Here is a 57168-nt window from a genome sequence, read left to right as displayed (position 1 = left end):
CATTTTAATCATTTCGCCGTTGTAGGGCCGGAAGGCCGACGAGAGATCACCGCATACGGTACGACGCCAGGTGTTGATGTTCGTTTCTTCTATTTCCTTACCCTTTTTGTGGCTCAGGAAGTTTTCCAGAAACTGCAACGTTGAGGTATGGTCGAATACTTCGGAGTTGACATACCCGCCCCGGCTCCAGGGCGACACGATCACCAGCGGCACCCGGAAACCCAGCCCAATCGGACCGGTTCGTCCCCGATTTTTACGAGTGTTCTCCTGTTCCTGCGTCACAAATTCTGTTCGGGTGTCGATGCCTTTGCTGGTTTTACCCGTCTCGGGCTGGTCGGGGTGAGCGGGCACAAACGGCGGAACATGGTCGAAATAGCCATCGTTTTCATCGTAAGCCAGTATAAATATGGTTTTCTTCCAGATTTCCGGGTTCTTCGTCAGAATATCCAGCATTTCCGAAATGTACCAGGCCCCGTACCAGGCCGACGACGGGTGATCGGAAAAGTTTTCCGGTGCGACAACCCAGGAAACTGTGGGCAGGGTTTTGTTTTTAACGTCCTCCCGAAACTGGTGCAGCACATCGCCTTTCGGGACGTTGACCGTACGGGTTGTGTTGCCATCCTGGTACGTCAGCGGGGCCAGCGTGCGGTAGTCGGGGTCGTTGACATTGGTCGTAAACGCCCGTTGGCAGAGGTTTTTCTCGGCGCTGGAAAGCTTCTCGAAATTCGCCGGGCTGTACGTTACCAGATCGGACTCGACGGCTTTCTGCCATTTTTGCTGATTAGCCAGTTCCCGCTTTGTTTTGGCGTAGTCTTTATCGCTTTCGGTAAGTCCTTTCAGTTTAGCTTCGATTGCCTTTATCCGCTCCGGCAGGACTTTTTCTTCCTCCTGAATGTGGCGGTAATACGCCGGATGGAAGCGCACCCGGTGCTGCGAAAACCACTCGATGGGGTTGTCGGTAAAGTTGCTTAGCCAGCCATCGGCTTCGCCTTCCAGACCGGTTGACAGGCTGATCTCGTTCTGGTATATTTTCCAGGGAATGCCCAGCGCTTCCAGCCGCTCGGGAAAGGTTGTCCAGTTCACCTCCTTGTCGTAGTCAACGTTTTCATTCCGAACATTGGCGATGGCGGTCGGGTTGTGGGGATCGCGGAGGGTGCCGGTCCAGAAAAAGAGCCGGTTTGGCGTGGTGCCCGTCAGCGACGAACAGAAATTCTGATCGCAAATGGTGAAAGCATCGGCCAGGGCGTAATAAAACGGCAGGTCTTCGCGGTTGTAATAGCCCAGCGTGAGGGGCATATCGGCATAGGCTTTGTTGCCCGACTTTTTAGCCTCGAGCCACTTGTCGTTCTTTCCCCCGTTGAGCGCGTCCACCTGATTTTCCCAGGAGTGCGGCAGTGAACTCATCCAGGTCGCTTTGGTATCGCGCATGTTGAGCCGGAATGGTGCATAGGTTTCACCCGCGCGGTTGGTCTGCAACCACACTTTGTTGCTATTCGGGAGCCGGATGGCGCGGGGGTCGTTGAAGCCCCGGACACCCTGAAGCGTGCCATACGTATGGTCGAAGGAGCGATTCTCCTGCATCAGAATCACCACATGCTCGGCATCGAGGTAAGTGGAGCCGGTTTGTGGGTCAATGGCAAATGCTTTTTGAATCGACTCGGGTAAACTACCCGACAAGCCCGCTGATAGCAACGCGGCTTTTTTGAGAAAATCCCTTCTGGAATCCATACGTTTCGTGACTTACGTGAATGAGAAATAGGTTGACGAGTTTAGAAAAGTCAAAAATAGGCGAGAACAGGCTAATTTCCCGTTCGATCAGGGCATTAACAAATTGTGAACGCCCAAATTGTTCAGTGACCCTGACCTACAGAAACGCCACTGCTGAGCAATTACCCCTGCATTCATCGACAATTCTCCCCGGTTGCCTGGCTTTTCCCCTCGATTCAACAAATACGCCTGTTCGATATGAGGTGGCAATCATAGGTTTGTCGTGTTCATCAAAAGCCATTCCAGCTATGCAGCGTCGGCACTTCTTCGTAACCCTAAGTTTATTACTCCCTGTTTTTTTGTCAATGGCTCAGTCGCCAGAGAGCCAAAACCAGGTGCGCGTGCTACTGACCGACGCCCGGCAACAACCCATTTTTGGCGCAACGGTGCAGCAACGGCTCTGGCCCGACACAACCCAGACGGTTACGACCATTTCCGATACCGCTGGAGTAGCTCTGCTCCCGGCGAAGCCCGATGCTGCTTACCAGCTCCGTATTTCGGCAATGGGCTTCAAACCCGTTGTGCAGGGGATTCATTTACTGACCGTCGACGACATTACATACCTTCAGGCCGATGAGGGGATCGTTTTTGCGTTCGATGTTCGGGGGCAGAAGTACCCCCTCAGTGGCAATCTGACCGAACTGGAAGACCAACTCGACCCGGCCCGCTTTTTCCGGCTGAATCGCTCCGAAATCATCAACATCCGATACATCGACCGGCTGGAGCCTTATTTCAATGATCGGCTGGCGGTGCGGATGCTCGGACACACAGACCCGCTCATTACCAGCACGGGCCGCACCCCCGACCTACGCCGTTGGCTTGAGGGCTAATCTGACATAAAAATGGCCCGAGTTGTCGAACCCGGTCTTTACCAAAGCATTGCCCGATTCAATAACCTTTACCGGCAAACGTTGAGTTAGTAAATCATTTCCCTTCACTTTTCGCTTTATAGCAAAGGGCTATTTTTACTTCTTCTCAACCTTATGTGGATTCTTTTTGCTTTACTGGCTGCCGTGGCAGCGGCTGTCGTTGTTACCTTATCCAAAGCGGGTATTAAAGACGTCGATTCGAGCCTGGCCTTTGCCATTCAATCGGTACTCATTCTGGTCATATCCTGGACGGTAGTGATTAGCCAGGGAAACCTGCCGGATGTGACCCGAATTGAACGGCGGGTTTGGATTTATCTGGTAGCTGCAGGCGTTCTTACCTGCGTATCGTCCCTCCTCTCCTTTCGCGCCCTGAAACTGGGCAATGCCTCGCAGGTATCTCCTTTGACCAATTTTTCACTGGTGTTTGCCGTCATTCTGGCGGTGCTTTTTCTTAAAGAAAAAGTTAGCTGGCAGCTCGTTGCCGGAGCAGTACTTATGGCCGCCGGAGCTATTCTTATTGCTGTAAGCCGGGATTGACCCCAGCGGATAGATGACGTAAAGGACTGGAACTCGTCTTTAAAACGAGTATCTTTGTTCATTATGTCCTGTGCGTTTTTATGACCGTTTCCGTTAATGAAAAGCTCGACCTGGCTCACAACTTTGTCCTGCATACCAACCAGAATATTTTCCTGACCGGAAAAGCCGGAACCGGTAAAACTACCTTTCTGCAGCAAATCAAGCAACTCAGCGCCAAGCGTCTGGCGGTCGTCGCGCCAACGGGCGTAGCGGCCATTAACGCGGGTGGCGTGACCATTCACTCGCTGTTTCAGCTCCCATTCGGGCCAATCACACCCGGCACTACCCAGCGCGAAGGCAAGAAGTTTAACAAAGAGAAAATAAACTTACTCCGCACCCTCGACCTGCTCGTTATCGACGAAATCAGTATGGTTCGGAGCGATGTGCTCGACGGTATCGACGAAGTTCTCCGGCGTTACCGATCCAATTCGGCTCCCTTTGGCGGGGTTCAACTGTTATTGATTGGCGACATGCAGCAGTTGCCGCCAGTCATCAAAGAGGAAGACTGGAACTTACTGAAACCGTACTACGATACCGGCTATTTCTTCGGGAGTAAAGCCCTGCGCCAGACGTCTTACGTCCCTATTGAACTGACGCACATTTATCGGCAATCCGACGAGCGATTTATCAGCTTGCTCAACAGCATCCGGGAGAAAACCGTCACGCGGGCGCAGTTAGATAATTTAAATCAGCGGTACATTCCCGACTTCTCGCCCGCTGAGGACGAAGGATACATTACGCTGTCGACTCACAACACGGCCGCCCAGCAGATCAACAGCCTGAAATTACAGGCGCTTAAAGGCAAGCCCCGCACGTTCACTGCCACCATTGAAGGCGATTTCCCGGCGCACACCTACCCCACCGACGCCAGTCTTGAACTAAAAATAGGCGCTCAGGTGATGTTCATCAAAAACGATATTTCCCGCGATAAACTGTATTACAACGGCAAAATCGGGCGAATTACCGACATGGACGATTCGGCGATTTACGTCAAAAGCCATCAGGACGGAGAGGAGATTGTCGTTTACCCCGTCGATTGGACGAACATCAAATACACGCTGGACCCGGCCACCAAAGAGATAAAAAGTGAGCCGATTGGTACGTTTCGGCAAATGCCGCTCAAACTGGCCTGGGCCATCACCGTTCACAAAAGCCAGGGATTGACGTTCGAAAAAGCGATACTGGATATTTCGTCGGCGTTCGCCCACGGTCAGGTTTATGTGGCGTTAAGTCGCTGTAAAACGCTGGATGGGCTGGTTTTGCGGAAACCCATTCCAGCGCACAGCATCAAAACGGAGCTTGAACTGGAGGACTTTCATCAGCAGGTTCAACTGCAAACGCCCAACGAACAGCACCTGCATCAGGCGAAACTCACCAACCAGCAACACCTCCTTCGCGAACTGTTCTCGTTCGAGCGGGCCAACTCATTGCTGTACCGCTGCCGCCGGGTCGTGAATGAGCACGCCGGTAGTCTGGACGCCGAATGTCCGCCCATTCTGGCTCAACTGACCGATCTTTTGCGCGAAAAGGCCAGCGATGTATCAGGGCGATTCCAGCAACAGCTGCCCAGTTATTTCGCTAACGAAAAGCTACCGGAACAGAACGAATCGTTGCAGGAACGTGTCCGGAAAGCGGGGACGTATTTTCAGTCGCTGCTCGGCTCCGACCTCTTGCCGCTTCTGCAACGTTGCCCCACCGACTGCGACAACAAGAAAGTGCGCGACCTGCTGCTCGAAGCCCTGGATGAGTTAGAGAAAGAGCTATTCTCTAAACTCCGGAGTTTTGAAAGCTGCCGGGAGGGGTTCAACGCTTTGGGGTATTTGCAGGCCCGCAACCGCGCCGAACTTGACTTCCAACCCGAACGCAAGAAACACGAGCCTCAGGTTGCCGAAACCGCGCCTTCCGACGGCTCCTCACGCGGGGGGCTGTACGGTGCCCTCATGAAGTGGCGTAATGACATGGCCGGAGAGCATAACACATCCGGCTTTATGGTATTGCCGCAGAAAACCATTGTCGAACTGGCGCGCATCCGCCCGACCTCCGAAGCCGAACTGCTAACCGTTAAAGGCTTTGGCAAGACGAAGGTGCGCCAAATTGGTGCCGACATCCTCCGCATTGTTCAGGAGAATCCCGGCGGGCGGGCGGCCACTGTAGCAACGCCCAAAGGCAAGGTAGCGAAAGAAAAGCCCGTCAAAGAGCCCAAAGCGCCGAAAGAACCAAAGGAACTTTCGCCCGCTATCACGCTGGCCTTTTTCCAGTCGGGCAAAACCATTGACCAGATTGCCGCCGAGCGCAGTCTGGCGGTCTCCACGGTTGAAAGCCATCTGGTACGCTACGTAGGTTCGGGCGACCTGGCCGTTGAATCGGTGCTACCCCCCCGGAAAATCGCCACCATCCGCTCGTATCTGGAAACCTACCCCTCCGAAACGCTCACCGAAGTCAGGCAAGGGCTGGGTAGTGATATTTCGTTTAGCGACATCCGGTTCGTTCAGTACGCGATCCGGGCCGAAGCGGGCGTTAGTGGGGACGAGTAAAATGTGTCACAAATTATGGTATATTTGACTATGAGCGACCTTCCTGAAATACCTCTAACTGACGAGGACTACGAACGTTTTGAAGAGCAGCTTCCTGCATTAGCCGAACAGGCCACCCGGGAAGCCTATGAACGGGCTTTACAGTCAGGGCTTCCGGTTACGATACTAGTGGGAAACATAATTGTACAAGTAACGGCTAATGGGGGTATTACAGAACTCAAAAAATTGCCCGACACTCGTCAACGGATTACGCAGCGTCATTTCAAAATTGCATGATCCCAACTAAACGATTGCGGATGTTTGCAGGGCCAAATGGGTCAGGGAAAAGCACGATTAAGGATATTGTTTCTACAGCCTACCTTGGCCACTACCTAAACCCTGACGATATTGAACGACAATTAAAGCAAGAGCCAATTTATAGAGTCGACGACTATAATTTCCCGGCAATGGCGCAATCAGTCGTTCGTTCATTTTTCACATCTCATCCATTAGCCGTAAAGGCCAATCTTTCTGAAGTCTTTGCGAACCTTAACGTTTATAGTCAATCTATTGACTTTGGTTTGATGCCTATAAACTCTTATATAGCCTCCATCCTAACTGATTATTTACGCGGTATTTATCTTGAATCCGGTCAATCGTTCACGTTTGAAACCGTAATGTCATCGCCCGATAAGCTTGCTGTGTTGAAACGAGCTAAGGATGCCGGATTTCGTATTTACTTGTATTACGTGGCTACTGAAGACCCTACCATCAATATAGAGCGCGTACAACTTCGCACTCAGTCAGGAGGGCACTCTGTTCCGACCAATAAAATAATTGAGCGGTATTATCGCTCACTGGATTACCTCTTCGACGCGATACGACTAAGCGGCAGGGCTTATTTATTCGACAATTCGGGCCAATCTCGCTCGTGGATTGCCGAAGTCACAAATGGAACTGACATAGACCTAAAAACCGAGTATGTACCAACCTGGTTTCTTGAGTATGTTTTGAATAAAGTCAGGCCATACATATAAGTGAGCTACTCCACCCGCCATGCCCGAAAATCCTACCACCGCCCTCGTTAAAACCAGCCAGTCCCCAGCCCTCGCCCGCGTCTCCAGCCAACTGGCGCTGACGGATAAACTATTAGCTAAACCCGAAGAACCGTTTTTGATTCCGTATCGAAAGGGGAGTAAATGGGGGTACTGTGATCGGAATAAGAATATTGTGATTGATTGTATTTATGACCGCACAGAACCACTTTGTAGTGGATTTGGGGCCGTACAAAAGAACAGTAGATACGTTTTATTAAATAATAAGGGGGCGCTAATAGCACCTTTACAATTTTCTGCAATTGGTTGGGCAAATGAAGGAATTATTTCAGTTCAACGAAATGGCATAATACATCTTCTTAATATAAATGGTGATCTTCTCCCATTAGACATCAAGTTGAACGATTATTACTACACATGGGAGTATTTTCCAAGATTTTACGAAGGGATCGCTAAAATAAAGAAAAGCGCAAAATGGGGTTATATTTACAAAGATGGGCGTTATGTAACTTCACAGGAATTTGCTCATGCAGGTAATTTTTCTAATGGAATGGCATGTGTTCAAGTAGGTAAAAAATATGGCTTTATTGATTCACAAGGAGAGATATGCATTTCTCCCGACTTTGATTATTGTCATGATTTTTGTGAAGATCTTGCAGCAGTTAGCAAAAATAATAAATGGGGGTATATTGACACAAAAGGCAACTTAGTGATCGACTTCGTTTGCGAAAAGGCAGAAAACTTTAGTAATGGTTTAGCAGTTGTTAAATATAAAGGCAAATATGGACATGTTAACAAATTAGGCAATTTCATCTCTCCATTACGAAGTGGCAGAGTAGAATCTTTCAATAATGGTCTAGCTTTTGTATATTATTGGGACGGTAATAGAGAACGAGGCTTTATAGATACAAATAATAATTTTGTTATTGATTGTTTTGATTTTGCAATAGTTTACGGATTTATGGGTAAACTAGCAGTCGTTTCAAAAGATAATCAGTATGGTTGTATCAATAGAAAAGGGGATTTAAAGATCCCAACTATTTATCATTGTATTAACCATTATGAATTTAAAGATGGTCTTGCTTACGCTCATGTTGGAAAAATATGCTTTGATTGGAGCAATGGCGGATATTTAGATGAATTAGGGGTTGAATATTGGGAAGAATAACAGACCCAAATCATTAGTCAAGTTCATAAAAATCAAATTCGATCTAACTCATTTTTAAGTAAAAAAACTCACTTTAATAAAATAAAATTCAAAAAGTTTAAAACCAAAAAATTAACTCAACTGAATAGATAGAAATAAAGTTTCGTCTTATTAACACGTTCACTTAAAACATAGATTTATGTATATTAATGAGTTTGACGCATTAAAACAAAGAATTGATGATTTCTCAAAAATTCTATCTATTAAAAACAAACAAGCCTTTTTAAATTTAAAAGAGAATTTTGACATTTTTTTTAAAATGGCGCAAATAAAAGGCTTAAGCGATTTGAGAAATTATAAAGCTGGATATGCGGAATTACTTTTTCAGCTTATCATGAAATTCAATTTAGAAGAATATCGAGCCAAAGCAACTGAATCACTCATGGAAACAATTGAAGATGGGAAATTAAATAACCTTGATGTTTCAAGTTACATAAGAATGCTAACCGAGCTTCAGAACGCTTCCCCACCAAGTGATGACTCTCTAACTCATCCTTAGCCAAAACCATTCCGGATTCGCACATATCCTGAAACAAAACCAAGTAAAACGTGCCTATGCGTTTGGGTTGGTTTTGCACGGAACGCTTCGGGCCGAATCGTGATATTGATTTATTGATTTTTTCTAACGATAAGCTTGACCTGGTGATTCAGTTCTTTGGCGGATTGTACCGCACGATAACGCCATCAGTATTTTTAGTATACCACTTGCCGTCTACCCGAATCCACGGCCCAGTTCCGGGATTAGTAATCGTACCGTGTACGGCTTTCTTGGATGTAGTTTTCATAGGCTTGTAAACCGTGTATTTGTAGCGAAAAGGTCTGGTTTAAACGTTACAGAGTGATAAAAGTAACCTTTTTACAAGTCCGCAATTTCTTGTACCGTTTAAATCCGTAAATTCATTTAAAGAACCCCTATTAACCATGCAATCCTTATTAATTACGCCAAAGGACGGTGCCGAACTGGAACTCCTTTCAGCCTTACTTGCTCGTCTCAACATTGCAACGACCATTATCGAGGAGGACGATAAGGAAGATATTGGCTTGGGTATTTTACTTCAGGAAGCCAATCGAAACGAACAGGTTAGCCGGGAATCTATTTTCAAGGCGTTGGGACGGTCATGAAGGTAATCTTCCTCAGCCAATTTGAAAAAGATATAGAAAAGATTCGCATGCCATCCGTCAAAGACGACATTGCAAATGCCATTGAACAAGTAGAACAGGCCGCAGGATTGCCTGTGGTTGTCAATCTAAAAAAGCTTAAGGGGTTCAAAACAGCCTACCATATTCGGATTGGTGATTACCGAATTGGCTTGTTTATAAATGGCGATACCGTTGAGTTCGCCCGTGTTGTCCATCGGCGGGATATTTATAAACTCTTCCCTTAACGCATTTGCCCACCATGCAAACTACTGCCCACTTCACCCAAATCCACGAAACTATCCTGGCTGAATTACGGCAAGCTCGCCAAAGCGTGTTTGTGGCGGTGGCCTGGTTTACGGATCGGGATTTGTTTCAAACCCTTTGCGAGCGGGCCAGAGACGGCGTTACGGTGGAGTTGATGATTACCAACGATGCCATTAATTTTCGGGAGGGTGGCTTGCCGTTCGATACCTTGCGTCAGGCGGGTGGGTGCGTGTATGCCATTGGTGTGGGCGACGAGGGGGATACGTTGATGCATAACAAGTTCTGCGTAATCGACACCCATACGGTCATTACCGGTTCGTTCAACTGGAGTTACAAAGCCCGGCAAAACCACGAAAACATTACCATCTCGACCGAAGCCGAGCCACTGGCCAACCAGTTTAAAGCCGAATTCCGGCAACTCCGCGACCGCTACGCTCCCGCCCCCGGCAAAGCCCCGATCGACCTCGGCAAGGTGCTCAAACGGCTCGACCTGATCAAGACGCTCATTGCGCTGGACGAACCCGAAGAGCTTAGCCCACACATCGATAAACTTTCCCAGCAACACCTCACCGATGACCTTGAGCAACTAGTAACCCTGCTCCGGCGCGGTCAGTATGCCGAAGCCGTTGGCCGGATTGACCAATTCGGAAAACAGCATACAACACTGGCGGCTTTTATCGATGCAGAACTAAGCGGTCTAAAAATAGAGGTTCGGATTCTGGAACTACAAATTCAGGCGCTGGAAGCGGAAAAAGCCGATATTGATAAACTGCTCCACGACTTCAGTGTCCAACATTCGCTCCGGCTCGGCGACTTGATCTTAAAGATACTCGAACTCCGTCGGGCGCAGGCGATCACGGAACATGAACGCACCGAAGCCGAGACCGATTACACGAACTTCAACAGAGAATACACCGAAACCCGTCAGCAATCCCGTTTCGATCTAACGACCGACGAGCAGCGCGACCTCAAACGCAGGTTTCGAAAAGCCGCCCAGCTTTGCCACCCCGATGTCGTTGCCGAAGCCCTCAAACAACAGGCCGAGGCCCTATTTGCAGAACTCAAAGCGGCCAATGACCATAACGATCTAAAACGTGTAACGGAGATTCTGACAATCCTCGAACGGGGAGAGACCTTTATACCCCGCTCCGAAACAGTCACGGAGAAAGCATTACTAAAACACGAGCGAAGTCGCTTGCAAGCCCTTGCTACACAGCTACAAACAAACGTTCAGGCCTTGCAGGGATCGGAGGAGTATCAACTGATCAGTCAGCTAAGCGATTGGGAGATGTATTTCGCCGGAAAGCGGCAGCAATTGGAAGAACAACTGGAATTACTGACTGTGTAGTTACTCCTTTTCAGCTTCGTTTAAGTTTTTGAAGAGTTCAACAAACTGACTGAAATAAGGATGTTTAGTACTCAAAATCCCTGACAAAATAGTAACCCTGTCGCCGTCAGGCAGCCAGGCATCCATATTGAAAAGGTCTTTAGCAATGTAGCGGTAGTACCACATCGTAAACTTTCGGAAGCGGGCTTTTTCCCGGCCATCTGCGCTATCACAGATATAGATAATTACGTGCTCCAGCGAGCGAAAGAAATCATAGAAAATAGCCCGAATGGTATGTTCGGTTAACGGATCGGCGGGTAAACGACTACCATTGGGATTGTCAGCCACGGCGATTACCATTTCGAAAGCATTCACATGGCCATCGACATAATCCACGAATAAATAGGCCGATGGTACGAACCTTATTTCATAGCCAACGTCTTCATTTGTGGTAAAAGCATACACATTTCGTTCTCCACCAATCCAGGTAAATTTGTAACTATTTATTTTTGCGTTGTTCGGCAATTTCCGTTCTTAACTTTTCGAATACGGCCCGATACTCAGGGTCAGTCTGGTATCGTTCCCGCGCTTCTCGCTGCACTTGCTCTTTAACTTCCACAAGTTTGCGGATTTTTTCACGGGCCGTCATTGGTTTGGTTTGTGTTTCCATTGCAGTATTGATTATAAGACGAATATACGTGATCGAAGTATCACTTGGGAAACAGAGATTTTGGACAGAAGAATTTATCCTTCTTTCTTTATAAAACGGTGGCACGGCCTTATGCCTGGTGTATCCTTCTGATAGTACCACCTAAGTTGCCCGCCACTGGAATCAGTCTACAAAAGACAGGAATATATTTGTCAGTGAGATTTGTAAAACCTATCTAATATTAGAAAGCCCTATTTCGACGTCGAAATAAGGCTTTCTAATATTAAAAAATCGGAATCAGTTTGCTTTGAGCACTTTAATGACCTGACTTTGGGTGGGGGTGCTGACCCGCAATAGCAATACACCGGTTTCCGAACTGCCTATACTTAGCCGCTGTTGCTCCACGGCCCCCGCCTGATCCACCTGCTGCGTATGCAGGCTGCGCCCGCTGGCATCGGTTAGCGAGTAAACCAGCGGCTGGCCCTGGGCACCGCTGACCTCTACCACCACCTCATTGTTCGTAACCGGATTGCCCAGTACCCGCACCTGCCAACTTTTTTCCGTAGGCAAGTCGGCTCGCTCCGCTCCCAGTCGGGCTGCTGCCGGATTGATCACCGTGAAGGAAATACTCAGGGGAGTACCCGCAACACCCGTACCACCCACACTCGAATAGGGCGTGGCTTTCAGCGTGTAGGAGCCTAAAGACGGCGTCCAGCTCAAGAAGTCCCCTTGATTATCGCCAAACAGAGCGTAAGGCGCAATTGTCTCCACCTGCTGACGACTCTCCCGACCACTTAGCGCAAACACCACCGACCCTACCACTGCGGGTTCGGTAACCGCCTGAATAGCCAGATTTTTAGTAGGCAGCTTAGAAAGGTCCAGTTGCTGTCCATCGGTCAATTCCTGAATAGGCTGATCGGTATCGGCGTTGATCAGATACAGATGTGCCAGCCGTTGGGGAGCGGGCATGGTCGACTCAATCACCGTAAAAGAGACGCTCAGAGCCGTACCTATGCTCCCGGTACCGCCTGCTCCGGAAAAAGGCGTGGCGGTGAGTGTGTAATTGCCGAGGGGTGGTGTCCAGCCGGAATAGTCACCTTGGTTATCTCCAAACAAGGCATAGGGTGCAATCGTCTCCACCTGTTGGTGGCTCTGCTGACCGCTCAACGCAAAAACCACTGAGCCTACTACGGTTGGATCGGTAACCGCCTGAATAGCCAGGTTTTTAGTGGGCAATAGGGAAAGATCCAGTTGTTGCCCATTGGTCAGTTCCTGAATAGGTTGATCGGTATCGGCATTGATGAGATACAAATGAGCCAGTCGTTGGGGATTAACCGGCTCGACCACCGTGAAAGACACCGTAAGCGGAGTACTGGCAGTGCCGGTGCCACCCGCTTCCGAATAAGGTGTGGCCGTGAGCGTATAGCTTCCCAAAGCTGGTGTCCAGGGCAGGTAGCTTCCTTTATTGTCGTCGCCGAATAAAGCGTAAGGGGCAATGTTTTCCACTTGCTGACGCGTTTGCTGGCCGCTCAACTGAAAGACCACGGAGCCCACCTCTGTTGGTTCGGTACGGGCCTGTATATTGATCCGACGGGTAGGCAGTTGAGAGAGGTCGATTTGCTGGCCGACGATTATCTCCTGGATAGGCTGGTTATTATCAGCGTTAATGAGCCACAGGTGAGCCACTCGCTGCGAAGCCGGTAAGGGCGGAGTGACGGTCAAACTGAAAGCCGTTGAGGTAACGCTGCTACAGGCACTCGTGGCCACCAGCGAGTACGAACCAGACTGGGTTGTCTGCACATTCGTCAGCCTAAGGGTAGCCGAGGTCTGGCCGGGGACTAATTCACCATCTTTATACCAGGCGTAATTGTCGGCTGGTCCATTGAGTCCCACAGTTGTTTCAACGGTAGTACCCGCTACCACGGTAGATTGGCTGGCGGGCTGTTGTGTGATGGCCAGGGGCGTAGCGGGTGCGCCCTGGAACTCGTAGGCCCCGATGTCGATGGTGCCGCCTACTATCCGGGGATTACCTGCCAGGTCGGTTGACGGGCCCGAGCGATCGGTGTAGTAGCTGTTGTTGCCAGTATTAATCGCGGGTGAGCAAGGAGAAAGCTGTACGCTCGATCCGCTCACAAATGGAGAGCTGTTAATCACTTTCGTTTGTGGATCCGTATTACGTGAATTATTCGCACCCGGCTCAACCAAACAGTTGTAAAGTGAGATATACCCTTCTCCGGTACTCGTACCACCAGCGTTGTTCTTAAATATAATGTTAACCGTAGTGTTGGTCCCCCCGTTGTTCCATAGAATGCTGTTGTAGAGAGAAGGCCGCGCAAAGATCTGGGTATTGTTGATTGTATTAGGGGTAGCTATGTTATAGAAAGCGCCCCCCTGAGGAGACGAGTTACCCACCAGGCTACAATTCACCAAGGTTGGTTCAGTTATTGGATTTCCGGCTCCTCGGGTTTCGTTAAACATAACCCCTCCATTAGCTGAAGCGGTATTCGCCTGAAACACGCTGTTTACGAGCAGGGGCCGATTTTCACCGGCACCACCGGGACCGAAAGGGCCATTCGCTTCAGCGTAGTTGTAGATAGCCCCTCCTCTGGCAGCCGTATTGGCCAGGAATGAGCAGTTGATAAAGGTTGGATTGGCGGTGCCCGCATAGGCAGTATTGTAGATAGCTCCTCCCTGATTAGCCTGGTTATTGGCGAAGCGGCAATTGGTAAATACAGGATTGGCAAAGCCACGTAAGCCGCCATCATTGAAGACGGCCCCACCCCTCCCGGAGGTGTAATTCTGGATAAATACGCAATTTTGAAGGGTAGGGTTACTGGTTCCCTGATAACCATTATTGTAGATAGCTCCTCCCCCTACTGAACCCGTAAAGAAAATTGAGACGGTCGCATAGCCACCGGTAATTACGACACCATCCAGTCGGGTCTGTTCATTGACACTCCTGAATTGAACCACGATATTGGAATTTTCGGCATCGAGCAGGTTATCGTTGTCAATATCGCCTGAAAGGGTAGTACTGCTGGGTTGGTCCGGATTGGCGAAGTCGACTCGCTGATCGGGATTAGATCCACTGCCTGCGAAGCCGCCAAGCACCTTAACACCCGACGGAATAGAGAACGAAAGGGTACGATCACCCGTATTAGTGGGTTTATAAGTTCCACCAGCCAGACGAAACTCGGCGCCTTGCGATGCAACAGCCAACTGAGGTTGAAGCTGACTGCCAGGCAGAGCGTTGGCCCAGTCAGCGCCGGTTTGCTGACCGGCTCCTCCAGGAGTAACATAAATTGTTTGGGCCCGAAGACTCAGGGCACTCATCAGCCATAAGGCCGCTCCCAGCAGGAAGCCGGGCAACGCAGCAGAAATTTTTACGTAGTACTCGGTAAAGGTGTTTTTCATACGTGTTATACTATTGGTTAACTAGATTAATTGATAAAAAAAGAAAATGTGTAGGGAATTCGCTTGCGGTACAGCGTAAGTTGGGCCTACTACCCCCAGCTTATGAAACTACTCTGAATGCTCGATTAAATATTTTCTCTACAGATAAAATAGATTATACTAACCACCAAGCGGTATCCGACAAAGGCGGAAGAAGAAACAGGCATCGCTTATAGCGTGTGCGTCACATGTCCGGACTGAACAATACGCCACCAAAGTAGAAATACGAATGTATGTATGTAAATTATTTTGGTAGAAAAAGCAGAAAATTGAGTGATAGGTATGGAGATGTTAGCCATTTCCCGGAAGGGTTAATTCAGTGTTTATCGGTACCTATCAGTCGTAATAAACTCTTTTAACCATACACTTGCTATGCTTCTTCTTTCACAACTTCTTTCGTCTGAATCAACAAAGCCGTGTCTCAGCTAAAAACTGAGACACGGCTTTGTTGATTCAGACGAAAGGCTAAACGTAAAATTGCGCCTTAATACCCGCCATAAAACTTACGCAACCCCCACTCTACGGCTACCAGCGTAAGGACCACGAAGAACAACCAACGCCAGTTGATTAACTCATTCATCTCTTCGGTACTTGTCAGGCGGGACGGGTGAGGACGGTTCGTCAGCGTTTGAACGAGCGCGTCAGTCTGGCTGGCTTTATAGAACTGTCCACCCGTTTGCTGAGAAAGCTGCCGGAGCAGTCCATGGTCGGCAGTGGTATTGAGGGCTTCCAGTTGCAAATCCCGTACAACAAACTGCCCCGATGCCTGCTCAGCTTTGTTATTGACCGTAACACTCGCCTTGAACCGGTACGCGCCTTCGGGCAAACGGCTGAGCTCAAATCGGCTGTTCGCTTCGGTAGGCGTGTAGTTGTACGACCGAGTCAGTCCTTTTTCGTCGCTGATTTCAAGTCGGACAGGTTTGTCGTAAAGTCGTTCGTAGATGTCGTTATAGAGTTCCGTCTCGAAAATAACCTTTTCGCCCGCTACAAATTCATTCCGAATCGGATAAACGCGCAGTTTACGACGGTCTTCTTTTACAGAAATCAGCTGAATTACCTTTTGAATGAGTTCGTCAACCACCTCCTGCTTATCGGTCAGGGCGTATTCTTCGAGCCGCCAGGCCCACAACCCTTCACCAGCCAGCACAGCCGTTTTTCTGGGACTTGTCACATTAAATGCTAGCAATGGCTTTGTGGTGCGAACACTGCCCACCTGTTGCCAGAGAACGACTTCGCTACCCGCCTGCAACCGAAACTCACCATACGGCACCAGCAAAGGGGGTAACTTGGCAAGAATATCAAGCCGGGCGGGGTCGAGATTGAGTTGTTTAAATTCTGGGTTGAAGAAGCCCGTTACTTTATCACTCTGGTTCGGTTGGCCACTTATCTGCATAACCGGATTCGACGTATTGAAGGGTCCCAGAGAGGATTGGTTTCCCAGAACGAACAGTACGGGCGTATTCTTCGCCAGATACTTCTGCATTAATGCGGTGCCCACGTTCCCATTATCAGGAATCTGGTGGAGTATGATTAAATCATAGGTCTTGTCTGCCGGTGGCGTCGCTTCAGCGGGGGTACCGGTCAGAATCCGGATGTCGAGTTCGTAATTCTGATTTTTCTCCAGAATGTTCCGCAGGGCTTTTATGTCCGGGTGCGGGGAAAGTGCCAGCAATAATACCTTCTCTTTTCCGTCGATAACATCGATATATACATCCTGACGGTTATTGCGCGTACTGAATTCGCCGGGCTGCGGCAGCACCTCGACTACAAAGTGCTGAACGCCCTTCTGGGTAGCTGTCGTCTGAAAGGTCAGTTGATCAAACGTGTCATTTTTTCCCAGGTTAATCGACTGACGACCCAGTTCTTTGCCATTCTGCCGCAATACAACTGTAGCGCTTCGGCCCTGAAAGCCATTGGTCACGATTTCTGCTTTTACCGGAAACTGATTGCCCAGGTAGGCAATCCGGTTGGCAATGATCCCCTTAAGCTGAATATCTTTTTTGGGGATTGTATCGCCCAAGCCAATGGTCTGCACCGCAAATGGATATTGCCCAAAGGTTGGCGAAAGCCCCTGGTTGAAAATTCCATCCGACACCAGCACAACATCCGTCAGGTTGCGTCCTTCATAATCCGAGCGAACCCTTGCCAATAATCCTGACAAGTCTGTGGTGCGTTGCGTAAAAGGCAGTTGCGTTAAATCGCCGTTGGTGACCGAATCGCCAAAAGTCCGAATCGCCACGTCCAACCCTTTATCGGTCAGTTGCTGCTGTAGCGCTTGTAAGCTTGCCAGCGCACGAGTTAGGGCGGGCCTACCAGCGGCTGCTACGGACTCGGAGTTGTCGATGGCCAGCACAACTTTCGGCTTCTCCGTCAGCGTTCGCAAACTCCGAATCAGGGGATTAATCAGCAGAAAGGCCAGAAAGCTGACGACCACGAACCGTAAGGCCGCCAGACCGTAGGTAGTTCGCTTGTCGAACCCTCCCATGGCTGTACCACTATCCACAAGACGCGGGAGCGGCTGATACATTGCAAACGCATACACAGCCCCTACGAGCAGGCACACCAGGATCCACCAGGGTGAGGATTGGAAAATGAAGTTCATTCTTATTAGGAGTAAGAAGTTAGGAGTTAGGAGCGAGGAGTTGGGAGTCTTCTAACTCCTAACTCCCCGCTCCTAACTCCTACTACTAGGTAAGCATTCCTCCGTCCACTTGCAGCACCTGACCGGTAATGTAGCGGGAGAGGTCGGAGGCCAGAAAAACAGCGCAATCGGCTACTTCTTCGGGTTGGCCTCCACGTTTCATTGGAATCTGCTGTTTCCAGTCTTCCAGTGCCTTTTCATTGATTTCCCCGGTCATTTCTGTCTCAATAAAACCCGGTGCAATGGCATTGGACCGGATGTTCCGGGAACCCAGTTCAAGCGCAACGGATTTAGTAAAACCAATGATACCGGCCTTCGACGCGGCATAGTTGGCCTGCCCCGCGTTACCCCGGATACCAACCACTGACGTCAGATTAATAATAGAACCGGACTTCGCTTTCATCATGGATTTGATGGCCGCTTTGGTCAGGTTAAAGACTGACTTTAGATTAACGTTAATTACAGTATCCCATTGTTCTTCAGTCATTCGCATCAACAGCCCGTCTTTCGTGATACCGGCGTTGTTAACGAGCACATCGAGCTTGCCGAAATCGGCGAGTACCTGAGCGATAAGATCTTCGGCAGCTTTATGGTCTGACGCATCCGACCGGTAGCCTTTTACCCGTCCGCCAAAGGCTTTGAGTTCTTCTTCCAGCGCTTGTCCTTTTTCGACACTCGATAGGTAGGTAAAAGCAATATCGGCACCTTCTTTGGCAAACTTCTCGGCCATAGCCCGACCAATCCCGCGCGACGCACCTGTAATCAACGCAACTTTTCCTTTCAGTAAATCCATTTTACGGGGTAATAATAAATAGACGATGAAGAATGGATACGCAATACGCAGTAAAGGCCATTCTATTCGATTTAGTAAGCATAGTCGCCTACTAAATTTAGTCAAAAATAGTGGTTTGGTCTAAAACGACAAGGTACGCATTGGTTTTGGTTTCGCCGATAAGCTGTGTTACTTTGTCAAAAATCAGGTAATCCACCATGAACTATCGTCTTGTCCTAGCCCTCCTGTTATCGTCGGTGTCGGTTACACTGGCTCAGAAAATTCATTCTCACAACGATTATGCCAAAGCCCGTCCGTTTGTGGAGGCTTATGAGCAGCGAGCCGACTTTATTGAGGCTGATGTATGGTTACGGAATGGGAAGCTGGTTGTTTCTCACGAAAAGCCTGAAGAAAGTCCGCAAACACCACCAACGCTGGATTCGCTGTATTTACAACCTATTGCCCGCTTGTTCCAGCAATACAAAGACAAACCCAGCTCCGATCGTGACTACACCTTCGCGCTGGTTTTGGATATTAAAGAAAACCCAGCGGGCGTATTACCCAAGCTGATGGAAAAGTTACAGGAAAACCTGACCTGCTTTAATCGGTCGGCCAACGCAAAAGCGATTCAGGTCGTTATTAGTGGTGAACGCCCGAAAATAGACACATACCTCGATTACCCGCTTCTTCAGTTCGACGGGCGGCCCAGTGAAGTTTATGATCAGGAAACGTTGCAGCGAGTAGCCATGATCAGCGATAATTTCCAATCGTACTCCCGCTGGAATGGCGTAGGCGACATACCTGACGTGGACCGCGACAAGCTGAAACGGGTCATTAAACGAGCCCATAGTGATAATAAACCCTTCCGTTTCTGGGCCATTCCTGATACGCCGAATGGTTGGAAACAATTAAAAAAACTGGGTGTGGATATCATCAACACCGACAACGTTGCCGAGGCTATAAAGGCAAGGCGGTGATGTCAGGGATTTTAGAGTAAACTCTATCCTTGTTCGGCTTATTAGGTAAATCAACCTATCACTGATTTACCCAATCGCAACGCTACCGGATGGATATTCCACAACTCAAAAAAGCCCCACTTATCTACGACGTAGCTATAGTCGGCTCAGGTGCAGGGGGCGGCATGGCTGCGTACATGCTCGCTAAGGCAGGTGCAAAAGTTGTTCTGCTCGAAGCAGGTGGTTACTATGACCCCGCCGATCCTAAGTACATTACTCAAATGAAATGGCCCTGGGAATCGCCCCGACGTGGTGCCAGTACCGATGCCCGATCTGGTGGTGATTTCGATGCCGCCTGGGGAGGCTGGGAAATAGATGGCGAGCCTTATTCCGCCAAGTCCGGTACAGAATTCGGCTGGTTTCGGTCGAGAATGCTCGGCGGACGTACCAACCACTGGGGACGTATCTCCATGCGTTTTGGCCCTGACGATTTTCGGCGACGTTCGCTGTCGGGTGTGGGCGACGACTGGCCAATCGGCTACGACGATCTCAAGCCTTATTATGATAAAGTAGATCGTTTGATTGGCGTTTTTGGGTCGGTCGAAAATTTCCCGAATGAGCCCGATGGCATTTTCCTGCCCCCGCCAAAGCCTCGTTTACATGAATTGATGATTCGAAAGGGTGCCCAAAGTATAGGCATCCCGGTTATTCCATCGCGGTTAAGTATTCTCACCAAGCCCATTAACAAAGACCGGGGCTCCTGTTTCTATTGCCACCAGTGCAACCGGGGCTGTCAGGCGTATGCCGACTTCTCGGCTTCGTCGGTGTTGTGTATTCCTGCGGTCAAGACTGGCAACGTAACATTGATTAATGGGGCTATGGTGCGCGAGGTGCTCACCGATCCACAGACGGGCCTTGCCACGGGCGTTAGTTACGTAAATAACCGTACGCTGGAAGAAGTGACCGTTCGGGCAAAAGCCGTTATGCTGGGTGCAAGTACCTGTGAATCGGCCCGGATTCTCCTTAACTCCAAATCGTCACGTTTTCCAAATGGACTGGCAAACAGCAGCGGAGTTGTTGGAAAGTATCTCAATGACTCCACGGGAGCCAGCCGTTCAGGGTTTATTCCTGCCCTGATGGATCGCAAACGGTACAACGAAGATGGTGTTGGCGGTATGCACGTATTCACCCCCTGGTGGCTCGATAATAAGAAGCTCGACTTCCCAAGGGGTTACCATATTGAATACGGTGGTGGCATGGGTATGCCCGGTTATGGCTTTGGCAGTGGTGTCGAAAACTTGAACAGCATCATTCCCGGTCGTGATGGCAAAACCAAAACGGGTGGTGGCTATGGCGCAAGTCTGAAAGATGATTACCGACGGTTCTACGGTGCCTATATTGGTATGTCGGGACGGGGCGAGCCGGTGCCTCTTGAAACCAACTACTGCGAAATTGACCCGAATGCCGTAGATAAGTATGGTATTCCAACCTTACGCTTCCACTACAAATGGTCGGACTATGAGGTTAAGCAGGCTAAACACATGCAGGATACCTTCGAGGAAATTATCCATGCGATGGGTGGTATTGCGCTTGGCCCTAAACCCGGCCCGAACACGGCACACGGCTATGGGTTAGCCGCTCCCGGCCGAATCATCCACGAAGTGGGTACCGTTCGTATGGGGAATGACCCGCAAAAGTCGGCTCTGAACAAATACCAGCAGGCCCACGATGTGAAGAACCTGTTTGTAGTCGATGCGGCTCCGTTTGTGTCGCAAGGCGACAAAAACGTAACCTGGACGATCCTGGCCAGCGCCATGCGTACATCGCAATATTATATTGATATGGTGAAAGCAAAGAGTATTTAATTTAGTAGCGCAGGCGAAAACTCGCGCTACTAAACAAAAAAGGGGCCTGACTTTCACAAGTCAGGCCCCTTACTATATGCGGTAATTGAATCTCTATTCGACGGCTACCTCCGGCTTCCGTACCGTAATGGTCAGGGTTTCGCCTTCGCCACTATAGTCGGCCATGATTACATCGCCTTCTTTGAGTTCGCCTTTCAGAATTTCTTCTGCAACGGGATCTTCGAGGTAACGCTGGATAGCACGGCTCAGCGGACGGGCACCATATTGTGGATCATACCCTTTTTCGGCCAGGAAGTCTTTCGCCTTCTCGGTCAGTTCAACGGTATAACCCAAGTTGGTAACGCGGCCCAAGAGTTTGCCCAGCATCAGGTCAATGATCTTGTGAATATCTTCGCGTAGCAGCGAGTTAAACACAATCACATCGTCGAGACGGTTCAGGAACTCAGGCGAGAACGCTTTCCGAAGCGCACTTTGAATCGTGCTCTTCATCAGATCATCCTGCGTTTCAGCCGATTTCTTGGTGGCAAAACCAATACCCGCACCGAAATCTTTCAGGTCACGAACCCCAATGTTTGAGGTCATGATGATGATCGTATTCCGGAAGTCAACCCGGCGACCCAGACCATCCGTCAGGATACCATCGTCAAGCACTTGCAACAGGATGTTGAACACATCCGGGTGCGCTTTTTCGATTTCGTCCAGCAAGACAACACTGTAGGGCTTCCGGCGGATTTTCTCCGTCAACTGACCACCTTCTTCATACCCAACATAGCCCGGAGGTGCACCAACTAACCGGCTTACACTGAATTTCTCCATGTATTCCGACATATCGATCCGCACCAGTGCATCGTCTTTATCGAAGAGATAGGTAGCGAGTACTTTAGCTAATTCCGTTTTACCAACACCCGTTGGACCGAGGAAGATAAACGAGCCGATTGGCTTCTTGGGATCTTTCAAACCCACTCGTGTCCGCTGAATAGCTTTCACCAGTTTGTCGATGGCCGACTGCTGACCGATTACCCGGCCTTTCAGTTCGTCGCCCATGTTGATCAGCTTCTTGCCTTCATCATTTGAAACGCTCGTGACCGGAATACCCGTCATCATCGCTACGACTTCGGCAACGTTTTCTTCGTTGACCGTGTACCGACGCTTCTTGGTATCTTCTTCCCACAATTGTTTCGCGCGATCCAGCTGGTCGATCAGGCGTTTTTCCTTATCGCGAAGCTGGGCAGCTTCTTCGTATTTCTGGCTCTTAACAACCTGATTTTTCTCCTTCTTGATATTCTCGATCTGCTCTTCGAGTTTCAGAATATCTTCAGGAACCGTGATGTTCGAGATGTGAACACGTGCACCCACTTCGTCCATCACGTCGATGGCTTTATCAGGCAGGAACCGATCCGAAATATACCGTTCCGACAACTTCACCGCAGCCTCGATGGCTTCTTTGGTGTAGTTTACGTGGTGGTGTTCTTCGTATTTATCCTTAATGTTGTTTAAAATCTCAATCGTCTCGTCGATGGATGTAGCATCGACCATTACCATCTGGAAACGACGGGCTAATGCGCCATCTTTTTCAATATACTGACGATATTCGTCAAGCGTTGTGGCTCCTATGCATTGAATATCACCACGGGCTAACGCTGGCTTGAACATATTCGAGGCATCGAGCGAGCCCGAAGCACCACCCGCACCAACGATTGTGTGAAGCTCGTCGATAAACAGGATCACCTCCGGCGATTTCTCCAGCTCGTTCATCACGGCTTTCATGCGCTCTTCAAATTGACCCCGGTATTTCGTACCCGCTACAAGCGATGCCAGATCGAGGGTCACAACCCGCTTGCCGAACAACACCCGCGATACTTTTTTCTGTACAATACGCAACGCCAGACCTTCTGCAATAGCCGTCTTACCAACGCCAGGCTCACCAATCAGGATTGGGTTATTTTTCTTTCGGCGGCTCAGAATCTGAGCAACACGTTCAATTTCTTTTTCACGACCAACGATCGGATCGAGTTTGCCAACTTCAGCGAGTTTGGTCAGATCACGGCCGAAGTTGTCGAGCACGGGTGTGCGCGATTTCTCAGAACCTTTCGGATCTTTTCCTGAACTGGAACTGCTGCTGCCACCAAACATCCCCCGGTCATTATCATCATCGTCGGTGTCGCTTGCCATGGTGGGGCGGCTTCCGGTTGATTGATATTCCAGCATCTCTTTAATGACTTCGTAGTTAACATTAAACTTGTTAAGAATCTGCGTGGCGACATTGTCTTCATCGCGCAGAATCGATAGTAAAAGGTGCTCCGTACCGATAAGTGGGCTCTTGAAAATCTTAGCTTCCAGATACGTAATCTTGAGCGTCTTTTCCGACTGACGGGTCAGCGGAATATTCGCTAAGTTTTTCACGTTGTTGGTGGCTGTTCCTTTCGTAGCCTGTTCGATAGTAACCCGGAGTTCGTCGAGCGAGATGCCAAGTTTCTTTAGCAACCCGACCGCTACACCCTCACCCTCACGAATCATACCCAGCAACAGATGCTCTGTGCCGATGTAATCGTGGCCTAAGCGCAAGGCTTCTTCCCGACTCAGCGTGATAACTTCCTTGACGCGGTTTGAGAATTTTGCTTCCATTCGTTTTAGGGTCTCCTTAGGTAACCGTACTATAGGCCTAACGAAGAGTTTTAAGGATTTGTTCACTCCTGAAGGCCTGCCAGTAACACATCCGGAGCGGCCGGTCCCTGGCAAAACAACAGGTCAATTATACTAAGATTCGGTACAAATTCTTGGCCAAAATTCTGTTGGTAAACGACTGGCTGATGGAATACATACGTTTCCGGCTCATTTCGTGGATTTACCTTCGACCGACCGTCAAATAGACCGATCGACGGACTCTTGTCGTACAATTCTGTCAGGTTCAGCGGTCGATTAAATCTAATCAATTTCAGACAAATTGTCAGCAACTCAAGGTTCAAATCGAATAAAAAAGTCCACTTTTTTTGATACACTGGCTCAAAATAAGGGGCATAATATTCAAAAAAGGGGGCTTTTCCGTAGGCAGCCTGCAGGCATCGCCAGTGGTTCAGTTGCCAGGGCTGGTCATTAGCCACCCGCAAATCACGAATTGGCTGGTGGTGTGTTCCCTGTAAAACCGGCACCGTAAGGACGTCAACTTTGTTAGCCGTCAGAACGTAGCACCGATTTCTGTAACTTTGCTTCTGGTAATGTTCCTGAGCCTCAAGTTGCACTCGTTCAAACCTCATCAACCCTGATATGTAATCAATACAAGGCAAGTAGTGTAGTTCTATGAGTAATTCGTTGACCTGAGACTCGGGTTGATTTCGTTTCAATTAAGCTAATTTGTATCCGTTTACAAGTAACGCAAAAAAGCGATACTAACAACTGATAGTAGTATTTTTTTAATTTCCAGGTAGACGAGGTGTTACACTTACGTCGGCCATACATTCGTCAAATGATCTTTTTCCGACTGCTATCGCGTTTGCCACTTCCTATATTATATGGCATTTCCGATGTTTTGTCTTTTCTGTTGCTGCATGTTATTCGTTACCGCCGAAAAGTTGTACTCGACAACTTGACCCGTTCCTTCCCGGAAAAGTCATCGGTGGAAGTCAAGCAGATTGCCCGACGGTTTTATAAAAACCTGGGCGACCTTATAGTCGAAAGTATCAAACAAGCCACCCTACCACCCGAATTTTTCCTGAAGCACATCAACTTCCCGAACATCGAACTAATCCAGGAGAAAATTCTGGCTGGTCAGACAATCATAGGAATGAGCTCCCACCAGGCTAACTGGGAATGGATTCCGGCAGCACTAGTCCTGAACAAAATGCCGGTCGACAGTATTTATAAGCCCTTGTCCAGCCCATTCTTTGAGCAGTTGATGGTTCATATCCGTTCGCACCTGGGACCGGTTCCTACGCCAATGAACTCGTTACCGCGTCAGATGGTCCTTCGCAGGCATATTCCAAGGATCATCGGACTTATCGCCGATCAGGTACCCGATGTGCCTGAACAAGCGTACTGGACCGATTTTTTACATCAGGACTCCCCTTTCTACCCCGGTTCTGAACGGCTGGCCCGTAGCCGGAAAATGGCGGTTTATTTCTTCGATATCGTTCGGATTCGTCGGAGTTATTACGAAGTTACGTTCCGACTTATTGCTGAGCCTCCTTACGAAAATTTACCGCTGGGTGCCATTATGGAAGGCTACCGCGATGTTCTTGAAGCCTCAATCCGGCGAAATCCGTCCGATTGGCTCTGGTCGCATAAACGCTGGAAACACTGGCGGGGTAAATACCCCAGTATCAGCGCTAAACTTGACTAAATCAAACATGAGTCATCTCAAATTTAAATTCGGGATAACTCATGTTTTTCTTAAGACACTATTATAATGAATCCCGACGCGCCTTTTCGGTTCGTGCCGAGTCACGTTTTGCTTTTATTTTGTCAGCTTCGCTTACGATAGCATTTTCGGCTTTATCCAGACCTTTATTAACGGTTGATCCTACCTTCTGGGCTCCTTTCGTGACGGCCTCATCGGCAACTTTCGCGTTTTCCTTGGCTCCTCGACCTACTTCTTTAGCAGCATCGCCAACACTTTGACCCGCATTTTGCAATTCACCTTTTACACGGGCCTTTCGCTCGGCACGCTCCTGTTGCCGAATTTCTTTCCTGCTCAGACCCGTAGTATCCTGAGCATAAGCGCCAGCGGTAATCAACAAGGCCAGTGCAAGGGTATTTATTAATTTCGTTTTCATAATTTCCAGAATAAATGACAGGTTGTATGGGGATTTCTTTGGAAAAGAGACTTCTTTTACCAGGCTAACTCAACACATCCGGCTTGCCTTTTGTTTTTCATCCCTAAGCTAACATTCTTGTTATCAGAGACATATTCGCCATTAGTCAATATAATCCCGGCTGAACATTTATGTTCAGCCTTACGTTTTTCCTGGAAATGGGCTACGTCGCAGAAAACGCTTTTTACGTACCTTTGCCCGGTCAAACGGCCCTGCCGAAACCTGTATGCTCAATTCGCTGCTTTCTTCATCATCAACCCCTGTAAGTGCTACGGCAGAAGGGGCTAATTCACCTGTTCTTTACACTGCTTCGCTCACCCAATACATTCGCCGGAAAACCAGTACGGTTACGATTGGCGATGTACCCATGGGCTCCGATTATCCAATTCGTGTGCAGTCGATGACAACTATCGACACGATGGATACAAAAGGCTCCGTTGAACAGACCATTCGGATGATTGAAGCCGGTTGTGAATATGTTCGTATCACGGCACCTAGTGTAAAAGAAGCTCAGAATCTGGAGAACATACGCAAGGAACTTCGGGCACGGGGTTACACGACTCCTTTAGTGGCCGACATTCACTTTACACCCAATGCCGCTGAATTGGCCGCACGGATCGTGGAGAAGGTTCGCATTAATCCCGGCAACTACGCCGACCGGAAGCGCTTCGAGTTCATTGATTATACGGATGCCGCCTACGCAGCCGAACTGGAACGCATCCGGGATAAATTTCTACCACTGGTTCGAATCTGTAAAGAATACGGTACGGCCATGCGTATTGGCACCAACCACGGCTCCCTCTCCGACCGTATCCTGAGCCGTTATGGCGATACACCCGTTGGTATGGTAGAATCGGCACTGGAATTCCTGCGCATCTGCGAAGCTGAAAACTATTACAACATTACGTTGTCAATGAAGTCGAGTAACCCGCAGGTGATGGTGCAGGCTTATCGGTTACTGGTTCAGCGTCTGGATCAGGAAGGCCTCAAGCCGTATCCGCTGCACCTCGGTGTTACCGAAGCGGGTGAGGCCGAAGACGGTCGAATTAAGTCGGCGTTAGGTATTGGCACCCTGCTCGAAGACGGTATAGGCGATACCGTTCGGGTTTCGCTCACGGAAGAGCCGGAACGGGAAGCCCCGGTAGCCAAAGCCCTGATTGATCGATATACAAACCGGGCCGCTACCAGCCAGCCTATTCCAGCTGTTACGACCTACCCGATCAATCCATTTCAATACAGCCGTCGGTTAACGCACGAGGTGGCTAATTTTGGTGGGCAGAACGTACCTCGTGTCATTGCCGATTATAGTCAGGTGCCGGTAACCGAGCATAAGCATTTGCACCCGGTTGGTCATTTTTACCTGCCGGAGCCTGATAAATGGCGCATGAACGACCTTGGCGCTGACTATATATATACGGGTAGCCACCCGGCACAGTTCATGTTGCCCAACGGATTGAAAGAGATTCAGGATTATGCCGTTTGGCAAACCAGTGCCAATCAAACGAATGTCTTTCCTTTGCTTACTACCGCTGATTATCTGGCGGCTCGTGCGGGACAGGTGGCACTTCACTCTCGTTTGAACTTCATCAAAGCTTCGCTGCCAACGTTATCCGATGAACTGCTTAGCCTACTAAAGGCAGACCTGACAGCTGTTCTGCTGATTTCTACCGACAATGCGCACGCTATGCCCGAGTTACGGCGGCTAGTCGTTGAGTTGATCAATCGCGGCATTACCGTACCTGTTGTCGTTCATAGAGACTATCCAGCCGTTTCGGAAAGCGATTTGCCATTATATGCATCCACCGACGTGGGTGGCTTGCTGATCGACGGGCTTGGCGATGGGATCATGCTGTCGACACCACAAACACTGCCTTCCGATGCTGAGCTAAAACGGCTCAACAGTCTGTCTTTCGGCATTTTACAGGCCGCCCGGACACGCATCACCAAAACGGAATACATCTCCTGCCCGTCCTGCGGCCGGACACTGTTCGACTTACAGGAAACAACCGCTTTGATTCGCCAGCGTACCGACCATCTGAAAGGGGTTAAAATTGGGATTATGGGCTGCATTGTGAACGGTCCGGGCGAAATGGCCGACGCCGACTATGGCTATGTAGGCATCGGGCGGGATAAGATAGCTCTTTATCGGGGTCAGCAAGTTATCAAAAAGTCGGTACCGGCAGACCGTGCTGTCGATGAATTGATTGAGCTAATTCGGGAAGATGATCGCTGGCTGGAACCCACGTTCGAAAACGCCCTTTAATCAATGATTATTGGCAGAGTGGGTAATTTTTTGCCCACTTTATTTGTTCTCAAGTAGAACAATTATGTTCGACATGGTATTTTCCATTAATCATTCAGAGCCGCATTCAGCGGTGCTTTAGCCACTTCAGCTTGTGAACAGATTCGTTGATTATCTAAAAATTGGGCCTGTGTTCGCTTATTTTCTACGGGTATTTCGCAAACCCGATCCGAACAGTCCTACCAGCGTAAACCTTCGGATGATGCATGGCATCAATCGCATTTCTATTCTGATGTTTCTGATGGCAATTATAGTCTATACCGTTCGCCATTGCGTCCGATGAACACTGAAACCCTGCGCGAGTATTGCATTGGCAAACCGGGTGTTACTGAGTCTTTTCCCTTCGGTGGCGATGCGCTCGTCTTTAAAGTTGGGGGTAAAATGTTCGCCCTACTGGCAACCGAGAGCCAGCCAACGACCATTAACTTAAAATGTGACCCCGAGCTGGCGGTTCAGCTGCGGGAAGAGCATGCAGCCGTGACACCTGGCTACCACATGAATAAGACCCATTGGAATACCATCACGCTCGATGGCCAGGTCCGTTCCAGCGATGTACAGGGCTGGATTGACCACTCGTACGAGCTGGTAAAAAAGAGCTTGCCCAAGGCGGTTCAGGCACAATTAATCTGAACAAATGGCTTGTCGGGCCAGCCCAAAACAATTAAATTCGCAAGGCTAGAAAAAACCAGATTCGGTTATGGAAGTTGTACTTTTAAGTCTACTTTTCGGAATCTATCTAACCGTCCGGTTCTTCCTGATGGACCACGACACTCCGTCTGATAAAGACCAGAAACGGTTCCGAAAAGGCATAGAAATGGTCCAGAACCGAAATTTCGATGATGCCTATCGTTACTTCGATGATGCCGTTCGTCAGTACCCCAAATCAGCCATTGCCTACGCTTATCGGGGCAAATGTCAATTGGTTCAGGAGAATCATTATTCGGCGATCTACGACCTAACCCAGGCTATCAACCGAGACAATACGCTGGCAGAATGTTACCTCGACCGGGGCGTTGCCTTTTATTATACAGGCGACTATCAGCAGGCGTTTCGGGAATTTGACAAAGCTGTCTGGCACTTTCGGGACGATAAGCCCGATGCCTACCGGTGGAGAGCCCTGGCCCGCATACAGGTCCGTCAGTTACCCCAGGCAGAAAATGATCTTCGTCGGGCGGTTTCGTTAGGCGACGAAAATTCATTTCATATTCTGCTACAACCCCCGTTTACCCGGCCGGTGTACCAGCAAAAATAAATTGAGGTTTCCAGTGGTTATGATAAACAACTACTGGAAACCTCAATTTATATAATTCCCTATTTCAGTTTTCCCATCTGCTCCACGTTTCGACGGGTATCCAGTTGAGTAGCCTGTGCCAGCTCCATCGACTTCTGGGCTGCCTTTTGGGCATCGGCGTTTTTTCCACCCCGCCGATAGGCTTCTGCTAACTCATAATATAAATCAGCCTGTTCTTTAGGAGCCGGCTTCAGGGCAAGCCCTTTATTTACCCATTTAACGACCGTTGGGGCATCGACAGCGTCGGGACTTGACCGGTTAAATAACCGGCTGATGTAAACATATTCCGGCACGCTCAACTGGTTGGAATTAACCTGATTATCCATCCGTTCTGCGGCTTTAGCTGTCTGACGGGCACGAAAGTAGGCGTTCACTTCAGGCAGGAGCGTTCGATTGTGTGCGACTTTTGTATCAACCCCAATCTTTATGAGGTCCTGCTGGATCTGGATAATTTTGGCAATCGGATACTGTGCCCCCCGGCCGCTAAACAACGACGACATTAGGATATTTTCGGCAACCTGCAGCGTTTGTTCTGCTCCATAGGCTTTTCGGTACGTATCCATGTGATTCAACATGTACTGGAACATCGGATTTTCATAGTCCAGAACCAGTTTCTGTAGCGCCAGCCAGTTTGTTTGATTGGCAAACGTAGCTGCCGACTGCTGACGTGCATACTCATTCATAGCCGCCATATTTGCAACGGTATCTTTCGTAACCCGGCCAAACATGGCATAGTCGATCAGGAAATTAGCTGACCGTTCACCCTGCTGATACCGTGCTTTCATTCCCTGACTTCTTGCCTGCGGGTTCAGCGCATTGGTTCCATGCCGGATCACTTCATCCGTAGAGTTATTACTCATGGCAAAGTGAATTAGGTTTTGCTGGGGGTCGAAATACAGAAATAAGGGTAACGACGGCACAAACAAGCGTCGACTATTTAGAAAGGTCTGGGTAGCAGGCGAACCAATGTCCAGCTTTGTACTCAAAAACTTAGCGTTATAGACCTTACCCACCCGGCTATCGGCCAGAGTTGGAATAAAGCTCTGACAGGTGTGGCAGGTTGGCGAATAGATTTCGACAAATACGAGCTTACCTACCCGCCGGGCTTCCTGAAAAACACTGTTTATTGGCGTTGTCTTGAACTCAATACCGCCCGGCTTCTGAGCTAACGAAATATGGGCTACCAGAAGTAGCAGAAGTATTTTTTTCATAAAAATAGCAGTCGTTACGAGGTACGTCTTAGCAAATTAACGGCCAAACTCATGCGGTTCGTATCCGCTATTGCTGTTGTTGCTTTTGCTGCTTTATTTCTTCCTCCAGCCGCTTGCTCAATACCTTGCAGGTATTCTCAATATCATCCGCCATGCGCTGGTCGCCCGTTGCGCTAAGGGCCGTATCAGCAATACCGCTCATGATCTCAATCATGAAACGCTTCATGTCGACCACCTCCATCTCTTTCGTCCAAAGGTCGATCTTAAGCGTACTATTATGGTAATGATCCCATAAAGAAATGGCAATGGCCCGCGTATCACTCAGCCCCTCATTTGGGTTGTCTGTGGCTTCCCAATAAATTTTCTCGGGGATATTCTGGTTGTCTAATTCAACCGAAAAATGAATGTCTGATTTTTTCATAGATACAAAAATACGCAGTGCGGCTGTAAACCCGCGACTTGATGGCTAACAAACATCCAGGTTTGCTACGACTGAAAACGACATTTTCGGTACTTTCGTCCCAAATTAACACCCGTTATGTACACTTTATACGCCATTCCGAATTGTGACACGGTAAAAAAAGCGCGTACCTGGCTCACGGGGCAAGGTGTCGACTATCAATTCCACGATTACAAGAAACAGGGCATTGACCGGCAAACGATTGAACATTGGTTGACTCAAAAGCCGTGGGAGGAACTGGTAAACCGGTCTGGACTGACCTGGAAGAAGCTTCCTGATGCCGAAAAACCCACCGATGCTGCGGGTGCCATTGCCTTGATGATGGGAAAACCATCTGTCATCCGTCGCCCGTTGATCGAAGCCGATGGGAAAATTATCGCCCTGGGCTTTAACGAAACAGCTTATCAGGAAACGTTTTCTAACGGAACCACGGTTCTGTAGGAAAGAATACATCCATGTCCAAGATACCATTGGATTCTCCGGAAGCGGTTCGGTTTCTGGTGGATTCGTTTTACGAAAAAGTGCAGGTCGACCCACTCATCGGGCCAATTTTTACCGATGTAGCCCAGGTCGACTGGTCGCATCATTTGCCTAAAATGTATGCTTTCTGGGAGTCGCTGATTCTGGGCAACAACGCTTACAGCGGCCACCCATTCCGCCCGCATCTGCTGGTCAACCAGAAGCACACACTTACCCTTGATCATTTTGAGCGGTGGCTTCAACTGTTTACCGCTACCCTTTCCGAAAAATTCACGGGCGAAATGGCGGAGCAGGTTCGCCAGCGTGCCACCCAGATTGCTCTTGTCTGGAACAATAAGCTGGAGTACATCAATAATGACTCGTTTATGGAATCGTAAAACGTAGAACCCTGCTTTTATGATGATGAGGGGTGAAACCTAACCATCACAAAAGCAGGGTTCTGCCTATATTACATTCATTACTGCTTGCTAAATACTTTCTTCAGCAGATCGGTAACCCGTGCAGCTGGGTTTTCCCGAATTTTCTGCTCTTCCTGTGCTACCAGAATGAATAGGCCATCAACGGCCTTATTCGTAGCGTACTGGGTAAGATTCGGGTTTACCTTCTGCACAAAGGGCACCTTATTATAGGTATTCACTAAATCAGCATAGTACCGAGTGGCGTTGTTCTTCTTCAGGGTGCTGTCAATAATTGGGGTAAACTCCGTTACCAGTTGCTGGCCCGAAGTCCGGCGTAAGTATTGCGTTGCGGCATCATTCTGACCCCGCAAAATACCCACCGCATCCTGAATGCTCATGGATGTGATTGCCTTTATAAACACAGGCTTAGCCTTTTTGGCAGCATCTTCGGCAGCCCGGTTGAGCGATAGTTCAAACTGATCGACCTGTTTGCTGAGTCCTATCTGCCGCAGCGTTGAGGCAACCTTCTGTGCTTCGGGAGGAAAAGCGATCTTTAACAGGGGATTCTTAAAATACCCGTTTACGGCCGATGCCTGGTCAGACCCTTTGCTGATACCAACCTGCAAAGCCTCTTTAAGCCCGGAGGCAATATCGCTGCTCGTCAAACCACCCGCCGTACCCGATGTGGCCGTGCTTACCGCCTTTAGTACTTTACCAAAAATGCCGCCACCCGACGATTGTTGTGGGCGGCCCGTCGTTACGGTTGTGTCTTGTCCAAAAACAACCTGGCTGCTTACTAGAGCCAGAAGGGCGGCTGTGAAAACTTTTTTCTTCATCATAGAATTGAATTAATCAGGTTGCCATTTTATAACGGTCAATGGCCCTAAATCGTTTTTTCGTACTTTTGACAGCACCGAATGGATAAAGTAAAGTGGCCATTGCTAATTTTCCGGTGATTCATTGACAACCCGATTGGTAAAACGTCACACTTTCTCTATTTCTTCTTTTTATTACTCAGTCAAAATGATCAACACCGTCCGCGCCGAAGTAATCACGATTGGCGACGAAATATTATTTGGACAAATTGCCGATACAAATACAGCCTGGATCGGAACCGAATTAACGAACATTGGCATCCGCGTGATTCGAAAATCGTCGGTAGGCGACCAGAAAGAAGCCATCTTACAGGTTCTTGCCGAAGCTCACCAACGTGCCGATATTATCATCATCACCGGTGGTCTGGGACCAACAAAGGATGACATTACCAAAAAGACACTCTGTACCTATTTTGGCGTCGGCATGGTCCGTAATGAAACAGCACTGGCCCTGGTAACCGGCTTTTTCGAGAAACGGGGCCGTGAAATGACCGACCTTAACCGGGGTCAGGCCGACCTGCCCGCCAATGCGGTCTACATTCAGAATGATTGGGGTACCGCGCCCGGCATGTGGTTCGAGCACCAGGATCGGGTATACATATCCTTGCCCGGTGTTCCCTTTGAGATGAAGCACCTCATGTCGAACCGCATCCTGCCAAAACTAACCGCGCATTTTCAAACGCCTATCATCAAGCACAAGATGATTCGGACGGTTGGAATCGGCGAATCGTTTCTGGCCGAACGGATTGAAGCCTGGGAAGACGCCCTCCCCGACCACATCAAGCTGGCTTATTTGCCAAGTTTTGGGGGTGTAAAATTGCGTCTGACAGCAACCGGCGCTGACAATACCTTACTCGACCACCAACTGGCCGAACAGGTAACGAAGGTGATGCCCCTCATTGAAAAGAATGTGTATGGTTTTGATAATGAAGAAATTGAAACGGTTGTTGGCAAGTTATTACTTGAAAAGCAACTGACCCTAAGCATTGCCGAGAGCTGTACCGGTGGTTATGTATCGGCGCAAATAACGAAAGTGCCCGGCTCCTCGGCTTATTTTTGGGGCAGTGTGGTTAGTTATAGCAATAGCGTAAAGGTAACGCAGTTGGGGGTTCTGCCCGAAACGCTGGAAGCTTATGGCGCTGTGAGCGAAGAAACCATCCGCCAGATGGCCGAAGGCGTTCGTAAAGCCCTTGGTACATCTGTTGGCATTGCGACCAGTGGCATTGCCGGGCCCGATGGTGGCACACCCGATAAACCCGTTGGCACGATCTGGATTGCCTGCTCAACCGAACAGCGCACCGTTACCCGACTCCTTAAACTAGGTCAGTACCGCGATCAAAACATTCAGCTTACAACAATGTATGTATTGAATATGCTGCGGGAAGAAATATTGAATCAGTAATAGGAGTTAGGAGCGAGTAGTGAGGAGTTGCTGACGCGAGAATACTACCGGCGTCAGCAACTCCTCACTACTCGCTCCTAACTCCTCACTCCTAAAAAAAACATGGCTCTCATCGACATGGTTATGCCCAAAATGGGCGAAAGTATAATGGAATGTACGGTTATTGCCTGGCTCAAGCTACCGGGTGATCGTATTGAGGCTGATGAATCTGTGCTGGAAGTAGCTACCGATAAAGTGGATACGGAAGTGCCAGCCTCACACAATGGTATTCTGAAGGAAATTCTGGTTAAAGAGGGCGACGTTGTTGCCGTAGGTGCATCCATCGCCCGCATTGAAACCGAAGCCTATGTTGAAGCGGAAACAACCCCGAAACAATCGGTGCCGGACGAGCCGTCACAGGTTAATGCCAACCAGACACCCGTAGGTGTGGGTGATGTTGCCAATGTGCCAAGCCCTCAACCCGACCTTATGCCTGAGCCGGCCATTTCTACGGCAGCCTATGAACTGGAAACAAGCATTGCTACCCTGAGTAGTCGTTCAGCTCCTGTAGAGAAGGCTGTTGCTACATCCGCGAAAACACTGGCGGGTGATACACCCATTTTCAACGATCGATTCTATTCTCCTTTAGTTCTGAATATCGCCAAGGAAGAAAACGTTTCGCGCGATGAGCTTGACCGTATTCCGGGATCGGGAGCCGAAAACCGAGTTACAAAGAAAGATATACTCGCCTACGTTATCGACCGCACTGAGGGCCGGACATCTTCAGTACCCGGTAATGGTCAGCAACCCAAACAGCCCGTTCCTCAAACGCAACTACTTCACTCTGTAGCTTCGCCAGCCGTGCCAAAACCGGCAGAAAGCCAGTCAAACGGTTCCGTAAACGGACAGGCCGACATCATTCAGATGGACCGGATGCGGAAGATGATTGCTCAGCGGATGGTGGAATCGAAGCAAATTTCGCCACACGTCAGTTCATTTGTTGAAGCCGACCTGACGCCCGTTGTCCAGTGGCGTACCCGCGTGAAGGATCAGTTTAAGCAACAAACCGGCGAAAACCTGACCTATACCCCAATTCTGGTTGAAGCTATTGTGAAGGCAATCAAAGACTTCCCAATGATCAACGTATCCGTTGAGGGCGATACCATTCTGGTAAAAAAATCAATCAATATTGGTATGGCGGTGGCCTTACCAAGTGGCAATCTGATCGTGCCGGTCATTCATAATGCTGACCAGTACAACCTGGTTGGTTTGACCAAACGGATAAATGACCTAACTAAACGTGCCCGTGAGAACAAGCTGACCGCCGACGATCTGGCGGGCGGCACGTATACGATTTCTAATATTGGCACCTTCGGTAACCTGATGGGAACACCCATTATTGTGCAACCGCAGGTAGCCATCATGGCCTTCGGTGCCATCGTGAAAAAACCAGCCGTTATTGAAACGGCTGAAGGAGATTTTATCGGGATACGGCAATTGATGTTTCTGTCTCACTCCTATGACCACCGCGTCGTCGATGGATCGCTGGGTGGTCAGTTTGTCCGTCGAGTGGCAGATTATTTAGAAAAATTTGATGTAAACCTTAAACTCTGACCAGGATTTATGCGATTTTACTGACTGACCATGATTTTGTTATCTGGCTTTCAAAGAAAGCTAAATCATGGTCGGTCAACGAAATCACATAAATCCCGGTTCTGACAGTATGAAAAAACGCATTGCAATTGACATGGACGATGTGATGGCCGACACCCACGCCAAGTTCATTAAACTGTACCTTGAGGGCGAAATGCCTCGCTACACTCTTGAAGAACTAAAGGAAAAATCTTTCCACGAGTTATTTGATGAGCATGAGTACAAGGCCATATCTGAGCGAGTTTACGAGCCGGGCTTTTTCAGGGACATTCCGGTCATGGAAGGCGCTAAAGAAGTGATCTCGGCTTTAATGGAAAAATATGATGTGTTTGTAGCCTCGGCTGCCCAGGAATTCCCAAACTCGCTGCGGGAGAAGTGGGATTGGCTACAGGAGCATTTTCCCGGTATCTCCTGGCACAACTACATTTTCCTCGGCGATAAGAGTGTACTCAACACCGACTATCTGATCGACGATTTACCCCGAAATCTGAGGACGTTTCAGGGTGAAGGCTTGTTGTTCGATGCCTTGCATAACCGTGAAGACACCGAATTCAAACGCGTGAAAACCTGGCAGAACATTGCCGATCATTTGCTGTAGTACCGCACGGCGGATCGGCCACCTTACATAAAAAAAGCTCCGACCTGATGGCCGGAGCTTTTTCGTAAAGAAGAACTACCGTCTTAAGCTTCTACTTCTTTTTGAACTTCTTCAACCAGGCGGTCGTGGCCTACTTCATGCTGAGCTTTCTTGGCTTCAGCCGATGGTCTTAACCGAACGATGTGCAGTTTATGCAGAATGCCAATTACGGGGAAGGTGGGATCGAATTCAAACCATTTGGCACCAAAATTAGCCGAGTTCGGCCGCTTATGGTGGTTGTTCTGGAATAACTCACCCATCATAACCACGTCAAGAATAAGCGAATTTTTCGATTGATCCTGGTTATCGAAGTTCGAGTAACCGTATTTGTGGCCGCTCCAGTTAATAATCGCGCCGTGTACGGGTCCCATTACGAAGTGAACGGGTAACAGGAAAAAGAACGCCCAGTGCATATCCAGATAGATAAAGGCGAAAATATAAAAGACGCTATACAGCACAGCCCAGCCAGCGCGTGACACCCACGAATCGCCAACTTTTTCGATGAAGCTCCATTCCGGATAGTTCCGGTCAAACTGGCGCTCTATAGGCTGTTTGCGGTGAAGTACAGCATTATAAATATCTTTTGTTTTCCACATCATCGTGAAGATGTTCTTCGTGTGATGGGGCGAATGAGGATCTCTTTCAGTGTCGCTGAAGGCGTGGTGCATCCGGTGAAGCACGGCATAAGCCCGTGGACTCAGGTACGACGAACCTTGCGATACATAGGTGAGTGCATAGAAAAAACGCTCCCAAAATTTGCTCATCGAGAACATTTTGTGGGCGGAATAACGATGCAGGAAAAAGGTTTGGCAGAACAGGGACAAATACCAATGCCCAATGAACGCGGCCAGTACAATCACAATGATAAAATTAAAAGGTGAAGTTTACTGATAACACGGAATACCCGTACAAAACTAACGAAATTTAACCCGTTTTGGCTTGCCTTCGGGCAATAAAAGGTTAATTAATTTGTGGTTGTTGCGTATTGCAACAGATTAGCGCCCATACGAAGCGCTTGCTGCCGCACTGGTTCAGGGTCATTATAAACACTCTGATCCTCCCACCCATTCCCCAAGTCGCACTCATAGCTGTAAAAACAGACCAGCCGACCCTGATAGATCAGGCCAAAACCCTGGGGTGCTTTAGCATCATGCTCGTGTACCTTAGGTAAGCCGCTCGCAAACTTAAATTTCTGCTGGTAAACAGGGTGGTTGAACGGCAGTTCGATAAAATTAAGCTCCGGAAAGACCTTTTTCATCTCGCGTCGGATAAATTTATCCAGTCCGTAGTTATCATCAACGTGCAAAAAACCGCCCGACATCAGGTACCGGCGCATATTTTGTACATCGGCATCGCTAAAAGTAACATTCCCGTGACCCGTCATATGCACAAAAGGATACCCGAAAATATCGGGGCTACCCGGCTCAACAATGTCCTCCTCGGGGAATATATTCATGCGCAGATTGGCATTCGCAAACTTGATCAGGTTGGGCATCGATGTTTTATTGGCGTACCAGTCACCCCCACCATTGTACTTCAGCTTGGCAATTTTATACGCATACTGTGCATTCGCGATGATTACTGAAGAATGTAAAAGAAGGAAAACGATAAGAAGTTTTTTCATTGCTTTTCTGACCAACCTGATGCTGGTAATTAGTTACTCAACAAACGGGCCAATTGACAGGTTAGCCCATACGTTACTGATTAATAAAATTCAACACCTGGCAGGCCGTAAGGGCGGCTGTTTCGGTACGCAATCGGTTAGGACCAAGCGTTACCACCTGAAAACCAGCGACCAGAGCCTGCTGAATTTCAGTATCGGCAAAATCGCCTTCCGGCCCAATCAGAACAACATACTGCCCGGCTTCAGTTGCCCGTTTCGCCAAATTGACCGGCGGCCGATCGGGCGGTAAGTGAGCAATAAACCGTTGCCCATCCCCTATAGTTTTCAGCATTTCCCCAAATGGAACCGCATCGTCTAATTTAGGCAAAAAAGATTGTAATGACTGCTTCATGGCCGATATGGCAATCTTTTCTATCCGTTCCAGTTTCAACACCCGTCGTTCGGAATGCTGACCGAAAAAGAAACTGATTCGCTCGATGCCCACTTCTACCGCTTTTTCAACGAACCACTCGATCCGGTCTAGATTTTTGGTGGGGGCCACGCAAATCCTGATCGAGAAGGGCCTTGGGAGCGTCGTATGCACAGCTTTTATGCGAAAGGCACACCGGCGGAGGTCCGTTTCATGAATAACGGCGGCATACTGATTTCCGTGTCCATCCGTAACGGTAATCGCATCGCCAGCCCGCAACCGTAATGTTTTGACAGCATGGCGGGAATCATCCTCCGTTAAGTGCTGCGTGGCTTCTCCGGCAATAATCTCTGATTGATAGAATAGATGCATACGTTCAGCAAAAGTACACAGTCAGTTAATCACTCAAACGGAACCCACCCCATTGTTTTTTTGTACTTTTGCAGGATAGATTACTTGCCGTGAAAAAAGTTGCTTTTTATACACTCGGTTGCAAACTGAATTTTTCTGAAACCTCTACTCTGGCCCGGCTAATGGAACAGCAGGGTTTTGAGCGGGTGGAATTCAATCAACAACCCGATATTTTCATCATCAACACCTGCTCCGTGACGGACAATGCCGATAAAAAATGTCGGAAGATTGTTCGTGAAGCGCAGAAAATTAATCCCGATGGTTACGTAGCCATTTTAGGGTGCTACGCCCAGCTGAAGCCGAAAGAGATTTCGGAAATTCCAGGTGTCGATGCGGTATTGGGCGCGGCCGAAAAATTCCGCCTGCACGAGCTCATGCCGACTTTTGTGAAGGTACCCACGGGCGAACCCGCTCAGGTATTCAATTCACCTATCGAAGAGGCAATTGATTACCATGCCGCCTATTCGCTCAACGATCGGACACGGACCTTTCTGAAAGTGCAGGACGGTTGCGATTACCCCTGTGCCTATTGCACCATTCCATTAGCAAGGGGCAAGAGCCGTTCCGATACGATTGCTAACGTGGTACAGGCAGCGCATGACATTGCGGCCAGAGGGGTCAAAGAAATCGTACTCACAGGTGTCAACATCGGAGATTTTGGCTTGATCAACGGCCAGCGGGAAGAAACCTTTTTCGACCTTGTTCGGGCGTTGGATGAGGTGGAAGGCATTGAACGTTTTCGGATTTCGAGCATTGAGCCAAACCTACTGACCGATGAAATCATTGATTTTGTTGCCCAGTCAAAGCGCTTTGTGCCGCACTTTCATATTCCGCTTCAAACGGGCAGCAACCGCGTGCTGGCCCTGATGCGTCGTCGGTATAAGCGTGAACTTTACGTAGATCGGGTTCAGAAAATAAAGGAATTAATGCCCCATGCCTGTATCGGCGTCGATGTGATTGTGGGCCATCCCGGCGAAACCGATGTGGAGTTCAAGGAAACGTACCTATTCCTGAATGAACTCCCGATCTCGTATCTGCACATATTCACCTACTCCGAACGACCGAATACAACTGCGCTGAGCATCAAACCAACCGTACCGGGCCATGTCCGGGCGGAACGCTCGAAGATGTTGCACATTTTGTCTGACAAAAAACGCCGGGCTTTTTACGAAACACAGGTTGGTCGAAGTGCGACAGTCCTGTTTGAAGAGGATGTGGCCAATGGCATGATGCAGGGTTTTACCGAGAACTACGTCCGCGTTGTGGCCAAGTACGACCCATTGCTTATTAACGAAACGCTGGTCGTAAACTTAAATGGTATCAATGCGGAGGGTTTAATGGATGTGACCGAGCCAGAAGTCGTATTGGAAACTCATTAAATCACGAAGATTTTAGTTGTAAACTAAGCCGGTAGTCATACCGGCTTTTTTATTACCCACGGTTTGGATTAACAACTTTTCCTGGAAGAACATGGGCAACAAAGCCTTGTTAATCATAAGGTTAGTTACCTCGCAAAAGCTCTTTATGGTGTTTTTCTGTTCGCTTTTAGCTTTCTTGCTTCTCTGATAACACCCACTAATCAAACCCTTTACTTTATGAAACTAACTGCTGAAATACTTATCGGATTTGTTGCGCTTGAACACCTATACATTCTATGGCTGGAAATGTTTGCCTGGACTACCCAGGGACGTAAAACATTCAAATCATTCCCTCCTGATCTGTTCGAAAAGACAAAGTCGCTGGCTGCCAATCAGGGACTTTACAATGGCTTTCTTGCCGCCGGTCTGCTTTGGTCTTTGTTGATTGACGATGCAGCCTGGAAGGTTAACGTTGCTTATTTTTTTCTCGGCTGTGTTATTGTAGCCGGAGTTTTTGGCGCACTAACTGCCCAACGCTCTATATTTTTTGTTCAGGCCCTTCCGGCAATTCTGGCGCTTTTAGCGATTGCCTTAGCCTAAAAATAATAAACTTAATCATCTTTAATCGTTCACCACATGGAACAGGAAAGAGGCACGCAAGAAAATCCGTGGCCATTACAAACTCCTCCGGGTACATCGGACTATACTATGTACAAAGCAAAAAAAGACGGTATTGAGATTCTGGTTTGCACAGTTGGCAAAACGATCTTACACTACGACTTTCGTTGTCTCAACGATCTGCACACGATGCTCAAACAGCACGGCGACTGGGTAGAGCTTGGGGCTACTGATGAACAGAAACCAGCTAAAGCAGGAACGATCGAAGCGTGGGGACGATCGGAGGAAAACCCGATTGGTGGTTGGTACGGTCTAAAAAAGGGACTTCGCGGTCGGTTTGGCATGTATATTCCGCCGTTGATGGAAGCTCTAGGCTTAGCCGAAGTGGAGCATAACCCCAAAAACAACCGGATGCGGGCTATTTACTAGTCAATTAGTAAGAAATATACAAATCCTCTAATTGCTTGCTTGGTGAATAGAGCATTAATCCCTAAAATAGGAAACCGCTCCCAAGCGGGAACGGCTCCATGAGTACAACAAAACCACAGATAAAGCTGTCAGACATTGTAGGCCAGACAGGGTGCCTGTGGCTCAGTTGAAGATGTATGATATAGGATGTATGATATAGAATGTCAACTACTGGTCATACATTCCAAATCATACATCCTATATATTTTTACGCTTCGATGAGGAATTCGTCGTGCTGGCTTACATCCAGACCCGATTTTTCGTCTTCTTCAGTAACACGCAGCGGAAGGATCAGGTCGGTCACTTTCAGTAAGGCGTAGGACATGACAAAGGCAAAGACCGATACACCAACCAGCGCAATCATGTGTGTAATGAACAATTTGGTTTGACCAAATGCCAGCCCTTCGTCAACAACAGCGGAGTTGATGCCTTTGCTTGCGAAGATACCTGTCATAACCATACCGACCATACCACCAACACCGTGGCAAGGGAATACATCAAGCGTATCATCAAGCGTAGACTTAGACCGCAGGTGAGCCACATAGTTCGAGATTATAGCGCCAATCGTACCAATGAAAATGGCCGTTGGGATGGTCACGAAACCGGCGGCCGGTGTAATGGCAACCAGACCAACAACAGCACCGATACAGAAACCAAGAGCAGATACTTTTTTGCCTTTAGCGGCATCGAACAGTACCCAGGCCAGACCTGCCGAAGCAGCCGCTGTGTTGGTTGTAGCAAAAGCCGAAGCAGCTAATGGCGATGCAGCTACTGCCGAACCGGCGTTGAAGCCAAACCAGCCGAACCACAGCAGACCTGTGCCCAATAATACGAACGGGATGTTTGCCGGTGGGAAATAGCTGGCTTCAAGGTGCGACTTCCGGCGCTTCAGGTACAAAGCACCTGCAAGTGCAGCCCAACCTGCCGACATGTGTACAACCGTACCACCAGCGAAGTCAAGCACACCTAACTTAAATAAAATACCTTCTGGATGCCAGGTCATGTGAGCCAAAGGCGCGTAAACGAACAGGCTAAACAGAATCATGAACAGAACGTACGAACGGAAGTTGATACGCTCGGCCATCGAACCCGTAACGAGAGCTGGGGTAATAACGGCGAACTTAAGCTGAAAAAAGGCGAAGACAACTAGCGGAATAGAAGCCGCCAGTGACCAGGGCTTACCATCCAGCACCCCTTTGAACATGAAGTGATCCATTGGGTTACCTACGAAGCCACCAATGCTGGAGCCAAATGCCAGGCTAAACCCAACTACTACCCACAGGATACTGATTACACCCATGGCTACAAAGCTTTGCAGCATGGTCGAAATAACGTTTTTGTTGTTAACCATCCCGCCGTAGAAATACGCCAGACCTGGGGTCATCAACAAAACCAGCGCGGTAGCGACAAGCATCCAGGCGGTATCACCAGCACTTATTCCTTCCGTAACAATTTGTGTCGGAACAGCAGGCATAAACACAGCCACTAAGCTGATAACCAGCAATATGGCGAGAGGAATGTAGTTGGGCTTTTGCATAGAAATTGAGGTTTTTTGTTGTACTAATGAAAGTTGGGTTAAGAAAATGAGTGCCAGTTACTAGAACTTGAAGATAGCAGCCATACCAAGTGTGGCCTGCGAGGTTGTTAACGAACCGTCGTTCTTTTCGAATTTATTGGCGGAGTAGCTATCAATCCGCAGCTCAGGCTTGAGTAGTAAGTGTCCATCAGCAGCAGTGATATTTCCCGTTACGGTGATCGAATTAACACTGGCACCGTTTCCGGCAGCATCGGTCAGGGCACGCGCACCGTTTTTGTTGTCGAATGTCTCGTAACGAACACCCAGGCCAAATTTATCCGTGAAGGCATAATTAGAATAAACAGCTACACCGCCCCAGCTTTTCGACGTTGATGGCCCGCCGTAACCCTGATAATCACCTTTCTGAGAGCCAGAGGCAGCATTTAGTCCTAAGAAAAACTTAGATGTCACCTGATAGGTAGTCGTTAAATCAAATAGTTGATAGGATGCTTTGTCGGCTGGTACAGCATCAATATCTTCGGATGCTTCGTTCGACACAATTGCGTTCAGGTAAACATTCCAGCCAGAAACCGGCGCGAAGAACAATTGACTAATCAACCCTTTCTTCTTATTGTTATCATATAGATTGTCCACGTTGTTTACCAAACCAACCATCAGCGAAGCCCGATCGCTGAAAGCGTACTGCGCTTTCAGGCCAATGTGGTAGAAAGGACCGTTGTTGAACAAGTTAGATAACGAGTAATTGTAGTTGACCGGAGCGTCAATGACTTCATAGCCAATGTGCGTACCAAACTGACCAGCCGTGAACGACAATTTATCCGTCGCTTTGTACGTGATGTAGGCCTGCTTGATCGCTAGTGAAGTAGAACCGGGTCCAAGGGGCCCGATGTAGTTACCGTAGTTACCCAGATCAGAAAAAGGACCGAACGTTAAGTCCATAACAGCGTCGACCTTACTGGCCGAGTAAACTGCTTTCGCCTGAATCAATCCGATACCGAATTGACCCGCTCTTTGATCGAACGCACGAGCTGTACCGGCTGTTCCTCCCGCGCCCAAGCCAAGATTTGACTGGCTTTTAGGGTTGTTGAAGTTACCGAAGTAGTACGTATCCATGTAACCGGAGAAGGTAAATTTCCCTGGTGTTGCGGTGGTTGAATCCTGCGATTGAGCGGTAAAACCCAAAAACAAAGAACTGAGAAGTAAAATTACTTTTTTCATACTGTTTATTCGGTTGTAGATAAACTTTACTGTGGTCTTATTATGAAGCAAATTTTGTTGAATAATTTATCCTATGCAATAGATGACCCAAAATAATTATGATTTTTCTCCGAAATAAGTCTATTTTATTAAAAATATACTAAAATATAAGCCTAAAATACCTGAAAATACTTAAAATAAATAATTTTAATATATTTTGTCTAATGCCAATTAAACCAAATATTATTCTTATCGAAGAGTTTATTTTTTATATACATAATACTTGTTTTATTAAACAAATATGGCTAAAATGCAAAAAAGCCCAATCAGCGGACTGATTGGGCTTTTAAACTAAGATACTTGTTTCCCTATGCCTCAGCATGCAGCCATGCTTTCTTGGCTAATAGGACTTCTTCATCTTCTACATGTTCTGGGTCAGGCACGCAGCAATCCACCGGACAAACAGCAGCACATTGGGGTTCCTCATGAAAACCCATGCACTCAGTGCACTTATCAGATACTATATAATAGAATTCATTGGAAACGGGAGATTGCGGTGCCTTACCACTCACAACCGTGCCATCGCCAAAATCAACTTCGGTCAGTTCGGTTCCACCTCCCCAGGTCCATTCAACGCCACCTTCGTAGATAGCCGTATTGGGGCATTCGGGTTCGCAGGCACCACAGTTGATGCACTCATCGGTGATCATGATTGCCATGAGCAGTATTTATTTATAAACGTAAAATGATAGCCTTGTAAATTGAACAACAAATATAACTATTTAAAGGTTGTCGCCAAACTAATATTTAATTACATTAGTTGATGGGGTATTCCATTTGTTTATCCAATTCATGCTTTTATCAGAACGACTGCATACGTTCGTTGCCCTGGGCGATTTTCTGCGCTCGGCCGATGCACAACCCGAACTTGCTGAAATTATCCAGCAAGCTTATTATAAAAACAACTGGTTCACGCCCGAAAACTCCCAAAATGCGCTTAGCGCGATTGCCAATGAGTTTCTGACAGCTGATAAACTCTCAGCCTGGGTAAATCAATACAATCTTGACTCAACTACCGATTCTGCTTATTACTCCCGTGCCGTAGGCGTTGTTATGGCTGGAAACATTCCGGCTGTTGGCTTTCACGACATGCTTTGCGTTCTTATGAACGGGCACAAATTAATGGCTAAACTAAGTAGCCAGGATTTTGCACTTATCCACTATTTAATACAAAAATTAAAGGAGATCAACCCCAAGTTCAATGAGTTGATTGAGGAAGCTGACCGCTTAAATGCAGCGGAAGCCTACATCGCAACAGGAAGTAACAATACGGCTCGTTATTTCGAGTATTACTTTGCCAAAAAGCCTCATATCATTCGCAAAAACCGGACATCGGTTGGTTTGTTGATGGGTGAAGAGACGGAGGACGAGTTTTTGAAACTTGGTCATGACATTTCTGACTATTATGGTCTGGGGTGCCGCAATGTGTCGACTATTCTGGTACCGGAAGGCTACGATTTCACTCCTCTCCTGCGTACACTGGAGCCACAGGTATCTATTTACCTCAATAACCACAAATACCAGAATAACTACGATTACAATAAGTCCATCTATCTGATCAATGCCGTACCGCATCTGGACAATGGTTATTTGCTGCTGACCGAAAATGATGCGCTGGTCTCCCCTATTTCTGTTTTGTACTTTCAGACGTATAAAACACAGGATGATGCTACGGCCTGGCTCAGTAATCATGCTCACCAGATTCAGGTTGTAGCCTCAGCGCAAGGATGGTACCCTGGCAGTGTCGCCTTTGGCCAAACGCAATGCCCCGGCTTAAACGACTATGCCGACGGTGTCGATACAATGGAATTTTTGAAGGAGTTAAGAGTTAAGAGTTAGGAGTGAGGAGTTGCTGACGCCAGCAGTATTCTCGCGTCAGCAACTCCTCACTCCTCGCTCCTATAAAAATCAGTACCGCCAGCTTTTCAGATCTGCACCCTTTGGCGCTGACGTTTCGATTCGCTTTAGAATCTTGTCGATATAGAGGGTATTGTATCGCAATCGACTAATGTAGTTTGGCTGGGTTGGATCGCCATTCCAGCAGTGTTCGGCCCGGTCTCCGTAGGCTACTTCACTGCTGGCAGATGGATTTTGAACACTCTTCAGGAAGTCTTCCATCAAATAGACGGCATTGTTGAGGTAATAGTTGTCCATATCACCGCAGTAGATATGAATCTTGCCTGTCACTTTCGGCCCTAAGGTTTTCCAGTCGCGCCGGAGAATATGGAGTAAATCGTAATGGTCTCGCCAATAAGTTGCCACGGTTGGATCAATATCGCCGGTAAGTTTATCCCAGATTCGCTTTGGATAACCGTCCGGTCCGGCAGGTGAATAAACAGCCTCCCAGATATCGAACTGGTCCCCCGAACGGGAATGGGTACCCAGTGCCAGTTCGCGGTGGTTGGTTTCCTCAAGGGTTACTTTAACCTGACCGAGGTAATTCCGTTGGCCGGGGCGGGGTGTCCGCCGAAAGGGTCCTTCGGCATAATAGGCGTTCTTGTCTTTGTAGAGGTTGAAAACGGTATACGCATCGAACGCAATCGGGTCCGGGCAGGCGGCAAAACAACCATTGAACTCATCGGGATAAAAAACCTGTGCCGCCAAAGCTTCCCAGCCACCCGTTGACCCACCGTACGTAAATCGTGCCCAACCCTGACCTATTCCTCTAAAACGCTTTTCTATTTCGGGTAGCAACTCATACATAATGGCATCGCCGTAGGGGCCAAGGTTTTCGGAGTTCACAGCGTATGAGTCGTCATAATAGGGATTGGCGTGCTGTATTTCGATGATCAACATCCGCGGGAAGTCCTTACTCGTCCATTTTTTGTAGAAATCATACGCTTCCTGAGCCACAATTTTCTTATACCCATGAATTTTGAACCGCTCAACATAGTCGGTGGTATCCATGTTGGCGGGTGGGGGCGTTTCACTGAATCCGTCGAAATTTGACGGGAAGTGACCGTGATTGATGCAGATTGGGTAGCGGGCTTCGGGGTGTTCGTCAAAACCGGCGGGCAGGAGTATGTGAGCGCCAAGATACATAGGACGCCCCCAAAACTCGGTCAGGCGTTGGCTCTGGATTTTGATATGCTTGATAAACTTCGTGTCTTTCGGTTCGTCAAGCGGTGGGTTCACCTGATTCATAACCACGGCAAATGACTGCCTTGACCCCGTTTTGATAGTGATTTTCTGTGGTTTACTAACTAAATTACCAGGGGCTGTCCGCCAGTTTTGTCCCTCTCCCCTGTCCATCGGTAACTTGACGGTACGCCGGGTTCCATTCGGACCGTTCTTAACCTGAAACGTCTCGTACTTATGTAGTACGGCCTGCACGTAATAATCGCCGGATGGCAGGTCTTTTAGACTACGTTTTGGGTAACCGAAAGCGCCCGCATCAACAACAGCTATCTGGCCTGGTTTGAGACCGTTTACGTCGACCCCGAAAATCTGGGCCGTTTCGACGGCGTCGCTTACCTGTTCACGAGGCTCCGGTTTATTGGTTTTAGCCAGGATAAGCAGTACTCGCCCATCCAGCGCCGTTTTGTTCTGCGCGTTGGGAAATGAGACAGAAAAGGTTGCTTGGGCATGTACGTTCGCTAAAAACGTACAGCCGAAAAGAGTAAGTAGCAGTCGATGCATCGTGTAGAAGGGAGTTGAATGAGTCCTCAAACTACACAAAAAACCGACTTTATACTTAATGCATACTTAATTTACAGCTATTTAGCGCTCTTTCACAGCGATCTGACCATGCTCCTGCTTAAGTAGATCAGAAAGTCGTTCATTAAGCCCTTCGACATTATTTCTCCGTTTCAGATTTAGTCGTTTTGTGTAAAGGGTATCCGTTTGAATTTTAGCAAGCTGATCGGTATAATAATGAACCACAATCGGCGCATGGGTCTTTCGATTTTCTTCAACTACCCAAAAGCCACCTTGGGGTGGTGGAGCAGGTTGCCGGAATTGTTTTTGAATTTGTGCCGTATGCACGTCGCTCCATGTACCACTTGGAGGAGGTACGGGACTGGGTATCTGCCCAAAAGCAGTCCCAACTGTCAGGCCGAGCATGGCAATCAGGTTAATGTTCACAAAAAGGAAAGTTATGGTGTGAATAACTAGACAAGTCCGACACTATCGAACGGACTTGCTGTTAGTCGCGGCCCGGCTCATTAATGGAAACACCGTTTACCGGATTAGCTGATCTGCTTCGGAAACACAGCGCATTGATAAACGTACCGGCATAAATTAAAATGGGGTAGCCGACCTTACGGCCAGCTACCCCATTGCTGAAGCGTCTGCTATTTTTTTATTGATACACGCGCACGTAATCAACTTCCATACGCTGCGGCCAGATGGTCTCGTCAACGCCTTTCTGTCCACCCCAGTTACCGCCAACGGCTACGTTAAGAATCAGAAAAAACGGTTGTTCAAACGGCCATTGCGCTTCGCTGTTCCCTAAAACTGATTTTTCGACGGTATAATATTTCTGGTCATCAACGAAAAAATCAATCTTGTCGGCAGTCCACTCGATGGCGTATAAATGAAACTTAGTTGTTACATCGTTCAGGGTAATGGCACTTCCTTTCTCCGTCTTCTTGGCATGATTGTAAGCCTCGGTATGAACCGTTCCATGAATAACGCCCTCATCGAATCCAACGTGCTCCATTATGTCGATTTCGCCACTTCTGGGCCAGCCCGCTGTTGAGATATTTTTACCCAGCATCCAAACGGCAGGCCACGTACCAACGCCCTTCGGGAGCTTAGCCATGGCTTCGATTCGGCCGTAGGTCCAGGTCGTTTTGTTTTTCGTCAGTAACCGGGCGGAGGTGTAGCTTTTACCCTGATAGGCTTCCTTACGCGCTTCGATAATGAGTTTGCCATTTTCGACACGGGCATTTTCAGAACGCCGGGAGGTGTAAAACTGAAGTTCGTTATTTCCCCAGCCGTTTCCACCCACTTCGTACCCCCATTTGGTGGAATCGGGCAACCCCGATTTGTCGAACTCATCTGACCAGACCAGTTTACGGGCTCCCGAAACGATTGGTGAGTTTGTTGGCAATGGCACTTCCGGACTTTTGCAGGCCAGCACAATTGCCAGTGCTACTATTTTCACCAAAAAAAGAGGTTTCATAAGGCAGATTCTTTAGTTTTTCATTATCACTTTAGCGGAGGGAATGCCCAGCCGAGAAAATCAGGCATAATTTCACTCCAAGTTTCCTGATCGTGCTTCCCACCCGTTATTTCCACATACCGAATATCGTTGTTCCGGTCATAACCTTTTTTAACAAGTTCATCAATCAGGTCGGTTGTGTCATCAATGGCGTCAATAATACCGTTGTTATTCCGATCGCTGGTTTCATCCTCGGTGCCGGTTTCGAACCAGAATTTGAGGGTTTTGTTATAACTTCCTTTTCGTACCAAATCGTGTATAATCCGGTCGGTTTCATCCCGATAGCCGTCGGCGGTGCTTTTACTGCGCCACCAGAATGAGCCCGAAAAAACACCCGCCCGACCAAATCGTTCGGGATGATGAAACACGATATCGAAAGCCGATAAGCCCCCCAGCGAAAACCCGGCAAAGACCGATTGTGCCGGTTCTGTACTCACCCGGTAATACTTTTTGACGTAAGGCAGCAGTTCTGTCAGAACAAAGTCGGTATATATACCCGCTTTACTGCCCCTGTTCATATAATCGGCCTGTGCTGCGGTGCCGTACTCCTGGATTCGATCACCGGCATGAATGGCAATGAGAATAAAGGGTTGTATACTTTTTTTATGGTACAGCGAATCCAAAATGGTCGGCATCTTCAGACGAGGCAAATCCTGACCATCGTTCAGATATAGAACAGGGTACACCTTTGTTGTTGACTGATAATCAGGCGGAAGTACAATAGTTAGGTGAACTGTTCGATTGAGAGGAACAGAGTGTAGAGAATCGTCGCGCCGAACCGTTACGGTGAGAGGTTCGATGCGGTTAAGGGCCGGTATATTGTCAGCCATAAGCGCCAGTAAAGTCAGAAAGAAGAGAATCACAAGCTACAAAATTGCTGTTTTTTCTGCTCAATAAGGCCCTTTTTTTGTCGGTGCCAGCTATTTCGTCTATTTTCATCCGATTTTAGAACATCGTCAACAAATAGATACAATCGTGCAGGAAGATTATCGTAAGTGGTATTCGCACCATCTGGGCCGCGACATCGAGATGCTGGTTTATGGAAACTGGGGCTACCCGGTCGTTCTTTTTCCAACCTCAATGGGTCATTATTATGAATACAAAGATTTTGGTCTGACCGAGACTGCCCGGTGGTTTGTTGAAACAGGGAAAGTTAAATTGTATTGTATCGACAGCATTGACCGCGATAGTTGGTATGCCAAACACTTGCATCCCGGCACCCGGATCTGGAACCACGTTTTGTACGATCGTTTTCTACACGAAGAACTGGTTCCGGGTATTCAGCGGGAGTGCAATGTCCAGAAAATTGGCGTATCGGGAGCTTCTTTCGGAGGGTACCATGCATTGAATTTTGCCTTCCGCCATCCGGAGCAGGTAGGCCATTTGATAACGATGGGAGCCGCGTTTAATATTCGTTCGTTTCTGGGCGATTATTACGACGAAAACGTGTACTTCAATAACCCGCCCGATTTTCTGCCCAATGCCCAGAACAATGAGTTTTACAACATGAACATTGTGCTGGGAACGTCAGAATACGATTTCACCAAAGACTCGAATTATCAGATTTCAGGCATACTGCGTCAGAAGGGAATTCGTCATCAGCTGGATGTAACACCCTGGGGCAACCACGACTGGCCCGTCTGGAAAGACCAGTTCCCGCGCTACTTAGGCATGATTTAAATCTACAATAATGGATGGTAGCTATCAGGTTGAATCTTACAATCAGAATGAGTTAGTTCAGAACAATCCTTGTAAGCTTAGTCAATGCCCCTAAACACGGCCTGGTCGGCAAGCGGAATAATTTTTAGTACATTTACCCGCACAGGAGTACCAAAAACAACCTTTGTTATCCTGTAAATAACACAGCATATTTTCATTTTCAGATACAACTAATTAATTATCAGCCTTATGAATAAAATTGGGATTTTATTCGGCCAGGAGAACACGTTTCCTCAGGCATTTGTAGACCGGGTTAATGAAAAACAAAGCCAGTTTCCGGCTGAGTTTGTCAGCATTGATCAGGTCGAACAAAGCGTACCGACCGACTATGCCGTCATTATAGACCGGATTTCTCAGGATGTACCCTTTTATAAAGCTTTCTTAAAGAATGCCGCCTTAACCGGAACGGCCGTTGTCAATAACCCCTTCTGGTGGAGTGCCGACGAGAAGTTTTTTAACAATGCTCTGGCCGTTCAGTTAGGCGTTCCTGTTCCGAAAACGATTCTGCTGCCATCTAAAGACCGTCCGGACGATACCAATCACAATTCGTTTCGTAACCTGCAGCATATGAACTGGGAAGGCATTTTCAACCACATTGGCTTCCCGGCTTTCATGAAACCTCACTCGGGTGGTGGCTGGAAGAGTGTTTATAAAGTCGACAATCCCGACCAGATGTTCAAAGCCTACGACGAAACGGGGCAACTGGTCATGTTGTATCAGGAAGCAATTGACTTTACGGACTATTTCCGTTGTTACTGCATTGGCGGAAAAGACGTACGTATTATGCCTTACGAGCCACGGAATCCGCACCACCTCCGCTACGCAGCCGAAATGCAAACAACCGGCGATGCAGGTAAAAAACTACTGGAAACCATGACCGACTATGTCCTGAAACTGAACCACGGTCTGGGCTACGATTTTAATACGGTTGAGTTTGCCGTGCGTGATGGTATCCCCATTGCCATTGACTTTTGCAACCCGGCCCCCGATGCCGACATCCATTCGGTTGGTCAGGAGAATTTTGAATGGGTCGTTGAAGCAGCTGCCAACATGGCCATTGAGCGGGCTCAGCGCGTGAAAAAAGGACAGGATAACCTGACCTGGGGTTCGTTTGTCCGCAATTCGGTAATGCTTCAGCCTGCTGAACCTGCTGGCGATGTGAAGTCGTCGGAAGGGCCTAAGACAAAAGAAGCTCCAAAGGCAGAAAAAGAAGAAAAAAAGGATAAGCCGAAGAAAGCTGACAAGGAAAAAGAAGAGGCTAAACCAAAGAAAGGCAAGAAGTAACTCATTAATCGCTCAATCCATTGTGCCGGAACTGGTTATATACTAGTCCCGGCACAATTCATTTAAAGGTAATCTGGCTCACTTAACTAACATGAATTCGGAATTATCAATGGCCCGTTAGGGCCTTCCCAGCATGTAGTATCGTAATCTCGAATTCATGCCCCCCATCAAATACCAATCGATTTCGGGTCAATTCCAGTGTCACGAGCCGAGGCCAGTAAGACTGCCAGCACCTCCAGGTAACTGAACAATCGTCCATCTATATAGTCCTGCTCCTCAGGGCGGTTCGACGTTTCGGTCCGCAAAAGCTTTCTTCTCTTCCAGATCACGAATATTCGTGTGAATGGAAATCAGCACATCCTGAATGAACTCGTTTGCTCGTTGCAGATTCATAGCTATAACGAGGGTCTTTTTAGTTAATTCGTCCATTAACAGGAATTACCTGTGTATAAGCAATTATACCGAATAATATTGGGGATTTCCAGAGAGTATGGCCTTGCCGTTCGTCACAAAATAAAAATTCTCTATTAATCGGTTCGCTTTTTTAGCCATATTCGTGCTTTTTCCGGGCTACTGCGTAGGCTCAAACATCAACAATCATTCTCTTTATACATGCAAAGACGAGACTTTATTCAATTGTCTGGCCTGGGTGTTGGCAGTCTGTTAGCGGCTGGGGTTCCGGTTCTTGGCAATTCTGTATCGGCTGAGTACCTGCTTGAAGCAAGCGGTCATGGTGTAGGTATCGACAATGCCGCCAAGAAACGATTAGCCGATATTGCCCTCAATGCAGCCAAAAGCAAAGGTGCCAGTTACACCGACGTTCGCATTGGCCGCTACCTTCAACAGTATGTTTTTACGCGCGAAAATCGGGTTCAGAACATCTCCAATGCGGAGTCATTTGGGGTCGGTATCCGGGTGATCGCCAACGGAACATGGGGCTTTTCTGCCACCAGCAACGTAACGCCCGATGGCATTGCCAAATGTGCCGAAACAGCCGTAGCCATTGCGAAAGCAAACGCCAAACTCCAGACCGAACCCGTCCAACTGGCCCCACAAAAGGGTGTTGGGGAAGTCGTCTGGAAAACACCCATCAAGAAAAATGCCTTTGAAATTCCGGTTCAGCAGAAAATAGACCTGCTGATGAATGTGAACGGCGAAGCCATGAAAAACGGGGCCGCGTTCGTTACATCGAACCTGTTCTTCGTAAACGAACAGAAGTACTTTGCCTCGACGGACGGGTCGTACATTGATCAGGACGTACACCGTATCTGGCCTACGTTCACGGTATCGGCCGTTGACCGGGCAGTAGGCAAATTCAAAACCCGCGATGCGCTTAGCTCACCCATGGGCATGGGATACGAGTATCTGGACGGGCTGGCTTCCGAAAAAATCAAAGCGCCCAACGGACTTGTCGGCTATCGTAATTCGTACGATATGCTGGAAGATGCCATTCTGGCCGCCAAACAGGCCAAGGAGAAATTGACCGCTAAAACGGTACAACCGGGCAAGTACGACCTCGTACTGGACCCGAACCACCTCGGCCTTACCATCCACGAATCGGTTGGTCACCCCACCGAACTCGACCGGGTACTGGGTTACGAAGCCAACTATGCCGGAACCAGCTTTGCTACGCTGGACAAGTGGAAAACCAAGTCATTCAACTACGGCAGCAAGCTGGTCAATATCGTCGCCGATAAAACGCAGCCGCACACACTCGGCACCGTTGGTTACGATGACGAGGGCGTTCCCTGCAAAGAGTGGGATTTGATCAAAGACGGTATTCTGGTCAACTACCAGGCCATCCGCGATCAGGTCGCTATCCTGGGCGAGAAAGAATCGAATGGCTGTTGCTACGCCGACAACTGGGACTCTGTCCAGTTCCAGCGCATGCCGAACGTGTCGTTGAAAGCGGGTAATGAAAAACGATCTGTTTTCGACATGATCAAAGGGGTCGATAAAGGCATCTACATTATCGGCCGTGGCTCCTATTCCATTGACCAGCAGCGCTATAACTTCCAGTTTGGCGGACAGCTGTTCTACGAAATCAAGAATGGGGAGATCGTTGGAATGCTCGACGATGTAGCCTATCAGTCCAACACCCAGGAATTCTGGAACTCCTGCGCTCAGCTTTGCGATAAAGACGACTACCGTACCTTCGGTTCGTTCTTCGATGGCAAAGGGCAACCCTCTCAGGTTAGCGCTGTATCGCATGGCAGCGCCACCACCCGCTTCAACGGAGTCAACGTGATCAATACAGGTCGGAAAATATAGTAGAAATGGTAAAGTAGTAGACTAGTGCAGTTAGTAGGTTCGTCAACACGGCCCTCCACTTCCCTAGTTTACTACTCCACATCTACACTTAATGAACTAACAAATGGCAATCTTAACAAAAGAAGAGGCAAAGAAGATAATTGACAAGGTCCTGAGCTACTCGAAGTCTGATGAAATGAGCGTCAGTCTGTCAGGTGGCCGTACCGGCAACATTCGTTACGCCCGTAACTCAGTATCAACCAGTGGTGAATCGGACAATCTGGCTCTGGCTGTAACCTCCGTTTACGGCAAGCGTTCCGGTACATCGACTATCAACGAGTTTGACGATGTGTCGCTGGAAAAAACCGTTCGACGGGCCGAAGAAATCGCCAAACTGGCTCCCGAAAACCCGGAGTACATGCCAATGCTGGGCCCACAAACGTATCTTGAAACCAACACCTACGCCGAAAGCACGGCAAAGATTACGCCCGATTTCCGTGCACAAGCCGCTTTCGACAGTCTTGATCCTTGTCGCAAGAAAAACCTGACAGCCGCCGGGTACATGGAAGACACCACCGGTTTTACGGCTATTGGCAATAGCAAAGGGCTGTTCGGCTACAACCGGGCAACCAGCGTGGATTTCTCGATTACCGTGCGTACGGCCGATGGCCTGGGTTCGGGTTATGCCAACCCCGATGTCAACGATGTCAGCAAACTCAGCACCAAGGCGGCTACCGAGATTGCGATGCAAAAAGCGATGGCCTCGGCAAGCGCCAGAGCCCTGGAGCCGGGTAAATACACCGTCATTCTGGAACCAACCGCTTCTGTTGAGCTATTGCAAAACATGGTCCGTAGTATGGATGCCCGTTCGGCCGATGAAGGGCGGAGTTTTCTAAGCAAGAAAGGCGGAGGCACCCGCCTGAACGAGAAGCTTTTTGATGAGCGGGTTACCTTTATCTCTGACCCCATGAATGCTGACTTACCACTCTCGCCCTTTGGCGGGGGCGGTGGTGGTGGCGGAGGTGGCCGTTTTGGTGGCGGTGGTGGCGATGGTCTGCCCCAGCAAAAACAAACCTGGATCGAGAAGGGCGTGGTGAAGAATATGTTCTACTCCCGCTATTGGGCCGACAAAAAAGGCGTTCAGCCTGTTCCGGCGCCAGGAGGTTTCATTATGCTCGGTGGTACCCAATCACTGGCCGACCTGATCAAAAGCACCGACAAAGGGATTCTGGTTACGCGTTTCTGGTACATCCGCGCCGTTGACCCACAAACCCAGCTGTACACGGGCCTGACGCGCGACGGGACATTCTACATCGAAAACGGCCAGATCAAATTCCCGATCAAGAATTTCCGGTTCAACGAAAGCCCGGTGATCATGCTGAATAACGTCGAAGCGCTGGGCAAACCTGTTCGCGCGGGTGGCAATCTGATACCGCCAATGAAAATTCGTGACTTCACGTTCACGAGTTTGTCTGATGCTGTATAAGATTTTGCCACAGAGATGCACGGAGAAACACAGAGATCCACGGAGGATGTATTAGCAACAATTGTGATTGGGAAAGCCATTGAGGTACATCGGGCACTAGGACCCGGTTTGCTTGAATCAGCTTACCAGGAATGCTTGTTTTACGAGCTTCATTCTCATGGTCTCTATGTAGAACGTGAAAAACCAATGCCAATCGTTTATAAAGACATTGTGTTGGAACATGGCTATCGACTGGACTTGCTCGTTGAAAACAAGTTAGTCATTGAGCTCAAAACTGTAGAAGATCTCAATGACTTACACAAGGCCCAATTACTGACTTATTTAAAATTCGGCAACTACCGCTTAGGCTTACTTATAAATTTTCGCGTCAAGATGTTGCGCGATGGCATTAAACGATTTACAAACTTTTCTCTGTGAATCTCCGTGCGTCTTTGTGCATCTCTGTGACCTAACCAAAACACATGAACCGTCGAGACTTCAACCAACTTATAGGCATGGGTGCTGCGGGCATCCTGCTCCCCAACCTTCCCGCCTTTTCGCGTACCGTTAGCCCCGAAGCCCTTCTGGAAGCCGGGATCGACGTGGCCGTGAAGAAACGCCTGGCCGATGCTGCCCTGAATGCGGCCAAAAGTAAAGGCGCCAGCTATACCGATGTACGCATTGGCCGCTACCTGAACCAGTTCGTGATAACCCGCGAAGACAAGGTCCAGAACATCGTCAACACCGAATCCTATGGCGTTGGCGTTCGGGTCATTGCCGATGGCTGCTGGGGATTTGCCGCCGTCGTTGACGCGAAGAATGAGGCCGATATGGCCAAAGCCGCCGAAAAAGCGGTAGCCATTGCCAAAGCCAACGCCCGACTCATGAAAGAGCCGGTCCAACTGGCCCCCCAGAAAGGTTACGGCGAAGTATCCTGGAAAGCCCCCATCAAGCGCAATGCGTTTGAGGTGCCCATCAAGGAGAAAGTCGACCTGTTGTTATCAGTCAATAGCGCGGCTCTGCAAAATGGAGCGAACTATGTGAACTCGGTCAT

Annotated in this window: 56 protein-coding genes (2 of these 56 cut by a window edge); 32 read left to right on the top strand and 24 right to left on the bottom strand. The window is 48.5% G+C overall.

The window, feature by feature from the left end; translation table 11 throughout:
- On the bottom strand, positions 1–1728 hold the 5' portion of the coding sequence (locus CRO74_RS05480) for a phosphocholine-specific phospholipase C (protein WP_097124985.1). 789 nt of this gene lie to the left of the window's left edge; only the first 1728 of its 2517 coding nucleotides appear in the window; it begins with the start codon at positions 1726–1728; its stop codon lies off the left edge, out of view.
- Positions 1729–1853: 125 nt separating this feature from the next.
- Here CRO74_RS05480 and CRO74_RS05475 point away from each other — a divergent pair, with 125 nt between their 5' ends.
- The 7 genes from CRO74_RS05475 (at position 1854) to CRO74_RS05445 (ending at position 8486) form a co-directional block, all read left to right on the top strand.
- Positions 1854–2597 (top strand): LytTR family transcriptional regulator DNA-binding domain-containing protein, encoded by a 744-nt coding sequence (locus tag CRO74_RS05475; RefSeq protein WP_179830125.1) that lies wholly within the window; start codon positions 1854–1856, stop codon positions 2595–2597.
- A gap of 153 nt (positions 2598–2750) precedes the next feature.
- Complete coding sequence (locus tag CRO74_RS05470; RefSeq protein ID WP_097124983.1) at positions 2751–3173, top strand: EamA family transporter; 423 nt, start codon at positions 2751–2753, stop codon at positions 3171–3173.
- Between the two features lie 80 nt (positions 3174–3253).
- Positions 3254–5746, top strand: coding sequence for a helix-turn-helix domain-containing protein (locus CRO74_RS05465; protein ID WP_097124982.1), 2493 nt, complete (start codon positions 3254–3256; stop codon positions 5744–5746).
- Positions 5747–5776: 30 nt separating this feature from the next.
- The gene (locus CRO74_RS05460) at positions 5777–6022 is read left to right on the top strand and encodes a hypothetical protein (RefSeq protein ID WP_144035876.1); all 246 of its coding nucleotides are present in this window, start codon (positions 5777–5779) and stop codon (positions 6020–6022) included.
- A complete protein-coding gene (locus CRO74_RS05455) occupies positions 6019–6762 on the top strand; it encodes an ATPase (protein ID WP_097124980.1) in 744 nt (247 codons plus the stop codon). The genes CRO74_RS05460 and CRO74_RS05455 overlap by 4 nt, the downstream gene beginning before the upstream one ends.
- A gap of 19 nt (positions 6763–6781) precedes the next feature.
- Positions 6782–7948 carry a WG repeat-containing protein gene (locus CRO74_RS05450; RefSeq protein ID WP_097124979.1) on the top strand — a complete coding sequence of 389 codons (1167 nt, stop codon included), beginning with the start codon at positions 6782–6784 and terminating at the stop codon, positions 7946–7948.
- A gap of 178 nt (positions 7949–8126) precedes the next feature.
- Positions 8127–8486 (top strand): hypothetical protein, encoded by a 360-nt coding sequence (locus CRO74_RS05445; RefSeq protein WP_097124978.1) that lies wholly within the window; start codon positions 8127–8129, stop codon positions 8484–8486.
- A gap of 148 nt (positions 8487–8634) precedes the next feature.
- Here the strand turns inward: CRO74_RS05445 and CRO74_RS31470 are convergent, their stop codons facing one another.
- On the bottom strand, positions 8635–8772 hold the full coding sequence (locus tag CRO74_RS31470; RefSeq protein WP_179830124.1) for a hypothetical protein: 138 nt from the start codon (positions 8770–8772) through the stop codon (positions 8635–8637).
- Positions 8773–8908: 136 nt separating this feature from the next.
- On the opposite strand from CRO74_RS31470, the gene CRO74_RS05440 reads away from it, so the two are divergent.
- The 3 genes from CRO74_RS05440 to CRO74_RS05430 are packed head-to-tail and all read left to right on the top strand — an operon-like array spanning position 8909 to position 10739.
- Complete coding sequence (locus tag CRO74_RS05440; protein ID WP_097124977.1) at positions 8909–9109, top strand: hypothetical protein; 201 nt, start codon at positions 8909–8911, stop codon at positions 9107–9109.
- The gene (locus CRO74_RS05435) at positions 9106–9372 is read left to right on the top strand and encodes a type II toxin-antitoxin system RelE family toxin (RefSeq protein WP_097124976.1); all 267 of its coding nucleotides are present in this window, start codon (positions 9106–9108) and stop codon (positions 9370–9372) included. Before CRO74_RS05440 ends, CRO74_RS05435 begins: the two co-directional genes overlap by 4 nt.
- 14 nt (positions 9373–9386) lie before the next feature.
- Entirely contained in the window at positions 9387–10739 is a 1353-nt protein-coding gene (locus CRO74_RS05430; RefSeq protein ID WP_097124975.1) for a phospholipase D-like domain-containing protein, read from the top strand.
- Here CRO74_RS05430 and CRO74_RS05425 read toward each other — a convergent pair whose 3' ends face one another.
- From CRO74_RS05425 to fabG, 5 genes are all read right to left on the bottom strand, one after another.
- Positions 10740–11243 carry a DUF6169 family protein gene (locus CRO74_RS05425; RefSeq protein ID WP_144035875.1) on the bottom strand — a complete coding sequence of 168 codons (504 nt, stop codon included), beginning with the start codon at positions 11241–11243 and terminating at the stop codon, positions 10740–10742.
- Positions 11218–11388 carry a hypothetical protein gene (locus tag CRO74_RS31465; protein ID WP_179830123.1) on the bottom strand — a complete coding sequence of 57 codons (171 nt, stop codon included), beginning with the start codon at positions 11386–11388 and terminating at the stop codon, positions 11218–11220. Before CRO74_RS31465 ends, CRO74_RS05425 begins: the two co-directional genes overlap by 26 nt.
- Positions 11389–11664: 276 nt before the next feature.
- On the bottom strand, positions 11665–14781 hold the full coding sequence (locus CRO74_RS05420) for a choice-of-anchor Q domain-containing protein (protein WP_097124973.1): 3117 nt from the start codon (positions 14779–14781) through the stop codon (positions 11665–11667).
- 523 nt (positions 14782–15304) lie between these two features.
- The gene (locus CRO74_RS05415; RefSeq protein WP_097124972.1) at positions 15305–17422 is read right to left on the bottom strand and encodes a vWA domain-containing protein; all 2118 of its coding nucleotides are present in this window, start codon (positions 17420–17422) and stop codon (positions 15305–15307) included.
- Positions 17423–17507: 85 nt separating this feature from the next.
- Complete coding sequence (gene fabG, locus CRO74_RS05410) at positions 17508–18254, bottom strand: 3-oxoacyl-[acyl-carrier-protein] reductase (protein WP_097124971.1); 747 nt, start codon at positions 18252–18254, stop codon at positions 17508–17510.
- A gap of 197 nt (positions 18255–18451) precedes the next feature.
- On the opposite strand from fabG, the gene CRO74_RS05405 reads away from it, so the two are divergent.
- Entirely contained in the window at positions 18452–19210 is a 759-nt protein-coding gene (locus CRO74_RS05405) for a phosphatidylinositol-specific phospholipase C/glycerophosphodiester phosphodiesterase family protein (protein WP_097124970.1), read from the top strand.
- 89 nt (positions 19211–19299) lie between these two features.
- A complete protein-coding gene (locus CRO74_RS05400; protein WP_097124969.1) occupies positions 19300–21054 on the top strand; it encodes a GMC oxidoreductase in 1755 nt (584 codons plus the stop codon).
- Positions 21055–21147: 93 nt separating this feature from the next.
- On the opposite strand, the gene CRO74_RS05395 is transcribed toward CRO74_RS05400, so the two are convergent.
- Positions 21148–23679, bottom strand: coding sequence for an ATP-dependent Clp protease ATP-binding subunit (locus tag CRO74_RS05395; protein WP_097124968.1), 2532 nt, complete (start codon positions 23677–23679; stop codon positions 21148–21150).
- Between the two features lie 62 nt (positions 23680–23741).
- Positions 23742–24308, bottom strand: coding sequence for a WbqC family protein (locus tag CRO74_RS05390; protein ID WP_245877767.1), 567 nt, complete (start codon positions 24306–24308; stop codon positions 23742–23744).
- 209 nt (positions 24309–24517) lie between these two features.
- Between CRO74_RS05390 and CRO74_RS05385 the strand changes: the two genes are divergently transcribed.
- Positions 24518–25390: a lysophospholipid acyltransferase family protein gene (locus CRO74_RS05385; RefSeq protein WP_097124966.1), complete on the top strand. Its 873-nt coding sequence runs from the start codon at positions 24518–24520 to the stop codon at positions 25388–25390.
- Between the two features lie 61 nt (positions 25391–25451).
- On the opposite strand, the gene CRO74_RS05380 is transcribed toward CRO74_RS05385, so the two are convergent.
- Positions 25452–25823 (bottom strand): hypothetical protein, encoded by a 372-nt coding sequence (locus tag CRO74_RS05380; protein ID WP_097124965.1) that lies wholly within the window; start codon positions 25821–25823, stop codon positions 25452–25454.
- A 265-nt stretch (positions 25824–26088) separates the two neighbouring features.
- Here CRO74_RS05380 and ispG point away from each other — a divergent pair, with 265 nt between their 5' ends.
- From ispG to CRO74_RS05360, 4 genes are all read left to right on the top strand, one after another.
- A complete protein-coding gene (gene ispG / locus CRO74_RS05375; RefSeq protein WP_179830122.1) occupies positions 26089–28125 on the top strand; it encodes a (E)-4-hydroxy-3-methylbut-2-enyl-diphosphate synthase in 2037 nt (678 codons plus the stop codon).
- A gap of 133 nt (positions 28126–28258) precedes the next feature.
- A complete protein-coding gene (locus CRO74_RS05370) occupies positions 28259–28447 on the top strand; it encodes a DUF6728 family protein (protein WP_097124964.1) in 189 nt (62 codons plus the stop codon).
- Positions 28444–28794 carry an MmcQ/YjbR family DNA-binding protein gene (locus CRO74_RS05365; RefSeq protein WP_097124963.1) on the top strand — a complete coding sequence of 117 codons (351 nt, stop codon included), beginning with the start codon at positions 28444–28446 and terminating at the stop codon, positions 28792–28794. The genes CRO74_RS05370 and CRO74_RS05365 overlap by 4 nt, the downstream gene beginning before the upstream one ends.
- 67 nt (positions 28795–28861) lie before the next feature.
- Complete coding sequence (locus tag CRO74_RS05360) at positions 28862–29416, top strand: tetratricopeptide repeat protein (protein WP_097124962.1); 555 nt, start codon at positions 28862–28864, stop codon at positions 29414–29416.
- 59 nt (positions 29417–29475) lie between these two features.
- On the opposite strand, the gene CRO74_RS05355 is transcribed toward CRO74_RS05360, so the two are convergent.
- Both CRO74_RS05355 and gldC read right to left on the bottom strand, forming a co-directional pair.
- A complete protein-coding gene (locus tag CRO74_RS05355; protein ID WP_097124961.1) occupies positions 29476–30666 on the bottom strand; it encodes a thioredoxin domain-containing protein in 1191 nt (396 codons plus the stop codon).
- A gap of 67 nt (positions 30667–30733) precedes the next feature.
- A complete protein-coding gene (gene gldC / locus CRO74_RS05350; protein WP_097124960.1) occupies positions 30734–31087 on the bottom strand; it encodes a gliding motility protein GldC in 354 nt (117 codons plus the stop codon).
- A 117-nt stretch (positions 31088–31204) separates the two neighbouring features.
- Here gldC and CRO74_RS05345 point away from each other — a divergent pair, with 117 nt between their 5' ends.
- Both CRO74_RS05345 and CRO74_RS05340 read left to right on the top strand, forming a co-directional pair.
- A complete protein-coding gene (locus CRO74_RS05345) occupies positions 31205–31567 on the top strand; it encodes an ArsC family reductase (RefSeq protein WP_097124959.1) in 363 nt (120 codons plus the stop codon).
- A 14-nt stretch (positions 31568–31581) separates the two neighbouring features.
- The gene (locus tag CRO74_RS05340) at positions 31582–31983 is read left to right on the top strand and encodes a group III truncated hemoglobin (RefSeq protein ID WP_097124958.1); all 402 of its coding nucleotides are present in this window, start codon (positions 31582–31584) and stop codon (positions 31981–31983) included.
- An 80-nt stretch (positions 31984–32063) separates the two neighbouring features.
- On the opposite strand, the gene CRO74_RS05335 is transcribed toward CRO74_RS05340, so the two are convergent.
- Entirely contained in the window at positions 32064–32843 is a 780-nt protein-coding gene (locus CRO74_RS05335; protein ID WP_097124957.1) for a DUF4197 domain-containing protein, read from the bottom strand.
- A gap of 184 nt (positions 32844–33027) precedes the next feature.
- On the opposite strand from CRO74_RS05335, the gene CRO74_RS05330 reads away from it, so the two are divergent.
- From CRO74_RS05330 to CRO74_RS05320, 3 genes are all read left to right on the top strand, one after another.
- Entirely contained in the window at positions 33028–34281 is a 1254-nt protein-coding gene (locus tag CRO74_RS05330; protein ID WP_097124956.1) for a competence/damage-inducible protein A, read from the top strand.
- 102 nt (positions 34282–34383) lie between these two features.
- On the top strand, positions 34384–35874 hold the full coding sequence (locus CRO74_RS05325) for a dihydrolipoamide acetyltransferase family protein (RefSeq protein WP_097124955.1): 1491 nt from the start codon (positions 34384–34386) through the stop codon (positions 35872–35874).
- Between the two features lie 109 nt (positions 35875–35983).
- Complete coding sequence (locus CRO74_RS05320) at positions 35984–36511, top strand: 5' nucleotidase, NT5C type (protein ID WP_097124954.1); 528 nt, start codon at positions 35984–35986, stop codon at positions 36509–36511.
- A gap of 83 nt (positions 36512–36594) precedes the next feature.
- Here CRO74_RS05320 and CRO74_RS05315 read toward each other — a convergent pair whose 3' ends face one another.
- The 3 genes from CRO74_RS05315 to CRO74_RS05305 all read right to left on the bottom strand — a co-directional run bounded on the left by CRO74_RS05315 (position 36595) and on the right by CRO74_RS05305 (position 38955).
- Positions 36595–37410 carry an acyl-CoA desaturase gene (locus CRO74_RS05315; RefSeq protein WP_097124953.1) on the bottom strand — a complete coding sequence of 272 codons (816 nt, stop codon included), beginning with the start codon at positions 37408–37410 and terminating at the stop codon, positions 36595–36597.
- Positions 37411–37514: 104 nt separating this feature from the next.
- Complete coding sequence (locus CRO74_RS05310) at positions 37515–38174, bottom strand: DUF4159 domain-containing protein (RefSeq protein WP_097124952.1); 660 nt, start codon at positions 38172–38174, stop codon at positions 37515–37517.
- A gap of 73 nt (positions 38175–38247) precedes the next feature.
- Entirely contained in the window at positions 38248–38955 is a 708-nt protein-coding gene (locus tag CRO74_RS05305) for a 16S rRNA (uracil(1498)-N(3))-methyltransferase (protein ID WP_097124951.1), read from the bottom strand.
- Positions 38956–39044: 89 nt separating this feature from the next.
- Here CRO74_RS05305 and mtaB point away from each other — a divergent pair, with 89 nt between their 5' ends.
- The 3 genes from mtaB to CRO74_RS05290 all read left to right on the top strand — a co-directional run bounded on the left by mtaB (position 39045) and on the right by CRO74_RS05290 (position 41399).
- Positions 39045–40373, top strand: coding sequence for a tRNA (N(6)-L-threonylcarbamoyladenosine(37)-C(2))-methylthiotransferase MtaB (gene mtaB, locus CRO74_RS05300; RefSeq protein ID WP_097126023.1), 1329 nt, complete (start codon positions 39045–39047; stop codon positions 40371–40373).
- A gap of 216 nt (positions 40374–40589) precedes the next feature.
- Complete coding sequence (locus tag CRO74_RS05295; RefSeq protein ID WP_097124950.1) at positions 40590–40952, top strand: DUF1304 domain-containing protein; 363 nt, start codon at positions 40590–40592, stop codon at positions 40950–40952.
- Positions 40953–40988: 36 nt separating this feature from the next.
- Entirely contained in the window at positions 40989–41399 is a 411-nt protein-coding gene (locus CRO74_RS05290) for a DUF6855 family protein (protein WP_097124949.1), read from the top strand.
- A 247-nt stretch (positions 41400–41646) separates the two neighbouring features.
- On the opposite strand, the gene CRO74_RS05285 is transcribed toward CRO74_RS05290, so the two are convergent.
- The 3 genes from CRO74_RS05285 to CRO74_RS05275 form a co-directional block, all read right to left on the bottom strand.
- Complete coding sequence (locus tag CRO74_RS05285; protein ID WP_097124948.1) at positions 41647–42975, bottom strand: ammonium transporter; 1329 nt, start codon at positions 42973–42975, stop codon at positions 41647–41649.
- Between the two features lie 60 nt (positions 42976–43035).
- A complete protein-coding gene (locus CRO74_RS05280) occupies positions 43036–44193 on the bottom strand; it encodes a porin (RefSeq protein ID WP_097124947.1) in 1158 nt (385 codons plus the stop codon).
- Positions 44194–44540: 347 nt separating this feature from the next.
- A complete protein-coding gene (locus CRO74_RS05275; protein ID WP_097124946.1) occupies positions 44541–44891 on the bottom strand; it encodes a 4Fe-4S dicluster domain-containing protein in 351 nt (116 codons plus the stop codon).
- 133 nt (positions 44892–45024) lie between these two features.
- Here CRO74_RS05275 and CRO74_RS05270 point away from each other — a divergent pair, with 133 nt between their 5' ends.
- The gene (locus CRO74_RS05270; protein WP_097124945.1) at positions 45025–46071 is read left to right on the top strand and encodes an aldehyde dehydrogenase family protein; all 1047 of its coding nucleotides are present in this window, start codon (positions 45025–45027) and stop codon (positions 46069–46071) included.
- A 69-nt stretch (positions 46072–46140) separates the two neighbouring features.
- On the opposite strand, the gene CRO74_RS05265 is transcribed toward CRO74_RS05270, so the two are convergent.
- The 4 genes from CRO74_RS05265 to CRO74_RS05250 form a co-directional block, all read right to left on the bottom strand.
- Entirely contained in the window at positions 46141–47871 is a 1731-nt protein-coding gene (locus CRO74_RS05265; protein ID WP_097124944.1) for an alpha/beta hydrolase, read from the bottom strand.
- A gap of 81 nt (positions 47872–47952) precedes the next feature.
- Positions 47953–48315, bottom strand: coding sequence for a hypothetical protein (locus CRO74_RS05260; RefSeq protein ID WP_144035874.1), 363 nt, complete (start codon positions 48313–48315; stop codon positions 47953–47955).
- Between the two features lie 217 nt (positions 48316–48532).
- Positions 48533–49357 (bottom strand): glycoside hydrolase family 16 protein, encoded by an 825-nt coding sequence (locus tag CRO74_RS05255; RefSeq protein ID WP_097124942.1) that lies wholly within the window; start codon positions 49355–49357, stop codon positions 48533–48535.
- 26 nt (positions 49358–49383) lie between these two features.
- Positions 49384–50226 carry an alpha/beta hydrolase gene (locus CRO74_RS05250; RefSeq protein ID WP_097126022.1) on the bottom strand — a complete coding sequence of 281 codons (843 nt, stop codon included), beginning with the start codon at positions 50224–50226 and terminating at the stop codon, positions 49384–49386.
- Positions 50227–50371: 145 nt separating this feature from the next.
- Here CRO74_RS05250 and CRO74_RS05245 point away from each other — a divergent pair, with 145 nt between their 5' ends.
- Both CRO74_RS05245 and CRO74_RS05240 read left to right on the top strand, forming a co-directional pair.
- Positions 50372–51076 carry an esterase family protein gene (locus CRO74_RS05245; protein WP_097124941.1) on the top strand — a complete coding sequence of 235 codons (705 nt, stop codon included), beginning with the start codon at positions 50372–50374 and terminating at the stop codon, positions 51074–51076.
- 228 nt (positions 51077–51304) lie between these two features.
- A complete protein-coding gene (locus tag CRO74_RS05240; protein WP_097124940.1) occupies positions 51305–52399 on the top strand; it encodes an ATP-grasp domain-containing protein in 1095 nt (364 codons plus the stop codon).
- Between the two features lie 276 nt (positions 52400–52675).
- Here the strand turns inward: CRO74_RS05240 and CRO74_RS31900 are convergent, their stop codons facing one another.
- Positions 52676–52828 (bottom strand): hypothetical protein, encoded by a 153-nt coding sequence (locus tag CRO74_RS31900; protein ID WP_245877766.1) that lies wholly within the window; start codon positions 52826–52828, stop codon positions 52676–52678.
- Between the two features lie 183 nt (positions 52829–53011).
- On the opposite strand from CRO74_RS31900, the gene CRO74_RS05230 reads away from it, so the two are divergent.
- The 4 genes from CRO74_RS05230 to CRO74_RS05215 form a co-directional block, all read left to right on the top strand.
- Positions 53012–54670, top strand: coding sequence for a TldD/PmbA family protein (locus CRO74_RS05230; RefSeq protein WP_097124939.1), 1659 nt, complete (start codon positions 53012–53014; stop codon positions 54668–54670).
- 103 nt (positions 54671–54773) lie between these two features.
- Positions 54774–56135, top strand: a complete 1362-nt coding sequence (locus CRO74_RS05225; protein ID WP_097124938.1) for a TldD/PmbA family protein — start codon at positions 54774–54776, stop codon at positions 56133–56135.
- A 15-nt stretch (positions 56136–56150) separates the two neighbouring features.
- Positions 56151–56552 carry a GxxExxY protein gene (locus tag CRO74_RS05220; protein ID WP_097124937.1) on the top strand — a complete coding sequence of 134 codons (402 nt, stop codon included), beginning with the start codon at positions 56151–56153 and terminating at the stop codon, positions 56550–56552.
- A 44-nt stretch (positions 56553–56596) separates the two neighbouring features.
- On the top strand, positions 56597–57168 hold the 5' end (the start) of the coding sequence (locus CRO74_RS05215) for a TldD/PmbA family protein (RefSeq protein WP_097124936.1). 1069 nt of this gene lie beyond the right edge of the window; the window shows 572 of its 1641 coding nt (coding positions 1–572); its start codon is at positions 56597–56599; its stop codon lies beyond the right edge, outside the window.

It is taken from the genome of Spirosoma fluviale, assembly GCF_900230225.1.
Lineage (GTDB): Bacteria > Bacteroidota > Bacteroidia > Cytophagales > Spirosomataceae > Spirosoma > Spirosoma fluviale.
Note: the sequence above shows the minus strand (reverse complement) of the source record. Positions and strands in the feature narration are given on the sequence as shown.

Excerpts from the sequence above, each read along its gene's own strand:
- CRO74_RS05405 (WP_097124970.1), top strand. The coding sequence starts at position 18,452 with ATGAACTATCGTCTTGTCCTAGCCCTCCTGTTATCGTCGGTGTCGGTT.
- CRO74_RS05330 (WP_097124956.1), top strand. The coding sequence starts at position 33,028 with ATGATCAACACCGTCCGCGCCGAAGTAATCACGATTGGCGACGAAATA.
- CRO74_RS05400 (WP_097124969.1), top strand. The coding sequence starts at position 19,300 with ATGGATATTCCACAACTCAAAAAAGCCCCACTTATCTACGACGTAGCT.
- CRO74_RS05365 (WP_097124963.1), top strand. The coding sequence starts at position 28,444 with ATGAACACTGAAACCCTGCGCGAGTATTGCATTGGCAAACCGGGTGTT.
- CRO74_RS05450 (WP_097124979.1), top strand. The coding sequence starts at position 6,782 with ATGCCCGAAAATCCTACCACCGCCCTCGTTAAAACCAGCCAGTCCCCA.
- CRO74_RS05470 (WP_097124983.1), top strand. The coding sequence starts at position 2,751 with ATGTGGATTCTTTTTGCTTTACTGGCTGCCGTGGCAGCGGCTGTCGTT.
- CRO74_RS31900 (WP_245877766.1), bottom strand. The coding sequence starts at position 52,828 with ATGGACGAATTAACTAAAAAGACCCTCGTTATAGCTATGAATCTGCAA.
- CRO74_RS05220 (WP_097124937.1), top strand. The coding sequence starts at position 56,151 with ATGCACGGAGAAACACAGAGATCCACGGAGGATGTATTAGCAACAATT.
- CRO74_RS05355 (WP_097124961.1), bottom strand. The coding sequence starts at position 30,666 with ATGAAAAAAATACTTCTGCTACTTCTGGTAGCCCATATTTCGTTAGCT.
- CRO74_RS05290 (WP_097124949.1), top strand. The coding sequence starts at position 40,989 with ATGGAACAGGAAAGAGGCACGCAAGAAAATCCGTGGCCATTACAAACT.
- CRO74_RS05275 (WP_097124946.1), bottom strand. The coding sequence starts at position 44,891 with ATGGCAATCATGATCACCGATGAGTGCATCAACTGTGGTGCCTGCGAA.
- CRO74_RS05325 (WP_097124955.1), top strand. The coding sequence starts at position 34,384 with ATGGCTCTCATCGACATGGTTATGCCCAAAATGGGCGAAAGTATAATG.
- CRO74_RS05270 (WP_097124945.1), top strand. The coding sequence starts at position 45,025 with ATGCTTTTATCAGAACGACTGCATACGTTCGTTGCCCTGGGCGATTTT.
- CRO74_RS05395 (WP_097124968.1), bottom strand. The coding sequence starts at position 23,679 with ATGGAAGCAAAATTCTCAAACCGCGTCAAGGAAGTTATCACGCTGAGT.
- CRO74_RS05385 (WP_097124966.1), top strand. The coding sequence starts at position 24,518 with ATGATCTTTTTCCGACTGCTATCGCGTTTGCCACTTCCTATATTATAT.
- CRO74_RS05240 (WP_097124940.1), top strand. The coding sequence starts at position 51,305 with ATGAATAAAATTGGGATTTTATTCGGCCAGGAGAACACGTTTCCTCAG.
- CRO74_RS05435 (WP_097124976.1), top strand. The coding sequence starts at position 9,106 with ATGAAGGTAATCTTCCTCAGCCAATTTGAAAAAGATATAGAAAAGATT.
- CRO74_RS05340 (WP_097124958.1), top strand. The coding sequence starts at position 31,582 with ATGTCCAAGATACCATTGGATTCTCCGGAAGCGGTTCGGTTTCTGGTG.
- CRO74_RS31465 (WP_179830123.1), bottom strand. The coding sequence starts at position 11,388 with ATGGAAACACAAACCAAACCAATGACGGCCCGTGAAAAAATCCGCAAA.
- CRO74_RS05360 (WP_097124962.1), top strand. The coding sequence starts at position 28,862 with ATGGAAGTTGTACTTTTAAGTCTACTTTTCGGAATCTATCTAACCGTC.
- CRO74_RS31470 (WP_179830124.1), bottom strand. The coding sequence starts at position 8,772 with ATGAAAACTACATCCAAGAAAGCCGTACACGGTACGATTACTAATCCC.
- CRO74_RS05440 (WP_097124977.1), top strand. The coding sequence starts at position 8,909 with ATGCAATCCTTATTAATTACGCCAAAGGACGGTGCCGAACTGGAACTC.
- CRO74_RS05415 (WP_097124972.1), bottom strand. The coding sequence starts at position 17,422 with ATGAACTTCATTTTCCAATCCTCACCCTGGTGGATCCTGGTGTGCCTG.
- CRO74_RS05310 (WP_097124952.1), bottom strand. The coding sequence starts at position 38,174 with ATGAAAAAACTTCTTATCGTTTTCCTTCTTTTACATTCTTCAGTAATC.
- CRO74_RS05285 (WP_097124948.1), bottom strand. The coding sequence starts at position 42,975 with ATGCAAAAGCCCAACTACATTCCTCTCGCCATATTGCTGGTTATCAGC.
- CRO74_RS05230 (WP_097124939.1), top strand. The coding sequence starts at position 53,012 with ATGCAAAGACGAGACTTTATTCAATTGTCTGGCCTGGGTGTTGGCAGT.
- CRO74_RS05305 (WP_097124951.1), bottom strand. The coding sequence starts at position 38,955 with ATGCATCTATTCTATCAATCAGAGATTATTGCCGGAGAAGCCACGCAG.
- CRO74_RS05295 (WP_097124950.1), top strand. The coding sequence starts at position 40,590 with ATGAAACTAACTGCTGAAATACTTATCGGATTTGTTGCGCTTGAACAC.
- CRO74_RS05460 (WP_144035876.1), top strand. The coding sequence starts at position 5,777 with ATGAGCGACCTTCCTGAAATACCTCTAACTGACGAGGACTACGAACGT.
- CRO74_RS05420 (WP_097124973.1), bottom strand. The coding sequence starts at position 14,781 with ATGAAAAACACCTTTACCGAGTACTACGTAAAAATTTCTGCTGCGTTG.
- CRO74_RS05465 (WP_097124982.1), top strand. The coding sequence starts at position 3,254 with ATGACCGTTTCCGTTAATGAAAAGCTCGACCTGGCTCACAACTTTGTC.
- CRO74_RS05345 (WP_097124959.1), top strand. The coding sequence starts at position 31,205 with ATGTACACTTTATACGCCATTCCGAATTGTGACACGGTAAAAAAAGCG.
- CRO74_RS05335 (WP_097124957.1), bottom strand. The coding sequence starts at position 32,843 with ATGATGAAGAAAAAAGTTTTCACAGCCGCCCTTCTGGCTCTAGTAAGC.
- CRO74_RS05280 (WP_097124947.1), bottom strand. The coding sequence starts at position 44,193 with ATGAAAAAAGTAATTTTACTTCTCAGTTCTTTGTTTTTGGGTTTTACC.
- CRO74_RS05225 (WP_097124938.1), top strand. The coding sequence starts at position 54,774 with ATGGCAATCTTAACAAAAGAAGAGGCAAAGAAGATAATTGACAAGGTC.
- CRO74_RS05445 (WP_097124978.1), top strand. The coding sequence starts at position 8,127 with ATGTATATTAATGAGTTTGACGCATTAAAACAAAGAATTGATGATTTC.
- CRO74_RS05430 (WP_097124975.1), top strand. The coding sequence starts at position 9,387 with ATGCAAACTACTGCCCACTTCACCCAAATCCACGAAACTATCCTGGCT.
- fabG (WP_097124971.1), bottom strand. The coding sequence starts at position 18,254 with ATGGATTTACTGAAAGGAAAAGTTGCGTTGATTACAGGTGCGTCGCGC.
- CRO74_RS05265 (WP_097124944.1), bottom strand. The coding sequence starts at position 47,871 with ATGCATCGACTGCTACTTACTCTTTTCGGCTGTACGTTTTTAGCGAAC.
- CRO74_RS05320 (WP_097124954.1), top strand. The coding sequence starts at position 35,984 with ATGAAAAAACGCATTGCAATTGACATGGACGATGTGATGGCCGACACC.
- gldC (WP_097124960.1), bottom strand. The coding sequence starts at position 31,087 with ATGAAAAAATCAGACATTCATTTTTCGGTTGAATTAGACAACCAGAAT.
- CRO74_RS05455 (WP_097124980.1), top strand. The coding sequence starts at position 6,019 with ATGATCCCAACTAAACGATTGCGGATGTTTGCAGGGCCAAATGGGTCA.
- ispG (WP_179830122.1), top strand. The coding sequence starts at position 26,089 with ATGCTCAATTCGCTGCTTTCTTCATCATCAACCCCTGTAAGTGCTACG.
- CRO74_RS05380 (WP_097124965.1), bottom strand. The coding sequence starts at position 25,823 with ATGAAAACGAAATTAATAAATACCCTTGCACTGGCCTTGTTGATTACC.
- CRO74_RS05250 (WP_097126022.1), bottom strand. The coding sequence starts at position 50,226 with ATGGCTGACAATATACCGGCCCTTAACCGCATCGAACCTCTCACCGTA.
- CRO74_RS05255 (WP_097124942.1), bottom strand. The coding sequence starts at position 49,357 with ATGAAACCTCTTTTTTTGGTGAAAATAGTAGCACTGGCAATTGTGCTG.
- CRO74_RS05390 (WP_245877767.1), bottom strand. The coding sequence starts at position 24,308 with ATGAGGTTTGAACGAGTGCAACTTGAGGCTCAGGAACATTACCAGAAG.